We start from the raw sequence: 57,671 nt of genomic DNA on the forward strand, positions 1-57,671 counted from the left end.
ATAAGTTTCAACTGAAGCTAATTTAGTTTTAATATTAGAACTTATATATATTTATTTTGTATATTAAATTTACAGATAACTATGTAAACTTAAAACTAAAATTAATACTAGATTAATTTTAGTTTAATATTAATTGGAATGCTTTTCTTTCACCATCCCTAACAGGAAGTAAAATATCTCCTTTTTCTCCAAATCCAGAATTTTTTATAACTCGTTGCATTATTAAATTTTTAGGGTGGGTATCTATTCTTATATCAGTATTTCCTAAAATACTAGCAGTGGTTATAAGTAATTCTAATAATTTATTTGATAAACCTTTTCCTTTAATAGAAGTATCAATTGCTACACGATGAATAGATACATAGGAATTTTGACTTTCATCCCATTTTCCATTTTTTAAAGTCTTATATGCTTCTTCAGGGTTGCTTATAATACTTGCAACACCTATAATTTTTTTATTTAAAATCATAACATAAGCTTCTTGATTTTTTATATCTTCAAGAAAAATATCATAACTAGGACCATCTCCATCCTTCCATTGAGGAATACCATTTTTCTTAAGAGCCTCTCTACCATCCTCTATTATATTCATTATTTCAATTAAATCTTCAAGTTTAGCTCTCCTTAAATAAGGGTTCATTATATTCTCCTCCATTACTTTAGTTTATTAATTTAATATAAAAAATTATATTACTGTTATATAAGCATAGTCAATAAAAATACTAGTAACTTTAAGATATTACTTACTTTAAAGGAGTATGAGTTTCATAAAGGATTTAGATTACAGAGTTAATTTATTTCAATAAAATAAGACCTTAACTTTAGTAGTAAATATCACTAGGTTATCATAATTTAAAATAAATTTATTATTTATACTAAATATAAGATGGAAGAAGACTTTTAGGAAACCTAATTAATAGACTATAAACTTATTACTATGAAACTAAAGGAATATATTTTGATGGTTAGTATGTTTTTATAGTATTATTATTTTAGTTAAGGATTTATATAAGTATTTAAGAAAATTTAAGAGAAATATATTATTGTACACTAACTCCTCGCAATAGCTTGGAGGTACTAAAATTATTTAATTTAAAAGTGTTAATGTTTTAGTATAAAAGTTAAATATATTTTTTTAGTGTTCCTATGTTTTACGAAAATAAAAGTTTAAAGTAATTTTAAAATACATCTAAATTATTAAAGTAAATAATTTATTTATTCTATAGGTCATAACATAAGTAAGAAAATATTCATAAGGGATAAACTTTAGATAATGGTTAAAATATTCTTAAGGAGTGAAGGGGTTTGCTTAGAGAAGATGTTATAATAAATCACGAAAAAGGGTTACATGCAAGAGTGGTAGCTATGGTTGTTTTAAAAGCTAATGAAATTAATAAAAAGTATAACTGCAATCTTTATATACAGTATAAGGATAGAAAAAGTATACCAGCTACTAGCCTTATGCCTTTAGTTCTTCTTAAAGTTAAACAAGGAGAAACTGTTGGCGTAGAGGTAGAAGGAAAAGAGAATAGAGAAGCTTTAAAGGAAATGGCTAATTTTTTAAGGGGAGATTTTCATATAAAAGAGAGTGATCAAGGAAAAGTTGATAATATAATAGAGGATAATAATATAACATGGGAACAGGTTTTTAAAAGTACTGCAAATGGAATAGTAGCTGTAGATGAGCACGGGAACATAATGCTAAGTAATCCTTCAGCAGACAATATATTAAATATAGTTTATGAAGATATAGTTGGGAAGAATATAGGGGACATATTGACGAGCTTACCCCTAATTGATGTATTAAAAGATAGGGATCCTAGAATAGGAGTTAAAAAGACATTAGAAGATAAGATGTTACTTATAAATACTACTCCTATAATAATAGGAAAAGATTTTAAAGGAGCAGTAGCTGTATTTGAAGATATATCTAACCTAGAAAGGATAAAATCGGAACTTTATGAAGTAAAGGAACTTAAAGAAAGGCTTCAAAGAATAGTAGAAAATGTTCATGATGGAATATGTCTTGTAAATAGAGATGGAGTTATAACCTATGTAAACCCAGCCTATATAGAGCTTTTAAGGGATAAAGAAGAAAACCTTTTGGGGAAAAATATATTTGAAATATCTCCAAATGGTATAAGATGTGAAGCTTTAAAAATAGGAAGACCTATAATAGGAAAAGTTATTAAAAAAAGAGAAGGAATAAATGTAGTAGCAAATGTTACTCCTATAATTTTAGAGGATAAAATCACAGGAGTTCTATCTGTAATTAAGGATTTATCAGAGGTTCAAATACTTACTGAAATGGTAAATGAGATATCAGCTAAGGCTGAATACTTAGAAGGAGAACTTTATAGAAGAGAAGAACCAGGAGAAGCTTTTTCAAAATTTATTGGAAGAAGTGGTAAAACTTTAGATGCCTTAGCTATGGCAAAAAAGGCTGCTAAAACTAATGCCACAGTGCTTATAAGAGGAGAAAGTGGTACAGGTAAGGAGCTTATAGCGGAAGGAATACATACTTCTTCATCTAATAATAGGGGACCATTTGTAAGAGTTAATTGTGCAGCTATACCAGAAAATCTACTTGAGAGTGAATTGTTTGGTCATGAAAAAGGTTCATTTACAGGAGCTTATAAAAGAAAACTTGGAAAGTTTGAACTGGCTCATAATGGGACTATATTCTTAGACGAAATAGGTGAAATGGAAAAGAATATGCAAGCCAAAATACTAAGGGTTATACAAGAAAGAGAAATTCAAAGAGTTGGTGGAGATGAAACCATAAAAATAAATGTAAGAATAATAGCAGCAACTCATAGAAATCTTGAGGATATGGTAAGGTATGGTGGCTTTAGGGAGGATTTATATTATAGATTAAATGTTATTCCTATTTATATACCACCATTAAGGGAAAGGAAGCAAGACTTAGCCTTCTTAATAGGATATTTTCTTGAGAAACTTGACATGGAAACTGGAAAAAATATAATAGGAGTAACTAATGAAGCTATGGAGGGTTTTTTGAACTATAAGTGGCCAGGAAATGTTAGGGAGCTTCAGAATCTGCTAGAAAGAATAATTACTCTTACAGAAAAAGACTATATAGATTTAAAAGACTTACCATTGTATATGAAATCAGATGAAGGAAATGAGACTAGTAAGCAGATTTTAGAAAAACAAGTATTAAAAAATAAAAATCTTATGGAGATAATAGAGGATGAAGAAGAGATTCTTCCTCTTAAAGATTATGAAAAGATAATTATAGAAAAAGCTCTAAAAAAATATGGTAGCTTCAATGCGGCAGGTAAAGCTCTAGGTATTACTCATAAAACTGTAGCTTCTAAGGCAAGACAATATGGAATAGAAAAAATAGTATCTTGGGAAAATCTATCAAGGTAATAAGGAGCAACTTGATACTTTTTACCAAGACAAAAACAGTAGAATCTTATAATAGATTTTGCTGTTTTTTATTTTATATAAGTTAATCCATTATAAATATAGGGGTTAGAAAATGTTTTCAAAGAAATTTAAAAGTTGGCATAGGATATGCTTTATATATAAACAAGAAAAACAAAAGGGGAGATTAAAATGAGTACATTCTTAGCAGAACTTTTAGGAACAATGCTTTTAGTATTCTTAGGAAATGGGGTAGTAGCCAATGTGGTACTAAAAAAATCTAAAGCAGAGGGATCAGGATGGCTTACTATATCATGGGGATGGGCTCTTGCAGTAGTTATACCAGTATTTATGTTTGGAGCTATAAGTGGAGCACACTTTAACCCAGCAGTAACTATTGCTCTTGCTACTATAGGAAAGTTTCCGTGGAATAGTGTAGCACCATATTTAGCAGCACAGTTTATAGGAGCATTCCTAGGAGGAACCTTAGTACTATTATTCTTTTATCCACATTATAAGGAAACAGAGGATAAAGGTGCGAAGCTTGCAACTTTTTCTACAGCACCAGCCCTTAGAAATAAACTATGGAACTTTGTAAGTGAAGTTTTAGGAACTTTTGTACTTGTTTTTGGAATTCTTGGTACAGGAACTGCTAAGGTAGCAGAAGGTTTTGGACCTATTATAGTTGGAGGTATAGTACTTGCTATTGGAATATGCCTTGGAGGAACTACAGGTTATGCTATAAATCCAGCAAGAGATTTGGCACCTAGAATAGCCCATGCCATTCTACCAGTACCTAATAAAGGGGATTCAGATTGGGGATATTCTTGGATACCAGTTATAGGTCCAATAATAGGGGGAATATTAGGAGCTATATTGTTTAACTTAGTATATTAAAAGTATTTTCATGGATTAAATTAGTATTAATCATAGTAAAGATAAGCATAAAATAATTTATAACTAAAAACTATTTTATATACTATTTAAAATTTAAAAGTTAAAAATAATTAAATTGAGATATAAATCAAATGGAAGTTTAAAAATATATATTACATGTTTAAAAATAATTTAATAATAAAACTTATAATATTAGAAAAGTACAGGGATAATTAAAAATTAAAATTAATAAAAATATAAATATAGGTTAAACACTATAATATAAAATATTGAATAAGGAATTAAATTTAGGAGGGAATTTTATGAAAAAGCTAATAAATAACCCAAATGATGTTTTACAAGATATGATAAAAGGAATCACTTATGCTCATGGTGAGTATTTAAGAAAACTTGAATGTTTTGATGTTCTTGTTAGAAAAAACTCACCTATTAAAGGAAAGGTAGCTTTAGTTAGTGGTGGAGGAAGTGGTCATGAACCAGCTCATGGAGGGTATGTAGGACATGGAATGCTTGATGCGGCTGTGTGTGGAGCTGTATTTACCTCCCCAACTCCAGATCAGGTCTTTGAAGCTATAAAGGCAGTGGATGGAGGAGAAGGAGTACTACTTGTTATTAAAAATTATAGTGGAGACATAATGAATTTTGAAATGGCAAAAGACATGGCTGATATGGAAGGAATAAAGGTTGAAACTGTAGTGGTTAATGATGATGTAGCCGTTGAGGATAGTCTTTACACAGCAGGAAGACGTGGTATAGCTGGAACTGTATTTGTTCATAAAATAGCTGGAGCTAAGGCTGAGACTGGAGCTTCCCTTGAAGAAGTTAAAAGAGTTGCAGATAAAGTAGTTGAAAATGTAAGAAGTATGGGGATGGCATTGACTTCTTGCACAGTACCAGCAGCAGGAAAGTCAAATTTTACTTTAGATAAAGATGAAGTAGAAATAGGGATGGGTATTCATGGAGAGCCAGGAACTCATAGAGAGAAAATATCAACAGCTGATAATATAGCACAGCATCTTGTGGAGAGAATACTAGAAGACATTAGTATTGAAAAAGAGGAAGAAGTAGCAGTTATGATAAATGGATTAAGTGGTACCCCTCTTATGGAACTGTATATAATAAATAAAAAAGTTCAAGAAATACTAGAAGAAAGAGGAATAAAAGCATATAAGACCTTTGTTGGAGAATTTATGACTTCTCTTGAAATGGCAGGATGCTCAGTAACTTTATTAAAACTTGATAATGAACTTAAAGAGTTATTAGATGAAAAGGCAGATACACCAGGATTTAAGGTGTTTAAGTAAGAAGATAAATTAGATGAAATTAAAAAAGAATAAAGTTATTCAGTAATTACTGATAAGAATTATAAGCTTTTATTTAGATATGCAGAAGGTTTATATACAATATAACTTATAGATTAGGGTTATTAAATAAAGATATATGAATTAGATAAATTTTAAATTAATGATTTATATAAAATAAGTTTTAACTTAGGTATTTGGAGGTATAACAATGATAAATGGAAAAAAGATTATAGAAATAATAAATAAAATATATGAGAAAATAGAGAAAAATAAAGCTTATTTGACAGAGCTCGATGCAACTATCGGAGATGGAGATCATGGTCTTAATATGAGCAGAGGATTCTCCGCAGTAGTTCTAAAATTAAAGGATGAGAGCACAAATAATTTAGGGGATATATTTAAGAAGGCTGGTATGGCATTGGTTTCTAATGTAGGAGGGGCATCAGGTCCTTTATACGGTACAGCTTTTATGAAGGGAGCTGTAGTTGTAAATGAAAAAAGTGAAATGGATATTAATGACTTTTTAAACCTATTAAAAGCAGCTTTAGATGGAATTAAGCAAAGGGGGAAGGGTGTAGAAGGAGAAAAGACTATGATAGATTCTTTATCTCCTGCTATTGAAGAGCTTGAAAAAGCTATAAATGAAGGATTATTCCCTAAAGAAGCCTTAGAAAAAGCAAAGGATGGAGCATTAAAAGGAGTTGAATATACAAAAACTATAGTAGCTAAAAAAGGTAGAGCAAGTTATCTTGGAGAAAGAAGTATAGGACACCAAGATGCAGGAGCAACATCATGCTATTATATATTAGAAACAGTCTGGGAAGAAGTATAGTAAGTAAAGAGAGGATGAAAATAATATGGTAGGATTAGTAATAGTTTCACATAGCAGTAAGATAGCAGAAGGCGTTGTAGAAATGGCAAAACAAATGGCTGATGGAGCACCAATTATAGCAGCAGGGGGAACTCAAGATGGTAGAATAGGTACTGATGCAGAGAGAATCTGTGATGCCATGAAAACTGTTTATTCTGATGAGGGAGTACTAGTGTTATTTGATTTAGGAAGTGCTTATATGAATGCAGAAATGGCAAAAGACTTTTTAGATTCAGAATATGATGGGGATAAAATAGAGTTAGTTGATTGTGCTTTAGTAGAGGGAGCTATAACTGCAGCTGTAGAGAGCTTTATGGGAAGTTCAAGAGAGCATATGAAGGATGTATTAAAAGATTTAGCTCTTAATAAGATGCCATAGGAGAAACAACAAAAAAATTTTGAAAATAAAAACATCATGGATATATTGAGTTTTAAAATGTACCCCATATAGTAGACAATCTAAAAAAAAGTCTACTATAAAGGGTACATTTTACTAATATTGCCTATGATTTTTCACAAAAATTTCTTTTTAAAATATATTCTACAGTAATAAATACTGCAACTAATATTAAGAATTCAAGTTCTAATAAGATAACACTTACATTATAAACATCAGATTTATTTAATATTAGCAATATTATAGTAAGTATCAATGTACATACTCCTGAAATACTCCATATTAAACTACATTTTCTATTAGCTAAAGCCAATGGATTTGTATCTTTAGAAAAAGACTCTCTCTTATCATCTGAAAAGCCATTAAAAAACATTGCTATAGGTATAATTAAATCTAATGTTTTGTCTATCTTTTTATATAAATTACATTTATATAAAATTCCTATGAAAATCATTAATATAGGAATACCTATATCGCAAGTCAATATTAATATATTCATATCAAAACCTCCATATATCTTATAATAATATAACTATTCTTAACACTCCCTTTTATGCAAGGATTATTAATAAACAATATTTTACATATATGTATCAAATTATAGTGTATCTATATGCTAATAACAATATTGGTTTTCTTTCTTTAAAATTAGATATCTTTGTATAAGCATTAGCTATATTGAATTTAACCATAAAGATTTTAATTTTTATCACTTCCATATTATTTTAAAACTTCAATATTGATTTAAAACATAGCCTTATTTTAATATAATTGATAAATTATATTAAAATAAGTTCTAGGATCATTTATAAAATAGTAATCGTATATATAAATATAAAGATAATTAATGGTAATATTTATTGTTTTATGAATATAAAAAATATTAAGTTAAGGGAAATAGTGATAATTGAAAATAAATTAACTTTATGATATCATTATACTAAAACCTAAAAAATAGAGGAGGAATTTATATATGGAATCAGACCCACTTCCGGGGAGCAATTTTACAGGACAACTAGTATTAATTGCTGTTCTAACACTAATAAATGCTTTTTTCGCTTCAGCAGAAATGGCACTAGTGTCACTAAATAAAAATAAGATGAAAATTCTTGCTGAAGGAGGAAACAAAAAAGCACAATTGTTATTAAAATTATTAGAAGAACCAAGTAGATTTCTAGCTACAATACAGGTTGGAATTACTTTAGCAGGATTCTTCTCCAGTGCATCAGCAGCTACAGGTATATCTAAAGATTTAGGGGTATATCTAAATAGTATTAATATACCTTATAGTGGAGAAATATCCATGGCGTTAATTACAATTGTATTATCTTATATAACTCTTGTATTTGGAGAATTATTTCCAAAACGTATAGCCTTAAAAAAGGCAGAAGCTATAGCTATGTTTTCAGTTAAGCCGATTTTATTTGTGTCCAAGCTTACTGTACCTTTTGTAAAATTATTATCCATGTCTACTAATTTACTGGTGAAAATAGTTGGATTAGATAAGAATAATACAGAAGAAACCGTATCTAGAGAGGAAATAAAATCTTTAGTAGAGGCAGGACAAGAGAATGGGGTTATAAAGATAAGTGAAAAAGAAATGATAAATGGTATCTTTAAGTTTGATAACAAACTTGCTAAAGAGGTGATGACTCCAAGAACTGAAGTGTTTTTAATTAATATAAACACCCCAGTTAATAAGTTTCTTGATAAACTATTAGATGAAAAATATTCAAGAATTCCTGTTTATGAGGATGACATAGATAATATAATAGGAGTTCTTTATATGAAGGATTTTATAGTAGAAGCTAGAAAAAGTGGCTTTGAAAATGTGGATATTAGAAAAATACTTCACTCACCGTATTTTGTTCCTGAAACTAAAAATATCAATGAGCTTTTTAAGGATCTCCAAAGTTCTAAAAAGCATATATCTGTACTAATAGATGAATATGGAGGTTTTTCAGGAATTGTTACCATAGAAGACCTTATAGAAGAGGTCATGGGTGAAATAGATGATGAATATGATGATAGTGAGCCAGATATAAAGAAGGTTGATAACAATACCTATATTTTAAGTGGCTTAGTTCCTATAGATGATTTAAATGAGCAATTAAATTTAAACTTGAATTCTGAGGATTATGATACCCTTGGTGGTTTTCTAATTGATATTATTGGAAACATACCTAAGGATAAGGAAGAAAAGATAGTTCATTATGGAAATATAACATTTCAAATAGAAGAAGTTAAGGAAAAAAGAATAGGTAAGGTTAAACTATGTATATAAGTATAATTAACCTTTAAATAATTTAAAGAAAGCCTCTATCTAGAGTTTTATAATCTAGATAAGGGCTTTTATAGGTTAAATGAATATTTATATTTTAAGAAAATTTTGAATTTAGGCGATATATCAATTGTATGATATATCAGATGTTATGCCAATAAAAAGTATAATGTGAATGATTATGAAAGCCTAGGGATTTATAAAAATAACTATCAGAAATAACTATCAGAAATAACGTATGCTTTTTTAGCAACTAAGGAGAAGGCTCTTTTTAAAGCTTCTAGAAACACTGCTTTACCAATATCCTTGTTTCTATACTCTGGAATTGTACATACAGGTTCAACATAAGCATAATCAGTTTTTTCATTATACCATAAGCCACAGTATGCAACATATTCCCTATCTTTATTTTCTGCAACAATATGCAGGAATGGATTCAAATTCCATGCTGACAACATTATCTTTTGTCTATTCATAGTAAATTCATCAATAGGAAGAGGTCCTTGGTGGTCAAATCCTTTCCACAATACCTCATGATGTTTATATAAGTCATTTTTATATTAAGATTTTTTAGTTCTATGTCTTTAGGAGTTATAAAATCAAGGTTAAGATTATCTAGTGTAAGTTCTAGTATATTCTCAGTCTGAGAATTAGTTATAAATCCATAACTAAGTAATAACTCTATAGTGTTATTATCATCATCATTTACTGCAATACCGAGACTATTTTTATCGCTAAAAGTAGCAAGGGTATATTCTAATATATTTTTTTCTAATTCTTCAAATCCTAGTTTAGTAGCAAAAAATGCTTCACCCAAAGAGTGGTCATAGGTTGCAATACCTACTAACTCATCATCACAAAACCATAAACCAATTTTATCTATTAAGTCTTTACAAAATTCAGGGTGAAAAAACATCCACTCCCATCTTGCCCAATTCCAGTTTATATGTTTACGGTCATATTTTGATAATTCAATGAAAAATCACATACCTCATCATAATAAGAATTATGGAAATTTTTAAAAGTAACTTTCATTTTGATCCATCTCGTAAAATTAAAAAAATATAGGTTATAATAATTTTTAATTATGCAATAGATTATAGTTAGTCTACAGTTTGATTATAAGAAAATTTACAATATAATTAAATTAAATCAATATATTTACATATAATTTGATTTTATTTCTATAAAGTCTTCTGTTTTATGTAAGTATGGACTAAATTGTATTGAAGAATAAAAATCTTTACTTTTACTACTTCTTCATGATTTTCAAATATTTAAAGCTATTTGAATAAATGCATATTCTAATAATATAAAAGGTTATAGATAATTTTAATATAAAGTTAAATTATTTTTAAAAGAATATCAATAATTTATTGGTATTCTATAAATAGAAAGATTATTCTGAAAAAAGCATCACTTTATTAAATGATCCCCAAAATCTTTAAATATATTATTAGTTTGATGAAGAAGACCACCTACTTTAGTAGGTGGTTTTCTTGTAGAAACTATTGGTACTTAGTAATGTAATTGGATAACTTGTCTTAACTTACATAGAGTATTTATTAAAGTACCGGATAAAATAATAGTGCAAGGACAAGAGAAACAAACCTTGCAAAACTTCTACAAAACTAAAGATACAAGGAGGAATTCATCATGGCAAAGAAGTTAGTTCCAGAAGCAAAACAAGGTCTTGCAAACTTTAGAGCAGAGGTAGCAAGAGAAATGGGAGTACCATTTAGTGAATACAACGGAGATTTAACATCAAAGCAATGTGGTTCCGTTGGTGGAGAAATGGTTAAAAGAATGGTAGAAGCCTACGAAAAGAATCTGTAATATAAGATTTTAAATTATTAAGTAGGAATACTAAAAAATAAGGAGGAATTAATCATGGCAAAGAAATTAGTTCCAGAAGCAAAACAAGGATTAGCTAAGTTTAGAGCAGAGGTAGCAAGAGAAATGGGAGTACCATTTAGTGAATACAACGGAGACTTAACATCAAAACAATGTGGTTCTGTTGGTGGAGAAATGGTTAAAAGAATGGTAGAATCTTACGAAAAAAATTTATAAGAGTAGAAGTTTAATATTAAGGAAGGACACCACAATATGTGGTGTCCTTTTAAATTTCTTCTAAAGCCATAAAAATAACCAGAGGTAAAAAAGCTTAAATGATAATTTATGCTCACATATAACTTTTTAAGTTTTAAGAGATTTTAATAATATTGATATGAGCTTTACAATAGAAGTCTAGAGATTTTAAAGAATCAAAGAAAATCTTAAGTTTTATATAAAACTTAAATATAAATATTGATTAACAAATTATTTACATATACAATATTTACTAACAGTATAATATGATATATAATGATATACAAAGGTAAAGGTTTTTGAATAACTCTTTATGAAATATAAAATAACTAATAATGAAGTTTGGTATATAACTTAATCTAAATTTATTTTATGAATAATATATAATATGTAAGGATAAAAATATGCAAAGTAAGAGGTGTTTTTATGGTTACATTGTATCAGGTATTTTTAATAATAGGAGGAGTATATGTCTTAATTACATTAATCTTTGGAGGAGTATTTGATTTTTTTAATATTGATGGAGATTTAGGAATATCATTCCTAGGACTATTTAAACCTGTAATAATAATGTGTTTTTTATTAATGGTGGGTGGAATTGGACTCTTTGGAGAGCATAAAGGATTCAATTCAACCATAGTATTAGGAGTAGCAATTGCTATAGGAAGCATAGTAGCATACCTTATAGAAACTTTTATCTTTAAAGCTTTAAGAAAAGCAGAGAATACAAGCATTAGGTCCCAGAAGGAGTTAACTGGAACTAAAGCTACAGTAATATCTCCTATAATTAAGAATGGTTTTGGAACTATAGCTTATGTTATTGAAGGAAATATATATAATGCTCCTGCTAAAGCTATAAAAGGAGAGCGTATAGAACAAGGGGAAGAGGTGGTTATAAACAAAGTAGAAAATAGTATTTATTATGTTACATCATTAAATATTAAAGAAGAGTAATAGTTAAACAGAAAAAACTAACCTATTTGAGATGGAGTGAGGATAAATGAATTTATTTTTTAGAGTATTATTTATAATTTTTGGAGTTCTTTTTATGGAGTTTACAGTTTTTAAAAAGTCCACTACAGCAAGGAATCTTAGAACTTTAATTAATAAAAAAAGAATTACTAAGTATTTAATTACCTTTATATTAGTTATACTTTTAGTGGTTGTTAATGATGTTGTAGTAAAATCTTATGGATTTTTAAATAATATAATTTTTCAAGCTATATATTATTTAATTATTGGTTTTATCTTTAGTTTTATAGACTGGGATAGAACAAAAGTGAAGTAATTGTATGTTTTATAGTTTATGTAATTAAAGGCTAAGTATTAGGTGAAATAAATTTATTATCACCTATTATTTAATATAAAATTTTAATAAGGGGGAGAGTTTATTATGGAAAACTTTATATTACCAGGAGTTATTGCCTTAGTCATAATACTAATTTTTATAGTTATAGGCTCTATGTGGAAAAAGGTACCACAAGATAAGGCAGTAGTTGTAACTGGACTTAAAAAGAGAGTTATATCTGGAGGTGGAGGTCTTGTTATCCCTATACTAGAGCGAACAGATAAAATTTCTCTTGAAAACATGAAGATAGAAGTTAGGATAGCTAATGCACTTACAGAACAAGGTGTTGGTATAGCGGCAGATGGGGTAGCTGTTATTAAAGTTAAATCAGATCTTGAATCAGTATTAGCTGCTGTAGAACAATTTAACACAGGAAATGAAGATAAAACCATAGCTTTCATTAAGGATACTTCAAAGGATGTCTTAGAAGGTAAACTTCGTGAAATAGTATCTAAAATGACAGTGGAAGAGATATACAAGGATAGAGAAATGTTTGCATCTAGAGTCCAAGAAGTTGCAGCCATAGACTTAAATCAGATGGGACTTGAAATAAAAGCATTTACTATAAGAGATGTAGCAGATGAAAATGGATATCTAAAGGCTTTAGGTAAAGGTAGAATTGCAGAAGTTAAAAGAGATGCTGAAATTGCAGAGGCAGAGGCAAGAAAAGAAACTAACATTAAAACTTCTGATGCTTTTAGAGAAGGAGAAGCAGCTAAAATATTAGCAGAGACACAAGTAGCAGAATCTATGAAAAATAAGGATCTTAAGATTCAAGGCTATAGAAGAGAGCAAGAAGTGGTAAAAGCAGAAGCAGACCTTGCTTATGAAATTCAAGCAAATAAGGTTAAAAAAGAAGTAACTGAAACAGAGATGCTTGTTGAAATAACAAAGAAAGAAAAAGAAATAGAACTTGCAGAGCAAGAGGCATTAAGAAAAGAAAAAGAACTTGAAGCTACTATTAAAAAAGCAGCAGAAGCTGAAAAGTTCAAAAATATTCAAGAAGCTCAAGCTAAGGCAGAGGCTATGAAGCTTGAAGGACAAGCTAGAGCTGAGGCTATGAAATTAGAAGGTATGGCAAAGGTTGAGATAATAAGAGAAACAGGTAAGGCAGAAGCAGAAGCTATGATGAAAAAGGCAGAGGCATATAAGCAGTATAATGATGCAGCTATGGCGCAAATGATAATAGAAAAACTTCCAGATATAGCAAAGGCTATAGCAGAACCATTATCTAAGACAGAAAAAATAGTAATACTAGATGGTGGAAAGGGCGAAAATGGTGGAGGAGCAGCGAAGATTACTAGTTATGTAACAGACATAATGACAACTCTTCCAGAGACTGTTAAAGCAACTACAGGAATAGATTTACTTTCAATGCTTCAAAAAGCTGTAGAACCAAAGGATAATAATAAAGATAATTAAAAAATTTCTTACTAGAAATGAATATGGGATAGAAAAATATAAAAAAGATGGGTATGAAATATCCATCTTTTTTAGCTATGATAAATTCAATATATAATATAGTTATATGATATAATTTATTTATAAGTTAAATATTAATCAAATATATATAGGTGTATGAAATAACAATTAGTTAAGATTTTATAACTTTAATATAAAAATATTCTAAAGAATAATTTATTATTTAATAAAAATTTATATAAGGCTTACATTTTAAAGGTGAAATATATAAGATTTATAAAATATTATAAGGTAAGTAGGAGAAAGTAATATGTTAGAAAATTTAATAAATACGGTAGTACCAGTTATAATACATATCCTTGAGGCAATGGGGATTTTTATAATTTTTGTTGGAGCTATAAAGGCGTTTTATAAGTACATAAGAGGATTTTTTCATGAAGAAGAGATTAGTATTAAAGTAGATTTTGCCAAAGCTCTTACAGTGGCATTAGAATTTAAATTGGCAGGAGAGATACTTAAGACTGTTATAGTTAGAACCTTAGATGAAATGTATATATTAGCTGCTATAATAATTTTAAGAGCAGTTCTTGCCTTTGTTATTCACTGGGAAATAAAATCAGAGGAAACAGTTCATAAAAGTAGTGAATAAAACTATTTCTTAAATCTTTTCAAAATAATATTATATATTTAGTAGTAAATTATTTTATTAAGAGGTGAAGTATGAATAATATAGACTTTAAAGATATAAGTTCAAAAACTTGGTTTTCTCTCTTAGTAGATGGATGTTTTAAGTTCTATAGAAAATATGAAGTACTTGAAAATTATATTAAATTATTAGAAAAGGAAGATTTTCATGTTTATTCTTTCCATTGCAATGAATTTAAAGATGCAGGCGAGTTTGAAAAGGAAATAGCAATTAAAATTAATAATGGAAAACCAAAAGAGTTCGTTTTACCTAATAAAGAGGGCAATGTTCTTATACTAAAGAACTTTGAAGAATATTTTTGTAATAACTTTAAGGAAGCAATTAGCACTTTAAATTCACTGCATTTATTATCATGGATATATACTTTAGCTGGTAAAAAACTTATAGTTTTTCTAAATTCCAATGAAAATTCATTTAATGAATTTTTTAATAAAATAGATATTGTACAAATAGGTGGCATACAAAGTATTAGATGGATAGAGGGAGACGGACCTAAATTGAAAAATTCGTTATAGAAGAATTTACTTAAAAATTATATATCTAGGGGTTTTGTTTGTATAGGTATAATAGTCATCACCAAATATAGATATTAGATGTTTTTCTTCTTGTAGTATAAGTCTATGAATAAATATTATATTAATAAGGATTATAACTAAAGTTATAATATTAGGAAAAGTTAAAAATAATCCTAAGAACATTAAATCAAAGCCTACAAAAGCAGGATTCCTAGAGAAGTTATATATTCCTTTAGTTACTAATTTAGATTCAGACTTTTTATCGATGCCAACTCTCCAAGATAGTCCCATATTCACCATAGCTATAATAAATATTAATAATCCTATAAAATTTAAACCTATCCCTAAATATCTTATATTTAAATTTATATAGACAAATTTAAAAAAATTATTATTAATATTAAGATTTAAAGATTGAATAAACCATAAGGCTCCCCAAAGAAAAGTAGAAATTTTTAATGAAAATTCAGCTAAAAAAATATTTGCATCCTTACCTCTATTTCCTAATACGTTAGCTTTAATTCCATAGGATTTATATAGTATTATTAATTTTAAAGTGTAAGATAATATAAAAACTATAAAAAGAAATAAAGATATTTTATTGATAGTAGACATATAGATACCCCCTTAATACAAATACATATGAATATATGAACAATTGCTCATGTGTATTTGTATTCTATCATATTTGGTTATATATGTAAAGATATGAAACTATTGAATTTCATATACCTGGTTTTTAATGATAAAAGCCGTTAATATGTAAGTTTATTTAGTCTTAATAATAGATAAATATTTATATATTAAAATATAATCTGTGGAAATACTTAAAATCCTATGATAAAATATAAAAAGAGAACTTAGGTTCGGGGGTGATGATTTGAGAGGAGTTAAAATCCTTCATTGTGGAGACTTACATTTTGATACTCCATTTAGAGAAGGGGATAGCGATTTTAGTGAAAAAAGAAAAGAAGACTTAAGAGAAACCTTTAGTAATATACTAAATAAAGCCCTTGAAGAAAAGGTAGATTTAGTATTAATTGCTGGGGATTTTTTTGATAATATGACTCTTACAAAAACAACGTTAAATTTTATTCAGAGAAAATTAGAGGAGGTAAAACCTCTTAAAATATTTATATCTCCAGGAAACCATGATCCTTATAATGAAAAATCTTTATATTCTTTAATTAATTGGCCTTCAAATGTACATATATTCAAAGAAGAAATAGAAAAAATATATCTTAAAGAGCTAAATGTTAATATTTTTGGCATAGGATTTAAAGAAAATCATATAAAAGAATCCTTACTTAAGGAGTTTAATAATAAATATGATTTAAAGAATTCTAAGGAAATAAATCTAATGGTAATTCATGGAGAGATAGCTAAAGGAGAGGAGAGTAATAATTATAATCCTATAACTCTTAAGGAAATAGGAAATAGTTATTTAAATTACATAGCTCTTGGACATAGACATAGTTTTTCAGAAATACAAAGGGAAAAAAGCACTTATTATGCCTATAGTGGAAATCCTGAAGGGCGTGGATTTCATGAGACAGGGGATAAGGGAATTATAATTGGGTATGTGTATAAGGATTATGTAGATCTTAATTTTATAGATATATGCAAAAGAAGGTATGAGATTTTAGAGATTAATATAGAAGGAGTAAAGGATTATGAAGCTATAGAAAGTCTTATTCTTAAGGAAATAAGTAAGGAAGATAGTCTTAAAAATCTTTACAGAATTATATTAAAGGGAGAGATAAAGGATGACTTTATTATAAATAAGGACTTACTAGAAGAGAAGCTAAGTTCTAAATTTTATTATGTAAAAGTTCAGGATAAAACTATCTTATCTATAGATTATGAGAGTCTATCTAAGGAAATTTCTATAAAAGGAATATATGCAAGAAGAATGTTAGATTTAATAGATAAGGAAGAGGATAAAGTAAAAAAACATAAGCTTTATGAGGCATTGAAAATTGGAATCCAAAGCTTAACTGAAAGAGAGGTTACAATTCAATGAGAATAAAAAGCCTTAATATAGGTGCTTTTGGAAAAATAAAAAATAAAAAAATAGATTTAGATCCTGGATTTAATATAATTTATGGAGAAAATGAAAAAGGAAAAAGTACTATTCAAGGGTTTATAAGAGTTATTCTCTATGGTATGACTTTAAATAAGAAAAATCTAAAGGACAATGATAGAAAAAGATTCTATCCATGGACAGGGGAAAAGCCTTATGGTGAGATGGCTATAATTCACCAGGATGAAGAGATTATAATAAAAAGAACCTTCGGAACTACTAAAAGAGAAGACACAACAGATATTATCAATAGCATAACAGGAGAAAAGATTCAAATAGATAAAATTCAGCCAGGAAAAAACTTAATTGGACTATCAATTGGAGGTTTTATAAAAACCCTATTTATAAAGCAACTTGGAAGTGAGATAACTAAGGAAAAGGAAGAAGAGATAATGCATAAATTATCTAGTCTTGAAACTTTAAGTCATGATGATGTATCCTATGACAAAGCAATAGGTATTTTAGAAGATTATAAGAAGCTTTGGTCAACTCAAAGAAAAGGCGGAAAACTTAGGGAACTTTATGAAAACATTGAGAGTCTAAATGATGAATATAAAGAAGCTATTTTATTAACAGAGGCAAATCTTAATGATAGTTTAAAATTAAATTCTCTTAAGGAAGGCAAAAGTCTTATATTAAAGGATATAAAAGCTTTAGAACTTTATAGAAAGCATATGAAAAAAATAAAGCTAAATAGTGAGTATAAGGAAATAATAAAATATCTTAGAAAGACTAAGGAGCTTAAAAGTCTTAAAGAAAGGTTTAATGAAGGGATTCATGGAGAGGATAATCTGTTAACTGAAGAGTTTATGGATGACTTATGGAAAGAATACTATGCTATGAAGGAACTAAGTCCTATAATAAAGGAATATGATGATGAAATTCAAGATCTTAATTTAAGAAAAGAAGAATATAAAGAGGAATTAGAAGGATTTCCAGGCTTTTCATCCTTAGAGGAGGATGCCTATAAAAAGGTACTAAAACTTTTAGAAGAAAGAAGTCATCTTAAGGATAGGTATAATAAATATAAGGAAATTGAAGAGGACGTTATAAATATAGAAAATAATATAGAAAAGATAAATAAAACTATAGAGGAAATAAAAGAAATAGAACCATTAAGAAACAGAATAGAGGAAACCTTTAGTGAGTACGAAGAAAAGCTAAAGGAACTAAAATTCTTTCTAAATAATAATCCTATAGATTACGAACTTTTAAAGAAAGAAGCCCTTATAAAAGAAGAAATAAAAAGTAGAACTATTATTGTAGCATTAAGTGTTAGCTTAATTTTTGGAGGGGTTTTATCTTTAATATTATTTTCAAAACCTGTTGGAGTAATAATACTTTTAGTAGGCCTTATACTACTAGGGTACTTCCTAAAAGAGAAGAATTCCTTAAGTATTTATGAAGGAAGGCTTATAGAGGAGAAGAAAAAGCAGGAGAGATTACATATAATAAATGAAGACATTAAAGAAATAGAAGAGGAGTTAAAGGATATTTCTAATAGGCTTTCAGTAAAGGAATATAGAGAAATATATATACTCCTTAAAAAATATGATGATTTTTTAGTGAAAAAATCTAGGCTAAAGGAAATACTTCAGGATAAGTTAATACTTCTTAATGATTATGATGTGCAAGAGGAAATAAATAAAAATAATAAATTTTTAGAGTTTATCTTAAATCATACATCTTGTGCTAGTGAAGAAGAATTCTTTAAAAGCTATGAAAAGTTTAATTTTTTCTATAAGAATTATGAGGAAGTAGACAAGGAAATTAAGGAGAAAAATTCTTACTTAAACTCCCTAAAAGAAACCTTCAATAAAAAAAGTGAGAGTTTACAATTAAAGCTTGAATCCCTAAATAAAGCTCACATTCCTTTGGAGAATATAGAGGAAGAAATTAAAGATCTTAGTGAAAAGTTAAAAATGAAAAGGTCCTTAGAGATAGAGTTAAATCAGGTAGAATCTAGTTATAAACTATTATTAAAAGATAGGGACATTGAGGGGATTAAAAATGAAATAGAAGATATAGCAGAAGAGGAAGCAATGAGTTTTGATTTTAATAATGAGGAAGAACTTGAAGACACCTATAAGAGGAAGAACTTAGAACTTCTCAATATAGAGAAGGAATTAAAGGACGTTGAAAATAGTATAAATAATAGATTTCTAAATAAAAGAGACACGTGGAAGATAATGCAGGATATAGAGTTTGTAAAAGAAGAAATAGGAAAGGGAGAAGAATTTTTAGAAGTCCTTGATTTAGCCCTTGAAAACTTAAAAGAATCTTTTAAGGAAGTTCAAAAGACCTTTGGGCCCATACTTAATTCTAAGGTATCAAATATATTTAATAGTGTAACCCTAGGTTCTTATAATGAGGTAAAGGTAGGGGAAGACTATTCAATGATAACTAGAGATAAGGAATTAAGTACTCTGGTAAGTAAAGATTCCTTAAGCAGTGGAACAGAGGATCAACTATATTTTTCTTTAAGACTTGCTTTAGTAGATATGTTATTTAGTAGAGAGGAGATGGTTCCTATTATTTTAGATGAGGCTTTTATTCAGTATGATGATTTAAGACTTAAAAACACTCTTAAGGTTTTATATGAATACTCTTCCTATAAGCAAATAATATTATTTACTTGTCAGAAAAGAGAAATAGAATTAATTAAAGAGATTGGAGAAGCTAAAATAATAGATATTTAAAGTTAAAGTTTTGGTTACATTAAATGGTTAAAAAGGAAAAAAGACATAAAATGGTTAAGTCTTTTGAAGGTATGTGATAAAATATATAATATATATTTTATGTAAATTTAAAACTTATATTGGAGGATAAAATGAAGAGTGAGAGTTATAGAAAAAGAATAGCCTCTTATAATAAGCTTATAGAAAGCTTAGATAAAACTATAAATATTTTTAGCTATGGAAGATTGGTAGTTTTTATAGTAGCTGCTATAAGTGCTATAGTATTATTTTTAAAAAGGCAAGGAAGCCTATTTATATTTTCATTAATTGCATCCTTATTGGTATTTTTAATATTGGTACACTTTCATAGCAAGTATTTTAATAAGAAAAAAGAAGTAGAAGCCTTAAGGGATATTAGTGATATAAATTTTAAGAGAATAGAGGGTAAATATATAGAGTTTAAAGATTTAGGAGAAGAATTTAAGGAGGAGGAACATCCTTATTTAGATGACCTTGATATCTTTGGAAAAGGATCCCTTTATCAATTTCTATCTATGGCTATGACTCCTAAGGGGAGAGAATGTTTAGGAAAGTCCCTTAAAGGGGAAGGAAATCTTAGTAAAGATGAATTATTAAAAAAACAAAAAGGTATTTTAGAACTTTCTAAAGCTAATATGTTTAGGGAAAGACTCCATGGAAAGGCAAGAGTATATGAGGAGAGATTAAAGCATTATAAAGACTTAATTGACTTTGGGAATAGTCCTTCAGAAGAATTAATTAAGGGTAGTACCATAGTTTTAGCATTTATAAGTGGAGTTACAATTATAAGCTTTATATTAGGTTTTGGACTAAAAAAAATACCTTACTTTGTTCCTGAGCTTCTTCTTATTTTACAACTTTTAATACTTCAAATAAATAAGAAAAAAAGACAAGAGATTTTTTCCATAATTGGAGAGCAAAACAAAAGTCTTTATGCTTATAAAGAAATAATAAAGCTTATAGAAAGAAGAAACTATAAAAGTGAAATTTTAAAAGAGTATAAGGAAGGACTAAAATCTAATAATAAGTCTATGTATGAAGGAATGAATGAACTTTATAATGTATCTGAATCCTTAAAGAATAGACAAAATGCTGTTTATTTAGTTTTAAATGCTTTTTTACTTTTAGATTATCATTATTACATTAAACTAAATAATATAAAAAAGGAATATGGTAAAAATCTAGAAAAGGCATTGGGAATAATAGGACATTTTGAGGAGCTTAGTTGTTACACCTCTTTAATAAGTGACTTACAAGGATATTCTATGGCAAGTTTTACTGAGGAGAGAACACTAAGGGGTGAAAATATAGCTCATCCTTTAATAGGGGAAAAGGCAGTAGAAAATTATATAAATTTAAATAATAAAAGTGCTCTTTGGCTTATAACAGGATCAAATATGTCAGGAAAAAGTACCTATTTAAGGACAATAGGTATAAATTTAGTTTTAGCTTATTCAGGAGCACCAGTACGTTCAGACAATTTTATTTGTAGTAAGATGAATATATACACCTGTATGAGAACAGGAGATAATTTAGAAAAGAGCATATCTTCTTTTTATGCAGAAATATTAAAGGTAAAAAGGGTAGTGGAAGCTTGTAAAAGGGGAGAAGAAGTGTTTTTCCTTTTAGATGAGATATTCAAAGGAACTAACTCAAAGGATAGACATAAGGGAGCAGAAATTCTTATAAGTCAGCTTATAAAAGAGAAAACTCTAGGACTTGTTTCCACCCATGATCTTGAACTTTCAGCTATGGAAAATATAAATCCAAGGATTAAAAATTATAATTTTAGAGAATACTTTGAGAATAACGAGATAAAGTTTGATTATAAACTAAGAAGTGGAGTATCTCAAACTCAAAATGCCCTGTATTTAATGAAAATGGCAGGGATTGAGATAGAGTAAAAACTGGAGGTAAACGTCTTGGGTAGTATAGTTAGTAAATATATAACTGTCATAACTATTCTTTTATGCATTTTTGCTATTGTAAGAATAGTTATAAAAGTTAATTGCCTTAGGAGGGAAGAAGAAGGGGAAGAGAAAAATAATAAGAACATAGCTTTAATATATGTTTTATTTATAGAAATTCTATGTCTTATAGTATCCTTCATAAATTTATTTTTTTGGAAAAATATTATAATATCTATATCTCTTCTTATACTTTCCTTAGCGATGCAATATGATAAGATAATATATATATTATGCCATGATGAAAATAAATTATAATATTACTATGGTAATTATAGTTGACAGAAATAAAAACCCTAGGTATAATTCACTTATTAGAAATCACAGTAGTTTATATAATCATATTAAGAAGTATAGTAGTTTTTAAAATAATATGATTAAGTAGTAGAAGGAAGCTAGTGGTGCATTAGCTTAGAAGTATAGTAGAGTAGAACAGCAGTACAGTAGTTTTAAATTTAGATTTTTGTAACAATATTATAAGTTAGTAATATATTAAGTTATAATATTAAAAAAAATTTTATAAGGAAATTTTTACTATAGATATAGGATAAAAATCTATAGTAAAGTTAAAATTATAAAAAATAGTAGTACAGTAGTTAAGTAGGAGATATGATTTAAGTAGATAGGTATTTTGCGTTTAATTACGTTTAAAATAGCCCTCTCCATATAACTAATGGGGAGGGCTTTTGTGTTTTAATCTAAATATACACCTTCTTAAACTTTTAATAAGATGAAAAATTATAATAGTGAGTTCTAATACTAAATACCAGGTTTTAATTAATAGAAAAGAAACAAGGTTAAAACCTTGTTTTAATATACCATATATAAAATAAAAATAAATATTAGGAGGACGGTAGTATGGTAGGGAAAAAATCAATTTTATTAGTAAGTTCAATTCTAGTGAGCATGTCTTTATTTTCAGCATGTACAAAGGGAGGCAATAAAGCCTTAGGTAATGATAAGAAGGTGAATATTGGGATAACACAAATAGCATCTCATCCTGCTTTGGATTTAGCTAGGGAAGGCTTCATAGAAGCTTTAAATTCTAAGGGATTTAAAGAGGGTGATAATCTTAATTTAGAGGTACAAAATGCAGAAGGGGATATTGCCACTTCTCAGATGATAGCCCAAGGTTTTGTATCAAATAATAAGGATTTAGTATTTGCTATTGCAACCCCAGCGGCCCAAGCTGTTTTTAATGCAACAAAGGATATTCCAATTATCACTACAGCTGTAACAGATGCAGTTAAATCAGGTCTTGTGAAATCTAAGGATAAATCAGGAACAAATGTTGCAGGTACTAGTGATGCAGTGCCTATAGACAAGCAACTAGAGCTTGTAAAAAAGATATTTAAAGATGTAAAAACCATAGGAGTTTTATACAATACTAGTGAAGTAAACTCTGAAGTTCAAATAGATAATTTAAAAGAATTAGCTAAAGGCATGGATATAGAAGTTATTACAAGAGGAATAAATAGCGTAAATGATATAAGTCAAGGTTTAGATACAATTTTAGACAAGGTAGATTTACTATACACTCCAGCAGATAATATGGTAGCTTCATCTATGCCATTAATAGCTTCAAAAGCATTAGAGAAAAAGGTTCCAGTGATAGGAGCAGAAGAAGCTCATGTTAAAGGAGGAGCTCTAATTACAGAAGGAGTTAACTACAAAAAACTTGGGTTTGAGGCAGGACTTATGGCGGTAGAAGTCATAGAAGGAAAAGATATAAAAGATATGGCAATAAAAAACTCAGAGGATACAGAGCTTGTTATAAATGAGGATACCTTAAATAAGCTCTCAATAAATATACCAGAGGATATAATGAAAAAAGCAAAACTTATAAAGGGGGGGAAATAATATGACCTTCTTTATGGGAGTTTTAGAACAGGGGCTTATTTTTGCCATAGGAGCTTTAGGGGTATATATAACCTATAGTATATTGGATTTTCCAGATCTATCTGTAGATGGAACCTTTAGTTTAGGAGCAGCAATTACTGTTTCTTTAATTTTAAAGGATGTAAATCCAGCACTATCTTTAGTTATTGCCTTTATAGGAGGAGCACTTGGAGGGTTAGTCACTGGAATACTTCATGTTAAATTTAAAATAACTAATCTTTTATCAGGAATTTTAGTTATGATAGGACTATACTCAGTAAACTTAAGAGTAATGGGTAAGGCTAACTTACCAATATTTAATAAAAAAAATATCTTTTCAATTAATATAGAAATGGTAGTAATTTTAGCTCTAATAATTTTAGCTTTAAAGATATTTATGGATATATTATTTAAGACTAAATTTGGCTTTATATTAAAGGCCACTGGAGATAATGATACCCTAGTTACTTCTCTTGGAGTAAATAAGGGGACAATAAAAATATTTGGTCTTATGATATCTAATGGACTTGTAGCCCTAAGTGGGGCGGTAATGGCACAATACCAAAGATTTTCAGATATATCTATGGGAAATGGATTTATAGTTATAGCATTAGCTTCAATAATACTTGGACAATCTATATTTAAAAGAGAAAAATTATTAAAAAGCACTACAGTGGTTATAATTGGTGCAATTTTATATAAGCTAAGTGTAGGAATTGCCTTAAGTTTAGGATTTCCACCTACAGATTTAAAGCTTATAACATCCCTCATAGTTGTCATAGCTATAGTTATGAATAATAATTCTTTATTGAATAAAGTAAAAGTTTCTTTAAGGAAAAGGGGGAGTTTAAATGCTTAATATAAAATCTATAAATAAAAATTTTAACAAGGAAACCTTAAATGAAGTAACGATTTTTAATAATTTTAGTTTAGAAATAAATAAAGGTGATTTTATAACTATTGTAGGAAGTAATGGAGCGGGAAAATCAACACTTTTAAATATAATCTCAGGATCTTTAGATGTAGACTCTGGAAATATAATTTTAGAAGGAAAGGATATAACTAGATTAAAGGAGCATAAACGATCAAAGTTTATAGCTAGGGTATTCCAAGATCCAACAAAGGGAACATCTCCATCTATGACTATTTTGGAGAACTTATCTCTAGCAGATAATAAAGGGAAAAGCTTTGGATTTTCTCTAGGAGTTAATAAAAAGAAATTAGAAGAGTTTAAGGATCAGCTTTCCATATTAAATTTAGGACTTGAGGATAAGATTAATACAAAAGTAGGTATGTTATCAGGAGGGCAAAGACAAGCACTTTCTTTGCTTATGGCTACATTAAAAACTCCACAGGTTCTACTTTTAGATGAGCATACAGCAGCTTTAGATCCTAAAACTTCAGAAAATATTATAGAGCTTACGGATAAAATAGTTAAAGAAAAGAAAATTACAACTGTTATGATAACTCATAATTTAAATCATGCTATAGTATTTGGAAATAGGCTTCTTATGATGCATAGAGGAGAGAAAATCCTTGATATAGGAGAGAGAGATAAGAAGGTATTAACAAAAAATGCCCTTGTAGAAGAGTTTAATAAAATCACATTTAAAGAGGATTTATCTGATAGGGTAATGTTTGCATAATAATAATAATAATTTTAGAGTTCATTAAAACTTTAGGGTATCTAGAACTGCCTATAAGTTTTAATGAACTTTAATTTTATCATGTTAAAATATAAGAGTTAATAAAGCTTATGTAAGTATTAATATGATATAATTTTTTTATAAAATTATTATAAAACTTAGGAGTTTTAAGTATGAGAATTTTGTTTAGATTTTTACTTAATAATATAATTGAAAAAAAGCTAAGAGTTTTTCTTATAGTAATTACTGTGGCAGTTGCTACAGCTATGTGTTTTGCCTCCCTAGGGGTTTCATCCTCTTATTCAGAAATGGTTAAAGAGAGAATGAAGTCCAAAATAGGAGAAGCAAATATAATAATCCTTGGAAATAATAAGGGGATGAATTCTATTTTAGATAGGGATAAAGTTAATGAAGCTACTAATAACTATAAGAGAGCACTAATTTTTGATGGGGAAGGAACTTATGAGAATAAAGATGATATAGTAAAAATAAATATTAAGGCAACAGATTTAGAGGACTTAAATTATATAAATCCTATTATTTTAAGTAATGAAAGTAAGGGATTTAATTTGAAGGATATACAAGATAACAAGGTTGTAGTATCAAAGAAGTTTAGTGAGAAAAATAATTTAAAGTTAGGAGATAAATTAACTGTAACTACAGAGAAAAAACAAATATTCTTAGAGGTTGGTGCAATTGCTATAAATAAGGGGTTTCTATCAGAGGATCCAGGGGAAGCTACTTTAGTTATGGATAACCATGGACTTAGTAAAGCTTTAGATAGACCTAGTATTATAACATCAACCTTAATTGATGCTAAGGATAAGAATGTTAATGAGGTTATAAAAGAATTAAAAGAAGACCTTAAGGAATATGAAATATTAGAAACTATAAGTAAAGAAAGTTTAGATAATATGGTAAGCCAGTTTACACTACCTTTTTATATAATGCTAATAGTGGTATTTTTAATGGCTGGTTTTATAATTTTTTCTGCTTATAAGGTTATAATACTTGAAAGAATGGCAGTCATAGGAACTCTTAGAAGTATAGGGGCTACAAAGCTTTCAACTGATTTAATAATGCTCATTGAAAGCTTTATATATGGAACATTAGGTGGAATACTAGGTAATGCACTAGGAATTCCAATACTTTATTATTTAGCAGATTCATCTAATCAATTTAAACAATATGGTGTAGAGACAATAGTTAATATAGATAAATTTAATTTTTTAATTGCTTTTTTATTAGCATTATTTTTATGTATAATAAGCTCTGTTATCCCTATAATAAGCGCATCAAAGCTTTATCTTAAGGATATAATTCTTGGAACCTTTAGTCAAAATTCAAAAACTAATTTTGGAAAACTTATAGTAGGATTAGTATTAACCATACTACCTTATATCTATATACAAAAATATAGATGGACAGGGAGCTTTATTTTATCTATATTAGGAGCTTTTTCAATTTTTATAGGAATGATTTTTCTATGTTCGTATATAATAAGAATTTTTTATTATATTTTTAAAGAAATATATAGATTTATATTTGGAAATGAAGGAGTTATAGCCCTTGAAAATATAAGTAAATCTAAGGTCTTAATAAATAATTGTGCCCTTCTTATATGCACCTTGGCTGCAGTTGTTGCTATATATGTGGCATCTTTTAGTGTAAATAAACTTATAGTAAGTGGGTATTCAAATTTACATTATGATGCTCAGGTTAAAAACCCTAAGAATAGAGAAGTTATAGATAAAATTAAGGAGCTAGAGTATATAAAAAATACTTATGAAGAACTTAATCTAAATGAGATAGATGTTAAGGGTAAAGATTTTAAAATAAAATCCCTTCAAGGAATAGAAAAAGAAAAATTTAAAGAATTCTATTCTAATGTAAATATATATGACAATAGTAACAAGGATAAAGAAGAGATTTTAGAGGAATTAGATAAAGATAGCAACATAATAGTGAGTCATTTACTCTCTAAAAAGCAAGGATTAGAGATTGGAGAGAGTATAAGCCTAAAAATAGGAGAAGAGTACAGGGATTATAAAATTACTGGGTTTGCAGAATCAGAGTTTATTGATAACTCCCAAGGAGCATTAGTATCCTTAGAAAATCTTAAAAAAGATTATAATAAAGAGGTTGGAAATACTCTCAAAATACAAGGGAATATTAAGGATCTAAGTAAGACATTAAAAAAAGACTTAAAGGATTATGGTATATCGATTAGTGAAAAAAGTGAGGACTTAAAAAATAATATAGAGGCTAATAGAGGAATTATGAAATCCCTTGAAAGTTTTTCTCTTATGTCTTTAGTAATAGGATCCCTAGGAATGATGAACAATTTTATGGTAAGTTTCATATATAGAAAGAGGGAATTCTCCGTACTTGCTTCAGTTGGTATGAGTAAATATCAAAGAGGAAAGTTAATCCTAATAGAGGGAATTACTATTGGATTAATAGGAGGACTTTTAGGAGTATTAGAAGGAGTATATATTTCAAAGTTTATAGGAGAAATAACCTATTCATTAGATACTTACATAACCATTTCTTATCCAATAAAGCTTATTGTAGCCTTAGGAATATTAGGAGCTCTGCTAGTTATAATAGCCTCATTAATCCCTATGGTTAAGTCTTCAAAATTATCTATAGTAGAAGAAATAAAATATGAGTAGGGGGAGCCAGATGGAAAAGATAATAGAGGTTAAAAATTTATATAAAAGCTTTAGTGTAGGAAATGAAGAAGTTAATGTTCTTAAAGATATTTCATTGGATATATATAAGGGAGAGTTTGTGTCCATTATGGGACCATCAGGATGTGGAAAAAGCACCCTTTTATATCTGTTAGGTGGACTTGATAAACCAACTGGTGGGAATATATATATAAGAAATCAGGAGATATCTAGGCTAAAGGATAGAGAAATAAGCAAGGTAAGAAGAAGAGAATTAGGCTTTGTATTTCAGTTTTATAATTTAGTGCAGAATCTAAACTTAGAGGATAATATACTGCTTCCTATACTTTTAGATGGAGGTAAACCTAAGGAGTATAAAGAAAAATTAAATGAGATGCTTAATATAATTGAGTTATCTCATAAAAGAAAAGCTCTGCCAAGAGAACTTTCAGGAGGACAACAACAAAGAGTTGCTATTGCAAGAGCATTAATAAATAATCCAGATTTGATACTTGCAGATGAGCCTATTGGAAATTTAGATTCTAAAACTGGGACAGAAATTATGAAGTTATTTAAAAGAATAAATAAAGAAAAAGGCGTAACCATTGTAAATGTTACTCATTCAAAGGAATCAGCAGATTATGGAACACATATAATATATTTAAAAGATGGAGAGATATTAAATCATGAAAAAATAATTAAAGATGAAGCGGCTTTTACAAAAGAAAATAAGGAGTAAAAATTAACTTGTGATTTAAATTGAGTAAGTGATCCTTTTGAATTAACCTTTACTTTATGTGGTAACATAAGTGAATTTATGATATAAATATTATTATGCCATAATATTTATCAGATGTATTAAGTATAAATTTATAATAATATATAGAACATATTATTGTTGTAGATATTTAAAATGAATATGAGGAGGAATTTAACATGGGTTTCGATCTTTCAGGAATAGGAAATATAGTAAATAATTTAAAGGAAAAAGGTATTGATGGTATTAAGGAGCAGGTTGTTAATGCCCTTACAGATAAGTTTGGAGTATTACCAAAAGATATGGTTACACAAGTAATGGATCTTGGAGTGGATCAATTAGAAAAACTTCTTAAAAACATACCAGCTATAGGATCTTTAGAAGATCTTAAGAAGTATTTACCATAAGATATATTTTACTTATTATAATAGAAAATTATAGTAAGAAGATGTTGTAATTTACATATAATTAAAATAGTATAATTGGTTGTGGATTAAGTGATTAATTTTAGGTTACTTAATTCACTTTTTTATTTGAGGAACTATATTTTTTAAGCGTTTTTTATTTTAATTTGAATAATATAATAGAATTTTTATAGGAATTAAGATAAGATTGCACCTCCCAGAATTAAGGTTAGATAAAAATAAGTTTATTTTTATCTAACCTATTTTATTGTTTTTAGAAATGCTACAATATTAGTATTAAATAATTAGAGAATATGATATGGAAATTTATTGGCTAAATAAATTTAATTTTAAATTTAGTAGATATAATAATTTTATATAGCATTATTATATTGGAGTGTAATAGGAGTATTGATATGGTTAATTCAAAAGTTATAAATGTAGATAGAAATAATATAGAAGAAGTTTCAAAGGTCTTAGCAGAAGGCTTTTTCTATGATGATTTATATAAAATGATAATCCCTGATGAGGAGAAGAGAAAAAAGTTATTGCCAATATATTTTATGGCATATGTAAGGACTTTCTATGATATTTCCAAGGTAATAGCAACTTCAGAGAATTATGAGGGGGTAGCTCTTATATATAATAGTGAAAGCATTAAAAGAGGTTTCTCTTTCTTAGGGTTTATGAACTTTTGTTTTATGAATATAAGAATGTTAAAATATATAAGCTTTAGAGAATATAAGGATATAATGGGGAAAATAAAAGAGGCAGAAGAAGCTGTGACAGGGTATAAAAGAGAGGATAATCATATGCATCTGGAGCTTTTAGTAGTAGGAGAAAAGTATAGAGGAAAAGGTTATGGCAGAAGGCTTATGGAACATATAATAGAGGTAATAGAGAAAGAGAATAGAGTATGTGTTCTTGAAACCAATAATGAGGATAATATTTCTATGTATGAGAAATTTGGATTTACCTTAGTAAACAAGACATCACTAAAGGATGGAACAAATCATTACTCTATGGAATATAACGGAAAAATATAATAATTAAAGATAGAAGCAGTATAAATATTAAGTTATAGATTTATACTGTTTTTTACTATATAAAAGTAAATAATAAATATATGATCAGTAGATTTGACCTTATAGGAAAATAAGTAAATGTTTACAAAGGGTCTTTTTTATAATATAATTATTTCATAAAATTACAAAAGGAGGAGTTTTTATGACACCAGCTAATTTCTAATTTTTAAGTAAGCAAAATTTAAATTTTAAAGCTTAGAATACCTAGGCTTATTTGGAGTGCTTATTTTTATTAGAATTTAGTAATATGTCTTTAAAAGCTCTGAATTTATATGTGGAATATTATATATTCATGTATATGTAATGTTTTAATCAATAAGTTTGTATTATGTAGGGCTACAGAGATATTTTCTTGTAGTCTTTTTTATTTTTTATATAGGTTTTTAGTAATAACTAGATATATTTCTATATAAAAATACTAAGTATAATAATTAACCTATAGATATACCATGTTAGAACTTAATTTTGGAAGGGATTTAAATACTTGTAGCTTGTGGTTTAGTTTAAAGTATAAATTATTATGGTCATACCTATATAAGATTTAATATAGGTATAAGAGTAGTATTAATTCCTATTTTAAGATGGATTTATATAAATTAAAAAAGAGCTTTCATAGAATATCTAAATCATAATAGCACTCCTAAGATAATAAAAGGAGGGTTGATGTTTTATGACTACGCCTAATAAAAAGGTAATGATTAAAAGTTATTAAGAGGGGAGTATTCTTATGATTTTAACATTACCTAAATATAAATATAAAAACTATATTCCTCTCATTTTTTATATAAATAGAGAGGGAGATAGGAATGGAATTAAGAGTAAACTGGAATATAGATTTAAGAAACTTTAAAGAAGAGGAAAGATATTGTCATAATTGTAACGGAAAGGTTTTATTTAAGGATTCAGGTATAAGAAGGCAAAATGCAAATGGGAAAAATATATACCACTATGCAATATATAAATGTATAAATGGTCATACCTGGAATAAAAAGCTTGAAACTTTTAAGACATTAGAGGGGGTATCTAATGATAGAGTTACAAGAGAAGAAAAGAAAGATAATATAACTATTATAAATATAAAAGAAGTTAAAAAAGAATCTTTTTCTAAGATAATTATAAAGATTAATATTTTAGGAGATAAGATTAGAATAGATAAGCTTTTAAGTGATAATATAATGGGGATAAATAGAAATTATATTATAGACTTAATAGATAGTGGAGATATTCTCTTAAATAATAAAAAGTTTAAGAAGAGTTCAAAAATAACAGGAACTAACAATATTATTATAGATATTCATAAGGTGAATTTTAATTAAGGTACCTTATTGAGAATAGACTTGCCGAAAGGTGGGTCTATTTTTATGGTTATAATTATAGTAGATTATGATGAGAACCAAAATATTCAATACAACGTCTTATAGATGAGAGATGACATTAGGAGGGGTTAGATGGAGAAGGTTATTCAATTAAATGATGTTAAATCAGAAGATGATATATCATTGGCAGTTAATGGGGATAAAGGAGCCTTTGTTAGAATTATTAATGAAAATAAAGGTTTAATGTATAAAATGGGGAGGACTATTTTAAGAGATGATAATGATATATCAGATGCAATGCAGCAGGCTATATATAATGCTTATAAAAGTATAAATAAACTAAAGGATAAGAAAAACTTAAAACCATGGTTACTTAGAATTATGATAAATGAATGTAACAATATTCTTAGGGAAAGACAGAGGGTAATTGTTGTAGAAAATGTAGTGGAAAATTCCTTTATAGAAGACTACAAAGTAGATAAAGACTATATCTTTCATGCAATTGGGGGTTTAGAAGATGAACTTAAGATTTTAGTATTGCTATATTACTATGAGGATATGAAAATTTCTAAGATTTCAGAAAAATTATCTCTACCTGAAGGCACTGTAAAATCAAGGTTATCTAGGGCAAGAAAGAAACTTTATGAATTACTTAAGGAGGATGTAGAATATGGAAGATAAGTTAATTGATAATTTAATAAAGGAAGAATTAAAGGATAATAATGTGCCGGATATAGTTAATGATAAAGTTAATGAGGCATTATTCAACATTTCGAAAGGTAACTTAGATGAAGGTATTAGAGAAGATAAAAGAGGAAATAACTTTAGGGGAATAAAAATAGCTATAATATGTTTATGTCTTATTGGAGGTACAGGAGTAATATATAATAAAGAAATAGTAAGTTATGCAAAAGAGACTATAGTTACAGTTTTTAAATATATGAATGGTGAAAGAAGAATGAGTAAAGACTTTGATGAATATTCCAATAAAATTATGGCAGAGGCTGAAGACAAAAATATAACTGTAAAAATAACTGATGTTATAAGCGATGGAGTATCTTTAAAGCTTGGCTATACAGTAGAAAATAATAATATTAAAAGTAAGGAGGAAAAGTATGAAATATCTCCTTTAGGTAATAGGAACAATAATCTTTTTTATATTAATGGGAAAGAGATGGCTTTGGATTCAGGATGGGCAAATACTGATAACTTAAGTAATAAGGTTACTATAATATCTGAATCCCATAGATTTAAAGAAAAGTTACCAGAAAAGTTTGATTTAGAGTGGAAAATAACTAGAATAAATGAAGTAGAAGGAAATTGGAATTTAAAGTTTACGGTTGATAGTAATGAGCTTATGAAACAAAGTAAAATAGTGAAAGTTAACAAGAGTTATACTCTAGGAGAAATAAAATATCAGATTAAAGAAGTTAGATACACTCCTATATCGAATTTTATTGATATAACTGGAGAAGCAGATGAAAACTATTATATTGGAGAAAGAGGAGAAGAAAATATAAAAGGACTTCTTGTAACAGATGAAGAAGGGATAGTTATTCAGGAGGAGTCTGGAATTTATTCTAAGTTACAAGAAGGAAAAAGAGTTACAACCTATACCTTAGATAGTCCTATTGAAAAATGTCCTAAGAAAATAAATATAGTTCCTTATACTAAAGATATGGGAAGAAAATATGTAGGAGAAAAGCTAGAATTAGAAAAAGTCCATAAAATAACCATAGATATGGAGTAGTATAAAATATTATTTAAAGATAGAAAATGCATTCTTTTAGAATATGAACAACTGTTAAATATATGTAAATACTTGCTTTTTTAAGAGTTTTGACATAAAAATGACATAGTAATACCTTATAATTTAATTATAAACTAAACAGGGGGATTACTATGAAAGAGGAATTAAATAATTTTAATAATATAGAGAAAAATAAAAAAAGCAAAATGAATAGAAAACTGGTGTGTATAATATCAGGAGCGCTTGTTTGTATAGTTATAGGAACAGGGATTGGAAAAGAATCAAGGGCAATGGCTCTTACATTAAGTGATAAAAATAAGGAGTTAAAAGACTTTTCTTATGTTCCAAGTAATATTAATGATATTAACATTACTTATGAAGACGAAAAAATAGATAAAAATTATAATAAAGACAAGAAAGTTAAAGATGCAGTTAAAAAGATATCACCAGTAGTGGCAACTATATCTTCTACTGTATATCCAAGTATCAACTTTAATAATGAAGATCAGGAAGATAAAAGGCTTTTAAGAGAAGAAATAAAGGAAGATTTTTATTATAATGACTATGTAGAGGAGAAGAGCAATACCATAGGTCTTGAAGTTACAGATATAGATAGCTCTAAGGCAGGTAGATATAGATTAGAAGAAGGAGTTTATGTGTCTAATATTTCTAGTGACAGTGTGGCTAAGAAAGCTGGAGTAAAAGTAGGAGATGTTATAGTAGAATTTAATGGAGTATCAGTAAAAAGTGCTAATGATATAAATGCATTGAAAACTATACTTGGAAATAAGAATATAATGAACTTAGGTATAAATAGGGATGGACAAGAATTATTAATTCCTATTACACTATAGAAGATAAAATCTTATGAGATAGATATAAATAAATCTATTACATAAGGTTTTATTTTTAAGAGATGTTGAAGGATTAGTCCGATTATTATACCAAGAATCCATAACTAAGGGACAGTAGATAGTTTTGTTTTTACACAAAACTATCTACTGTCCCTTTTTATATTATGCTATATTATTAGATTTTCTTCTAAACTTTTTAAGATCAAGTTGCATAAACATAACTGCTATTACTATTATAAGCATACCTACTATTTGAGAAAGGCTTAGGCTTTCTTTAAAAACTATATAAGCGAGAATACTTCCGCCAATAGGTTCAAGAGCTATAAGAATACTTGCAAGATTTGTATCTATATATTCTGTAGCTTTTACATAACAAGTATTAGCTATAAATGTACTTAAAACACCAATCTCTAATATAGATGCTATAGGTACAAGTGGATTTTCATGATATCTTATTATATTGTAGGCTCCTTTAAAGTCTGTAAAGAAGGCTAAGAATATAGTACCAAAGATAAATCCATATATAAGCATTGTATCTTTTTCATATTTATTATTAACAAGTCTTGGAGCAATTATTTGAAGGGCAAATAAAACCCCTGTAGAGACTCCATATAATAATCCAATTAAATCTAATGATCCTTGGGAAGCACTAGTTATTTTTGATATAAGTCCACATCCTATAATAGCCATTATTATAGTTATAAGTTGTTGAAGCTTCACTCTTTCCTTAAAGAAAATCCTATTCATTAAAGTTACCCATATAGGATTAGTAAACATAAGTACTGTTGCTACAGATATTGGAATCCTAGATACTGCCATGTTAAAGCCAACAAAAGAAAAAGCAAAGGTAAATATTCCATATAGTGCACATATTATAATTCCTTTTAAATCAATTTTAAGAGCTTCTCTATTATTTTTTAGTATCCAAAAGAAGAAGCCTATGGCAGCTATAGAAGTTCTGAAAAATGCTATGGTAAATGGGTCAAAGTTTAATAAATCTAAATTTCTACTTACTATACCCATAAATGACCAAAATAATGCAGCGATAACCATTAGTCCTATTCCTTTTTTCTTCATATGTTTCCTCCTTATAAAATAATTTTTCTGTATGTGAAATTTAAAAAAACTAAGAATAAAAACTATAAGATATAATAGGGCAAAAGTTTACTTATACTAATTAACTTAGCTTTTAGATTTTATATTATAATAAGTATATACTAATAATTTCTATTTATAGCTTATGTTTAAAAATAAATATTATTTAGAATCTTTAATTATATTAAACTTATTATACAATTAGTAAAATTTTATCAGTATTAAGGGGGATATAAATTTGAGAAGTATAACTTTATCTAATGGAGAAACTGTAGAAGTTAATTGTTTAAGCTGTGCCATAACTAGTGAGATCATTGAGCCAGAAGGTGGAACCATAATAAATACAGAATATTTTCATGCACATCAAGATGTGGCATATCCTATAGAAGGATTAGTAATTTTAGCATCAAAAAGGCATTTTAAGTCTTTAGATGAACTTACAGATGAAGAGGCTAAAGATTTTATAGATATAACTAGAAAAATTAGAAAGGCTCAAAGAGAAGCTTTAGGAATTGAACATGTATATTATTTTTATAATGAAGATACTACTCATCACTTTCATTTATGGATGGTTCCAAGGTATAAGTGGATGTATGAATTTGGACATTCTGTTCAATCTTTAAGACCAGTTTTATTACATGCTAGAAATAACTTAAATACTAAAGAAAATAGGAAAAGGGTATTAGAAGGAATAGAAAAGTTAATGAGATATTTAAGATTAGTTTAAAATAAAAAGTTTATTTCCTACATTTGGTTATTTTTATCAAAAAGTTATAATTTATCTCTATATTATTATGCTAAATTACAAAATAAAATAAAATTCAAAATAAAAATTACAAAATTTACTATATTATGTTTATAATAGAATAGGTGTAGTGAAAACAATATAAACCTATAAATTCATAAAAAAATATATGATAAAATCAGCAATTTTTATAAAGTTAAAAAAAATCTATATTTAAGTGGATTAATAAATAATTTAGCATAATTTAATTATTAGAGAGATATAAAGTTGGAGGTGGATTATGACTGGAATAGAGCTTATATATGAAGTTAAAAAAAACTTTGAAAATACGGAAAGTATAGATAATCATATAGAAATTTGCTTTAATAGATCATTAAGTATAGTAATAACTTACTTGATCTTAAATAAATATACAGGAGAAATTCCTAAAACATTTATTGAGTATTTAAATTTTCTTAAGGATATTGCCATAGGTGAATATATAAAGGACAATACAGTTCCTATGGAGATAAAAAAGAAAACAATATTAAATCATGAATATAGAATAAATGAAGAAATTCTTATATTGTTTAATAGTTTTAAAGAAACAGTGGGATATTAGTATATTAGGAAGGTTTAAAATATTTGTTATAGGGTTTATGTGTTAAAAATTTTTTATAGGGAAGTTAGTATTAGGTTCATTAAGTTTTTAAGATAAGTTTATATTAAAAACTAATGAACTTATTTTTTTCTTAAACTTAAAATATTATTTAAGTTTAAGAAAGAAGAGTTAATTTAGATAAATATATTGTAATAATCACACTTAAAGATAAGCCTTAATAGAATAAAACATATGAACCGAGGTGGAATTTTAGGAGTACTTGATGATATAATAGATTTTGGAATTATAGATGTTATTAGAAATATCCGAGAATAAGGAGTAAAATATGATGAATATACAAATATTTGGAACTAAGAAATGTTTTGATACAAAAAAAGCTGAAAGATATTTTAAGGAAAGAAGAATTAAATATCAGTTTATTGATTTGAATATAAAGGGATTAAGTAAAAGAGAGCTGCAAGGAGTTAGAGTAGCAGTAGGCATAGCGAAATTAATAGATTCTACAAAAAAAGAGTATAAGACCTTAAACTTAGATAAAATAAGAACTATGGAAATGAAGGAAGAAATACTTTTAAATAATCCTAAGGTTTATAAAACCCCAATAGTTAGAAATGGGAATAAGGCTACAGTAGGATATGATCCAGAAACATGGAATTCATGGGAATAAAGGACAAATAAAGATTAATTATTTATATGAATAAAGGTATATAAAATAAATGAAATATAGTAGATGATACTAAATAATAAATTATGTTTAAGGAGATATGATGAAAAAAGGAAGAAAGATCTTTATAACTATATTATACATATTTCAAATTGGAATACTGATTCCATCTATAGTATTAGAATTATTATCTAAAGAGAAAATGGGTGTAATGAGATACTTAGTATATAAAAACACTGTTTTTCAAAAAGGATTCTTCAGTAGTAATTCTATAAGGCTTTACAGTGGAATTTTAATAGTTATGGCTTTAGCTTTAATAATATATGGATTAAGAGATATAAGAAAACTTAGGGGGTATAGCTTATTAGTTACAGTAGGAGCAATAGTTTTTAGTATAGGAACAGTTATGTCCTTTAACCTAAAATATATGCAAGAAATGTTAGGATATCATTTTTTACTAATAAGTTTTTTAGTTGTTACATTAATACAATATATAAAGTCAGTTATTGTTCTAATGAATAAGAAAGAAATAAATAATTAATTTAAGGAGTTGCCTCACAATGATAAAAGTGAGGCAGCTTCATTCCATTTTATAATAGTTTCAACTTAAAAAGTATATTACATATAATGGTTATGATAATACTTTGATAAGGAAAGAAACAATGAATTTAGAAACAATGAAGAAAGTATTAAAAGATAATCTTCCAAAGGATGCTAAGATTATAATATATAGAAATAAAGAAGAACCTATGATTTTTAATAAAGATATAGATGGAGACGGAAAAAAAGAAATTATAGGTGCTTATAAGCTAGGAGGAGAACCTTATGTACTTATATTAAAAAATATAAATAATCAATGGATAGCTACAGATATAATAAAAAATAAAGGCTATGATATAAATTATTTAGGGGTATATCCTCTTAGAAATAAAAAAATAAATAATTTAATTATAGGGTGGCAGATAGGGGCAATATGGAGTGAACTTGAAATTTATGAGTTTAAAGGAAGGACATTAAAAAAAATATTAGATGGAAAGGCTTATTCAAGAATAGACCTAGAAGATATGAAGGGTAAGGGGAAAAAAGATGGAATATATGAAATTGCCCTTTGGACCCATGATACTGGAGAAGCTTATAATATAGACATATATAAGTTAAGATATGTAAAACTCTATAAAGCACCAGAGTATTATCCATATTATTTTGAAAAGGTAGTTAAATACTATGAAAAGCTTGTAAAAAAAGATGGAGATAGCCCTATATATTTATATTATTTGATACTAGCTTACATGTACACAGGTAGAAAAAAAGAGGCATTAAAATCAATAGATAAGGCTCTAAAATTTAAGAATCCATATAAAAGTAGGGAAGAACTTTTAAGAATAAAGGATAGATTAGAAAAAGGTATAAAAAAGGGAAGAAATAATGAAGGGTTACCAGAGGACATATCACCTAAGCTTTATGAATTTTATGAAAAAGTTTTAGGGGGGACAGAGTATGGGTATATCAATGAAGTAGGGAATGAAGTAATGCCACCTAAATATGAATATGGAAGAGAGTTTAGTAGAGAGGGCTTAGCAATAGTTGAAGAAGGTGGGTTATTTGGGGTTATAGATGGAGAAGGAAATTACACTATAAATCCTAAATATAGCTTTCTAAATGTTTTTTATAAGTCACTATTTTCTGCCTATAATGGAGAAATAAAAATTGTGGATAAGGATGATAAGGAGATATCTAAGGATAAATATATATATTTATCTCCAGTACAGGATGAAAGAGCTGTATTTGAGAAAAAGGATGATAATTTATTTCTTTATGGGTATTTAGATGAAAAGGGAAATGTGGCTATAAAGGAAAAATATAAATATGCCTATGATTTTTCTAATGGAAAGGCTTTAGTAAATCTTAAAGATGATGATTTTCAAGTTATAAATAAAAATGGTGAAGCAGTGGAGAGCTATAATAATATGAAAGTATTAAATTATAGTGAAGGAAAGCTTGCCTACCTTGATGTAAAGAAGGATAAGTATGGATATATAGATGAAAAAGGAAATAAAATTATACCAGCTATATATTCAGAAACTCAAGGGTTTAAAGATAATAGGGCTATTGTAAATACTAGTGATGATATAAAAAACAAAATTGGAGTAATAAATGAAAAGGGAGAAGTTATTATACCCTATAAGTATAATGATATAAGATATATTGGAAGAGGTAGATTTGCAGTAGGAGTAGCAGTTGAGGAAGATGCACCATATATGGGTTCAACCTACGGGATTTTTGATAAGGATGGAAAAATGATAAAAGATTTTCTTTACTCTGATATTGGAGAATTTAAAGAAGATTCAACATGGGTAAATGAAGGAGAGAAAACCTTTCTTATAAATACATTAGGAGAAAAGTTGGCTACCTTCCCTTTTTTAGATGGTAAAGGAACAATAGAAGAGAGAGGGTATTTATATAAAGCAGAAATAGATAGAAGAATATTCTATTTAGATAAGCTTGGGAATTTTATATGGAAGTATAAGCCTAATATTACAGTAGGGGATAATATTAAGGTCAATGAAGTGAAATATAGACCCAATATAGATTATTTAGTATATTACCCCAAATTAGATGGATTAAAAAACTTAGAAGCCCAGGGGCAAATAAATAACAAAATTAAAAGCTTATCTAACCTAAAAGATGTAAAAAAAAATGAAAGATTAAATTATAACTATTTAGGTGATTATGAGGTAATATATTTTAAAAATAGTTTATTGGTTATTGAACTAGATACCTATGAATATCATTTAGGAGCAGCTCATGGGTTGTCCACAAAAACCTATTTAAATATTAATATTAATTCAGGAAAGATATATGATTTAAAGGATTTATTTAAGGTAAATAGAGATTATAAGAAAGTTTTAAATGAAATAATAATTGATGACTTAAATAATAAAAAGCAATATGAAGGGTTATTTAAGGATGCCTTTAAAGGAATAAGGGATGATCAAGGCTTTTATATAAAGGATAATAAGCTTTATATATTTTTTAATGTCTATGAAATAGGACCCTATGCAGCTGGAACTCCAACCTTTGAAATAGGACTTGATTCTATAGGTGATATTTTAAATAAAGATGGAGAGTTTTGGAAAGCATTTAATTAGAAGGATTTTAAATATAAGTAGCTTTAAGTTTTCAGATGAGAAATTTGAAATGTCAATAGATATATTTATTTAAACTTTAAATAAATATTGAACTTTCTATTAAAATAATATATACTTACATGGGAAGTTTATCTAATGGCTAGGAGCTGCACCTCATCCTCTAAAATGTGGGAGATAACAGTTGCTACGCCCCGAGATTAACTCATCTGAACTTCAGATGATGGAAAGAACACCATCTAAAGGAAGATGCGTTCTATGTAAAACTAAATAAATATTTTATAAGAGGAATGTGGACAAACCACAACAGCCCCCGCTACTGTAGGTGTAGACGAAGATACAAAACCACTGAGAGCTTTCTTGGGAAGGGTATCTTAGGATGAAGCACAAGTCAGGATACTCTTATAGATTATTAATTTACTCTTGGCTTCGGAGGGAAGAGCAAGGATAAGACTGACATTTAATATTGTTATATTAATGGTTATTTAATGACCTATAATATAAACCACTACAGATATTAAAGTAAGCTTGCGCCTAGAGTATTTTCTCTAGGCGTTTTTTGTTGTAATCCTATCTTAAAAGCTAAGATAAAAAATAAAAATTAACTTATAGTTTCTAGGGATAAGTTTAATTAAATAGAAGGAGACAATTTATATTATGAAGAAAAACTTTAAAATTTTATCTTTTATTATGATAGTTATGTTTATGACTAACATATTTTTACCAATAAAGGCTTTTGCAAATGAGAATGAAAGCCAAAATCTTTTAACAACTATAAATAGTTTAAAGGAAAGAGTTAAGAATAAAAAAACTAAAGCATATTTAGACGCATTAACTCTTAAAGCTTTAGATGTACCAGTAAATAAAAATGAACTTATTTCATCAGATGTAGTTACAGCTAAGGTATATTCAGGAAGGATAATAGGATTATTATCTGCAAAGGAAGATATTTTTAGTGAAGAAAATAAGAAGTACATAGATACATTAGTAAAATCTCAAGGAAAAGATGGGTTTTTATTAAAAAGTGGAAATGAGTTTATGGATTTAGATGTATCAAGTATATCATTAGCTATAATAGCTCTTAATATGGCTGATGCTAGCTATGATAAAGCTATGGCTAAAGGTGCTCTTATAAAGGCTATAGATAATGCGGGAGATATAAAAATTTCAGAAATATCTATAGCCTTAGTCGCATTATCATTCTATAAAAATGATGGTGATGCAAAAGTAGTTATAAATAAATTAAAAGAAAAAGTAAACTCTTATTTAAATGATGAAGGAAAATTATCTATACCAGAAGATGATGGATGGGGATGGGTAGATTATGATGAGAGTATAAGTTATAATGGTGATTTTATACAGGCCTTAATTGCATTAGGAGAAGATCCAAAGGGTGAAAAGTGGACTAAGAATGGGAAGAATTTAATAGATGGACTTAATTCATTTGACGTAGATACTGAGGATAATGCAGTTACTAAACTTGCTGCTTTAGTTGATTATTACAGCTATAAATATAGTGGTAAGGGATCTATGTACAAGTTAAAGTACGAAAAAGTTATTCCTAAATATATGAAGTTTGAAAATAAAACTGAAAAGTTAAAACTTCAGAAAACACTAACATTAGAGCCTAAGGTTTATGATTCTAAAGATGCATTAATGCTTGGAAAACAAATAGAGTTTTCTCTAGATAATGAAGAAGTTCTTAAACTAGAGGGAAACAAAGTAACAGCTTTAAAAGAAGGAAAAGCTAATGTTAAGGCAGTTCTTAAAGAAAATAGAGCAATAGAAACAACACTTGAGATAAATGTATATGCTCCAACAACTAAAAGTCTTAATATAGAAGTAAATGAAGATGATTTCCCAATCAAGGTAAATGATACTATTGAACTTAAGGTTTCAGCTAAGGATGAAGATGGAGAAAGGCTTGAAAACCAAGAAGTTATATGGAGTAGTGAAAAGGAAGAAATACTTAAAGTAGATAAAGATGGTATAGTTAAAGCCTTAAAGGTTGGAGATGGTACCATAAAAGTATCATTAAAGGATAATGAAGAGATATTTGCTTTAAAAGAATTAAAGGTAGAAGATAACTTAGGGTTAAAGGAAATTAACAATAAACAAAAAAGTGAAATAAAGAAAGAGATAGATAACTTAGTTCTTCATTACGAAGGAGAAATAACAGGACAATTCTTAGCTCCTTTAGCATTAAGTAAAGTGGGAGTTAAGAAAACACCATTTGTTTCTAAAAGACAAAGTAATGTTTTTGATTATGATAAAGCTATAATAGCTATTTTAGGAGCAGGGGAAGATCCAAGAAATTATAATGGAAGAGACTTTATAAAAGAACTTTCAGAAATACAAGTTAAAGATGGAGAAAATAAAGGGTTATTTATAAAAAATGATTTTATCGATAAAGATGCTTTGATTTATCAAGGATATGCAATATTAGCATTAGATATGGCAAAGGCAGATTATGATAAAGATAGTGCAATAGACGCTATAATGAAGCTTTATAAATCTGGAAAGTATAATACTTTTACTTTCAATTATACAGAAAATAGAGCTCTTCTTATGACAGTTTTAGCTGGAGTAAAGTCTTCAAAGGAAAGAGATTTACTTCTTAAGGAGCTAATTACTGACATAAAGAACTCTATAACTGAGAATATGCAGTTTGACTCAAAGCATGAGCCAAGAGCAGTATCTATGATAATCCAAGGATTAGTAGCTAATAATATAAATCCATTAGGAAAGAGCTTTGTAAAAGGAGATAAAAATCTTTTAACTACTCTTTTAAGCTATAAGGCAACGAGTACAAGTGGAAGAGAAAAGGTAGCGGGAATAACTAATGGAAAGGGTACAGCCACTCATGTTGATGGAACTTTCTATGGATTTTCAGCCTTAGTGGAACTTTATACTGGAGAATCTATATTTGGGGTTAAAAACTCAGTTGAGGTAAAAGATGAAGAACCACCAGTAATAACTGTTGATGGAATAGAAAATGACAAGGTATATAGAGATGATGTAACAGTTAAGATTTCTTCAACTAAGGGTGATAAATGGACTGCTCTTTTAAATGGAGAAGAGTTTAAAAGTGGAGAAATAGAAGCTTCAGGAATATATAATTTAGAAATAGAAGCAACTGATGAAAGTGGAAATAAGAGCAAAGAGAAAAGAAGCTTTGCTTTAGATAAGAATGCTTCTAATAAAATAAAGGTAAGAGTGGAAGGACGCGATAAAACTTTATTTAATGAGGAAGTATCCTATGGGGATGCAGCTAAAAACCTTGTAGATTTATTAAAGTTATCAGTAGGAATAGATAAGGTTGAAGGTATTAACCAAGGAAAAAGTGGATTCTATGTAAACTCTATATTAGGAAATAAAGAGGGCGAAACTTATGGATGGTCCTATTATGTAGTTAAAGGTAGGGAAATCGTAAGTCCTATGTTAGCGGCAGATAAATTCACAGAGCTTAAGGATGAAGAAGGAAATGGGAAATATGATGAATATGTATTCTATATGTCAGAATACATAGGTCAAGATATTTTAACAACAGTTCCAATAGTAACCCATGAGGTTAAAGAAGATAATGTGATACTTAAGTTTAAAAATTGGAAGGGACATCCATTACTTCATATTAGAGCAGTTCTAAATGAAAAAGAATATACAGCTGATATAAATGGAGAAATAACTATTCCTTATACTAAAGAGATAAAAGTATCTTTAGGAACAAGAGGATCTTATATAGAGATTGTACCAGCAGAGTTTACTATGACGATTGAAGATAAGAAAGACGAGAGTAAGGAAGAAAATAAAGAGGAAAACAAAGAAGATAAGGACGGAAAAGAAGAAAATAAAGAAGAGAACAAAGAGGATAAGGACGGAAAAGAAGAAAACAAAGAAGAGAACAAAGAAGATAAGGACGGAAAAGAAGAGAATAAAGAAGATAAAGACGTAAAGGAAGAAAGCAAAGAAGAAAACAAAAAAGAAAGTATCTTAGAAAAGGTTAAAGAAGCTTTAGAAGCGTTAAAAGAAGGAGCTTTAAAGGAAGAAGAAGTAGAATTTAGAACAGCTCTAGCTTTATTTAATGAAAAAGATTCTCCAGTAGATGAAATGAAAGATAAGCTTATATTTAGAGATAATGATGCTGTAGCAGCAGTGGCTTCTAATATAATAGGAATAATAGCTATAGGAGAGAATCCTTATAGTTACAAAGGAATCAATCATGTTAAGCTTCTTGAAGAAAGCCAGAAGGAGAATGGATTATTTGTTATAAATCCTAACGATGAAAAGTATCCAACTATCCAAAGTTATGCGTTAATAGCTTTAAATATGGCTAAAGGAACTTATAATAAAGAATCAGCAGTAAAGGCTATTATGAATATGGATAATGGTGGATACTCAGATGCAGACCTTGCGGCTATTTTAATAACAGCTCTTTCTAACTATAAGGATATAGATGGAGTTAATGAATTTATAGAAAAGCAAGTAGCTTATATAAAGTCAGAAATAAGTAAAATGGACGGAAATAATATAAATCCTTATACATTATCTGCCGTTATAAATGGGTTAAAAGCTAGTGGACAAGATCCTTTAAGTAATGATTTTAGAGTTGGAAATAGTAATATTGTAGAATTACTTTTAAACTTTAGAAATGGTGAAAACTTTGAATTTAAGACAGAAGGTGGAGTAGAAACCACTATGATAACTGAGCAAGGATTATTAGCTTTATCAGATTTATTAAAGGATAGTAGTGTCTTTAATAAAACCTTTGACTTTAATAAGGGCGAAAAGGATACTAAGGAAGAAAACAAAGAAGACAATAAGGATGAAAAAGATACTAAGGAAGAACAAGATAATAACAAGGGTGGCAAAGAAGATAAACAAGAGAAAGATAATATAGTAAGCAGTAAGGATAATCACAGAGAAGTAACATCTAATAATATTACTGGTGCGGAAAATAAAGAAAGTACTAAGGCTATAGAAAATGAAATAGTAGCATCTAATAATACTGTAGAGAAAGATAACAGTATTAAAGAGAATATAAGTTCAGAGAATGAAAATACATCAGAAGATACTAAGGGAAATGAAGAAAATAAAGAAGAGTCAGAAGATAACAAGGAAGCTAAGAAAGAGCCTGGAGTAAAAGAGGATAAAAAGGAAGAGGTTTCAAAAGTTACCTTATCTTCATATAAGAAAAATATGATAATATCTTTAGTTGCATTAGGATCAGCAGTTTTATTAATTGTAGGATATATCATTAATAAAAAGAAGGTAAAATAGGTGACATATGAATAAGAAGAGTCTTGTAATATCATTAATAGTATTACTATTAGCTATAGGTGGATATACTGGAGTCAATGCCTTCAAAGAATATTATTCACTTGATAACACAAAGGAAAACACCTATGCAGCAAAAGATGTAGAGGGAAATATCGAAAGTAATGATAGTAAATCTTCAGAGGAAAGTAAAGAAAATGAAGATAAAGAATCTACCGAGAAAACTGTAGAAGATAAAAAGAAAGATAATAAAACATCTACTGAAGAAACTAAAAATAAAGAAGATGTAAAAAAAGGTATAGCTTATACTAATGAGAAAAAAGAAGAACCTAAAGAAACATCTAAAAAAGTCAATGAACCTTCTAAAAAGTCTTCAGGAGAAGAAACTAAACCTAATACTGTGAACAAGAATGAGAATTTAAAAAGTGAGAATAACTTTTTAATAGTAAATGGAATAACAGGAGAAAATTTATTTTCCTCATCTTTTAACGATGAAAATATAAGTGTTGGAGCTTTAACTAAAAAACTTTTACCACAAGGAAATTATAAAGTCAAAGGAAGAGGCAGTGCCTTATTCTTTGATTCTATAATGGGATTAGGAAGTGGAGATCATGGCCCTTCTAGTGGATGGGTGTTTATGGTTAAGAAGGCAGGAGAAGAAAATTATGTTTCTCCTTCTGTAGGAGCTGGTGCTTATAATGTTCAAAAGGGTGATAAGGTTCTTTGGAGATATGTAAAAGGTTAATAAAAAATCAGAACTACAGCTGTAGTTCTGATTTTTTTTATTTTATAAACATTGAAAGTAATGAAATTATCCATAGATGTGCTGGATAGAATATATAAAATAAGTATTTAGAAAACTTATTATTTAAACCTCTTTTACCATTATAAGAGAGAATAAATATTAGAGAAAATATCTGCATCCATTGAGGATCAAATAAGAATAAGTTATTGTATATTTCCTTAGAATCAAAAGATAATATAGTGCTAAAGAATCCAGTTATAATTAAAGAAACCATAATATATACAATTGATAGCTTAAACTTATTTCCTCTAAAGAAATAGAATATAAGTATACTTATAACACCAAAAATAGAAGCCTCTGTGAAGAAACTTAAAACTATCGTTAAAATAAATATAGGTACTCCAACCATATAATTTTTACTTTTCTTTAAGTAATCAATGGACATAAGCATAGCTATTCCTAAGGCAAAAGAAAGGAATATATTATTATTAATAGGCTCAGATGATGGCACTATAAGGTTTAATATGAAAGAACCTAAGGCCATTATAATAGCCCACTTAAAAAGTCTTAGTAGATATTTTTTTCTATCTCTAGTATGATAAAAACCTTCCACAAGGAAGAACATAAATATTGGGGCAACTACTCTTCCAACCCAAGGAAACCATATTGGCATACCCCCTATATAAGATGCTAAGTGGTCAAAAACCATAAATAGCATAGCTATTATCTTTAAAATAAAAGCATTCATAAATAATATCCTCCTTAAATTTTAAATTACGTACTGAGATATATTATCAAATATTATACTAAAATGTCCATTACATTAGACTTACACTTTTGTAAGGTATAAACTTTAAAATTAAAAGGATATTATATTAAAGGGTAAGAGAAAAGTTTTATAATAGTTTTTTTAAACAACATAATACATATATTGTATAAAATTGAAGTATATGATACTATTAATTGTAAATAAATGTTTAAAGATTTCTAGTAAAAAACTTTTAATCAATAAATTAACGAAAAAAGTATTAAAAATGGGAGGGGAAGAAAATGATTATTTATATGATGATGTAATGTAACTAATGAAGAAATAGATAAAAAAGTTTGCACATTTTTGCAGGCTTATTTCTTATTGTCTTTATTAGTTAACATCATCACTTAGTTTTACCATATATCATTTATACACTATTTAAAGAGAAGCTCTCTTTAGTGAAAATGTGGTGGCATAGCTTTTGTGGCCAGTTGTTAACACTTATATTTCACTTAAGGGGGATTTTTTATGTTCAGAATTAATACTGTTATTGATTATATAGATGAGAATATAAAGTGTGATTTAAAAACAAAAGATATATCAGAGCTTGTGAACTACTCTGATTCTCATATTCAAAGAAAATTTAAAGAATTTACAGGGATTTCAGTGATGGAATATATAAAAACTAAAAAGTTAATATTTAGCACTAAGCTTTTAATAAAAACCAATATAAGAATATGTGAGATAGCTTTAGAGGCAGGCTTTCAATATGAACAATCATATATAAGAGCATTTAAAAAGGCGTATGGGATAACACCAAAACAATATAGAATAAAATTTAAAAATTATGATTAGAAATGTTAAGTTTTTAAGTTCTATAATCAATAAAATTAAAAGTACAAACTATTTTATCCTTAGAAATAAAATCTATTCTACAAAAATTAAGAAATTTACTATGTAAGATATATGGTACATGAAAGATGTATATCTTACATATAGAAGTTGTAGGATAAATTAAAATGTGAACCTTGGGGGGCGATATTATGGACTTAAATTTAGTAAGAGATATATTTGAAGACTATGCTAAAAATAAAAATTTTTCTGGAACTGTATTAATTAAACAAGGCGAAAAAGAATTATTTTCATGTACACATGGATATGCACATATTGGATGGGAAATAAGAAACACCTTAGATACAAGATTTGATACTGCATCTATTACAAAGCTATTTACAGCAGTTAGTATATTACAACTAGTAGATAAAAATTTAATAAAATTAGAGGATAAAGCTTTAGATATCCTAGATATAGAGAATGGAGAGATATCAAAAGATATAAATCTCTATCACCTACTAACTCATACCTCAGGTATTGGAGATGATGCAGATGAGGAGTCAGGAGAGAGTTATGAGGAAATATGGAGGGAAAAGCCTAACTATTCTGTGAGGGAATGTAGGGACTTTATCCCACAGTTTGTATATAAAAAGCCGTATTTTAGCCCAGAAAAAGGATGTAGATATAATAACTGTGCCTATATTTTGTTAGGATTAGTCATAGAGAAAATAAGCGGTAAGAGCTATATAGAATATGTTAAAGAAAATATATTTAAAAAAGCTTCCATGAATAATAGTGATTTTTTATCCATGGATGGAATTCATAAAAATATGGCTGAGGGGTATGTATCTATAGAAAATAGTGATAAAGAGATCCTAGGTTTTAGAAAAAATATATATTCATATCCTCCTGTGGGTTGCTCTGATGGAGGAGCACATACCACCGTAGGAGACTTAGATATTTTTATTAGGAATATACTTAATAATAAGTTATTATCAGAAAGGTTAACAAATGAAATTTTAAAGCCTAAAGAGTTTTATATAGAGAACTCTAAGAGGGATTTCTATATGGGATATGGCTTTGAGTTTATATTAAGAAAAAGAGACCATAAGGTATTTTGCATAACAAAGGATGGGAGTAATGCTGGAGTAGCTTGTGTAACTAGGTATTTTCCAGAGAATGACATAACCTTTACTATATTATCAAATAATGATTCCTGTGATATATGGGATATAGCTTTTAAAGTTCAACCACATCTAGGAATAATAATGGAATAAGTATTTTAGTAATCCAATAAGTTTTATATAAAATTTATTGGATTACTATACACTTAACAATTTATAAGATTAAAGGGGGAGTTAAGATACGAGAGTATATTTCTAAAATAATTGAGACCAATAATTTGATAATAAAAGATGCGATTATGGATGAATGTGATGAGATACAACATATTTGCAGTACTTGGACAGATAAACTTTTCTTAGAAGGAGATGAGTTTGAAGAAAATTATATTTTTAAGTGTTTAACAGAGGGAGACTTGCCACCTATTAAAGGTGCAAGTAAAGAAAAGTATTCTTTAAAATCTATTTATTTAAAGGAGAGTAATAAGATAATAGGATTTCTTGATATTTATCATGGATACCCTAAAGAAAAAACTCTTTGGATAAGTATTTTTGTATTAGATAGAGAGATTAAAAATAATGGATTTGGGCAAGAAGTAATAGGAGCTTTAACTAAAGATGCAAGTGAGACATATTATAACAAAATTGCTTTAGCTGTTCATCTTAAGAATTGGAAAGCATTAAGATTTTGGACTAAAGTAGGTTTTGATAAAATTATAGGTATCTATGGAGATAAAGATTTTAGAGAGGATACCTTTGCATTAATTGGATTAGAGAAGAATATTAAATAAAAGTATAAGATTGATTTATAATCTTATGTGAAAAGGAGGGAGCGTATATACTTATAGATTTTAAAGAATTAGAAACAAAAAGGCTTATACTTAGAGAGATTAGAGAAGATGATGTAGAAGATTTATATGAGATTTTAAAAGATCCTGATATAGCAAAATATGAGTATTTTTATCCTATTACCTCTATTGAAGAAGTAATAAGTTTTATAAAAAGATATAAAAAAGAGAAGGTAGAAAAAGAAGAAATCACATGGGGAGTCGTATTAAAAGAAACTAATAAGTTAATTGGGACATGCTGCATTGGGAGTTTTGATGAAGGGTCCAGAAGAGGGGAAGTTGGCTATGATATAGTAAAATCACAATGGGGAAAAGGCTATGGAACAGAGGCAGTAAAGAAGGTTGTTGATTTTGGATTTAATGTTATTGGATTAAATAGAATTGAAGCATTTATAACTCCAGAAAACTACGGTTCAATTAAAGTATTAAAGAAATTAAATTTTATTGAAGAAGGCATTGTTAGAGAAAGAGATCTTATAAAAGGTAAGCTAGAAGATGGAGTAATAATGGCAATGCTTAAAAGAGATTTTAAAGAATAATTTAAAAAATATATTATATTAAAAGTGTTAGGAAGTAGAGACTTAACACTTTTTTATTTGTAATGTATAGACTATTTTCATAATTATCTATAAATCATTAGAAAAGGATTATAAATCCTTAACAGCATATGTTGTAATTGAAGGAAAATAGAATACAGATTTATTGAAAACAAAGGATTATAGTAAGTATTAGGTGAAAGAGTAATTTATAAGTTATATACTTTATTATAAAAAAGATTAATTTTAAGAAAATCTTAAGAAAAATATGAAATCTTTGTAATAATTATGTTGTAATATATAAGGTATATGTATATAAGGAGTTTTCACTATGAAAAATAAACTTACAAAACGTAATAATATTAAAATAAATCTTAGTAAGGGAAAAGTAGTTATTATAATAACAGGGATTTTATTATTGATATCAGTGTTGTTTTTATTAAAATATATTACAACTAGTAGAACAACAGAAAGTAATAATTTAAGAAAAGATATATATACTTTTTTAAGTGATAAAAATAATAGAGTAAAGGCTTATGAAAGAGCAGTTAAATTAAATGGAGGGGATTCGGCTAATACCTGTGTTTATTTTTTAGCTGAGGTTTTAAGAAATAATAAAATAAGTATAGATGACAGTGTATGTAATACTGAAGGACTTATAAAGGTACTAGAGAAAAAAGGATGGAAGAAGGAAACAGATATAAAAAAGATAAAACCAGGAGACATATGCTTTACCACAGATGAGAAGTTAAGTAAAAAAGGTACCCCAACCCATGTATATGTGTTTATGAAGTGGAAAGAAGAAGGATCTACAGACTATGGATATATATGTGATAATCAAGCAAAGGATTATGATTGGAAGGTATATCACTTAAGAAACATAGGGGTTAAGGATGGAAGTGGAAAAGCTCAAAAGGAACCTTTTAGCTTCTTTATGCATAAATAATTTTATATGATAGCTGCTAGCTGTAAGGAATTCAAACTCTTAAATGGTGAAGAATAACAGTTGCCAAGCAGAGAGGTTAGCATATCTAATTTAACATCAGTGAAAGAACACTATTAAAAGAAAGATTTCTTTTATAAATAACATAATAAATAAGAGTATACATATATTATAGGTTTGTAATATATGTATACTCTTATTTTTTACACTAAACATTGAATTCATATCTATGGCTATAATTTATCATTAAAATAGAACTTTTCGCTATAAATAGATACATTTGCAGATTCTTTAATAAAATCTATAAATACTTCTTCACAAGGCATGTGGACATCCCTGACATCCCTAAAAATTTTTTTATTAACTTAGTATAAAACACAATATATCCCTATTTAATAAATTACTTTTATTAATAGTTTATTTATATATATTAAAATAGAATTAATAAATATAATTCGATAAATATAAAAATATAATTGACAAATTTAATTCGTTATAAGTATACTAAGAGTAGGATATATTATTGGAGGGATAAATAATGGATAAATTAGAGTTATTAAAGGGTAATTTTTTAGAATTTTTAGAAAATAAGATTTGTGATTCACAAGAGAGAATAAAAAGTTTAACTAAAGAAGAGTTAAAAGATGAAGCTAATTTAGAGAAAATAACTTTAAATATAGTAACAATATTTAAACAGATGTTTAATGTAAGCTATAATAAGATAGTTAAAGATAAGAAAGAATATGAAAATATTAAGGGTGACTATTTAAAGTATTTTAATACTATACCAGCCAGTTGGAAGGAGAAAAAAGAAAAAGATGAGAAGTTTGGTAATGAGGAAGGGGTAATTATTGAAAATCTGAAATTATCCATGGCAGATACAATTAAAGAAAAATTTTTAGTACTATATGAAAAATATAAAATATAAGGAGCTGTTAACTTTGAAGGATTCAGTTATAATTTTTAAAGCTTTAGCAGATAAATCTAGATTAAGAATATTAAACAGTCTTATGGAAGCTCCTAAGTATGTGGAACTTTTATCAGAAAGATTAGAACTGTCCCCATCTACTATATCTTTTCATTTGAAAAAACTAGAAGATGCAGGACTTGTGAAGGGAAATAAAGAGCAGTATTATGTAGTTTACTCATTAAACAAGGATACTTTAAATACGAATCTTTTAGATTTAGTAGTTTTTAAAGAAGGGATAAGAGCGGCAGAAGAAGAAAGAGAAGAAGCTTATAGAAGGAAAGTTATAGAAAACTTTTTTAAGTATGGGAAACTTATATCTATTCCAGTTCAACAGAAAAAAAGAAGAATTGTATTAGAGGAAATAGCTAAGGCTTTTGAGAAGGGAGTAGAATATAAAGAAAGGGAGGTTAATATAATAATAGCGGATTTTAATGATGATTTTTGTACTATAAGAAGAGAATTTATATCTGAAAAAATATTTGAGAGAAATAATGGAATTTATAAAAGAATACTTTAAATATGGAAAGACCATAGTTATTATTTGAGAATTAATAGCTATGGTTTTTTATTTTATAAATCTTAATATATTATTAGGATATATTAAACTAAAAAAGTAATGTATATGTAACTATGGGGTGTGTAAAAGTATGCTATATTGAAATAACAATAGAGTTAGTACTAATTTTGCAAAGAAAATATATATTATATAAGTTCTATACTGAAAGTAAGTTGATAAATAGACTTTTTATTTATTAATGAAATCTTAAATGAATAAACTAAGATTTATTTTAAAGATTCTACAGATATTTTGAAGTGTAGAATTTAGTTAGGTTTATTTTTATAAGACTATAATATTAAGATGATATTATAGAGTTTTATTGTACAAAAAGCTAAGGAGAGTTAATTATGACTGTAGAGATTCCAGTGGTAATTAAGCCACTTTTATATGAATATGAGTGGAAACTTAAAGAGAATTTTAAAGATAAAATATTTGGAATTTATTTATATAATTCAATAGCTATTAATGCTTTTGATGAGAATAAAAGCGATATTGATATAGTTATAATAATTAAAGAGGATTTTACTAAAGATGAAGTAGTAGAGCTTAAAAATATTCATAGAGAACTAAATAAGAACTTTAGTTATAGTAAAAAGATGGAAGGGATGTACATTAAATTAAAAGATATTAGTAAAACAAATGATTTATTAGAACCATATATCTATTTTGAAAATGGAAGACTTCATAAACCAGGATATTATGATATTAACTATGTAACATGGTGGACCTTAAAGCATAATGGAATTGGAATAAATAGTCCAAGGGTTAATGATTTAAATATTAAAGTAGACTGGGAAGATATTTTAAACACAATGAATTATAATTTAAATTTTTACTGGAAGAGTAAGTTAAATAAGAAAAGCATATTTATTCTTGATTATTGGATAGAGTTTTCTGTACTTACCTTATGTAGGATAGTTAATACTTTGGAGTATAAAGAAATAAACTCAAAGTTAGCATCTGCAAATATGGCTTTAACTAGTATGAATAAAGAATTTAATAAGATTATTTTAGAAGCTATTAGAATAAGAGAGGGTAAGGGTGAAAAATCATTATATAGATCAAGGATAAAAAGAAGTAATGATGTTCAAAGGTTTATAGACAGTACTATAGATTATTGTAATACTAAATATAACTTAGAGAATCTATAATTCATACCTAACTCAATTAACAACTTTAATATACCTTATATAATAACTCGTTTGGACCACTATAGGATAAATTTGTCCTTGTAGTGGTTCTTTTGTTTGTACTACACTTTTCTATATAATACTATTATAAGTATATATTATAGTTAAATATGTAAATATAAACGTAAATATTAGAACAATGTAGGTTAAAATAGATTTAGTTTTAATAGAACACAACATAAATTTAATACTATTTATGTTAGCATAAATAGTATAATTTTTATTAATTTTAATTAGGGGGATACATATGAGGAAAGCTATTCTACTTGGAATTATTTCATCATTTTTCTTTGCTTTCACTTTTATACTTAATAAAAGTATGGAGGTATCAGGAGGAAGCTGGATTTGGAGTGGGGTGCTAAGGTATGCATTTATGCTACCCTTATTATTTATTATGGTGAGTATTAGAGGAGAATTCGGACAAGTTTTAAAAGACATAAAAGAAACACCAGTGCAGAGTACTGTAGGGTTTGGATTTTTCTATGCTCCAATTTGTTTAGCGGCAGTATATGCGCCTTCTTGGATTGTAGCAGGAATTTTACTATCACCACTATTTTTTAAAACTGTTGAAACAGAGAATGGGGTAATAAGGGAAAGGCTAAAAATACCTAAGAGACCTTTAATCATGTCTTTAATAATATTATTTGGAATATTTCTTATACAGATACAAGATATGAACATTGGAGAAAGTAGTAAAGGATTTAAAGGTATCATATTTGTTATTATAGCTGCATTCTCCTATCCATTAGGTAACAGAAAAATGATGGAGGGTTGTGGTGAAAGATTAAATACTGTTCAAAGAGTATTTGGAATGACTTTATGTAGTATGCCATTTTGGATAATATTATCTATATATGGTACTTTAACTGTAGGACTTCCAGGAAAAGCTCAGATTATACAGTCAATAATAGTAGCTCTATGCTCAGGAGTTATAGCTACATTATTGTTTTTTAAGGCTACAGATATGGTGAAAAGTGATCCTAATAAACTTGCAATTATAGAAGCTACCCAATGTGGGGAAGTTATTTTTACAGTATTAGGAGGAGTTTTAATACTTAATGATACATTACCTACTATAGTTGGATGGAGTGGATTATTACTTGTTGTTATAGGAATGATATTGAACAGTACTATATCAAATAAATAGTTTCAATAATTATCCATTTCATAAAAAAATATAAGTTATATCTTAAGGTGTGTTTAGAAGAAATAAGTATATAATCCTTGGATAAGAAGTCTGTGTTAATATGTGTAAAAAGCTTGAGCTATGATATAATTAAATTATAAGGTAAATAATGGATTAATATTTTCCCGTAAATATTAATAATATTGGTATTTTATAAAAATTATTTTGATAGCTCTTGTTACAGTAAGAATAATTTTATAAAAGATACTTTTTACTATAATAGGAACATATAAAAACTATTTTAAGAAAAATAATGAGGCATATTTTAAATTTTGAATAGATAGGAGAGGGAATATGGACATTCTTTTAAAGAGAAGAAGAGCAGAGATAAAGGCTTATCTTTGTGGTTCAATTTGGTGTATATGGAGTAAAGCAGTTAATTAATATAAATAATACAAAAATATATTTACGGGAGAGTTGTATATGTTTAAATTAATTGCTAAGTATTTAAAAAGGTATAAAGGTGAGTTAATAGTATTTACAACCATGCTTTTTATGTCAATATCAGCATCTTTTTTAATTCCTAAAATTTTAGGGGAATATATAGATAGTTTTGCTAAGGGGACTACAATAAATAAATATATTATTTATTTATTCATAACTGTAGTTTTAATAGAAAGTATTTCAGCGTATTTTACAAAATATCTTAGAACAAAAATATCTAATAGAATAACATTAGATATTATAAAAGACTTAACATCCCATATATTAAAATTACCTATAAGTTTTTTTAAAACTAAGGATGTCATGTATTTAAGTAGTAGAGTAAATGGGGACAGCTTTAACTTAGCAGACTTTAGTACTAGAGTTATTTCAGAAGTTGTAGTTAGCTTAATAAGTTTATTAGTGTCTTATGTATATATTTTTGCCATAGATTTTAATATTGGGTTTAGATTAGTATTATTAATTCCTTTGTATATAACCATATATAAATTACTAGAAAAATCTCTATTTGACAGGTCATTTAAGCAGAAAGAAGGAATTAATAAAGCTATGGCAGTTATGAATAACCAGTATTTAAATATAAAATACACTAAAATTAATAACTGGTACAGGGCCTTTGAGGAAAATTTAAAAATTAAAACAGATGAGGCACAAAGTACTTTTGAAAAGTATGCTAAAATTTTATTCGCTTTTAATGGAATTGATACCCTAATTAAAAGATTAGGCATATTAGTATTAATAGCTTATTCAGGATCATTAGTTTTAAGAGACATGTTAACTATAGGAGAATTTACTATTATAATAGCTTATTTTAATATATCCTTTAACTCTTTAACTGGGTTAATTGAATTTTCAAAATTCTATCAAGATGCAAAGGTTTCCTATTTTAGAGTGAAAGAATTACTGGAGACTACTCATGAGAAAAATGGAGAGGCTATTATGGATGGGGTAGATGAAATAACATTAAAAAATCTAACCTTTGGATATGATAAAGGACCTAAATTATTAAATGGACTTAATTATACATTTAATAAGGGGAAAGTTTATTGTATTAAGGGGAAGAATGGTGCGGGGAAGAGTACATTGCTAGAACTGATTACTGGAATAGATAGTTGTTATGAAGGTGACATTTTTTATAATAAAGAGAATCTTAGGAATATAAATCTTTACAAGTTAAGGAGCAAAGTAATAGGATATGTTGAGCAAAATCCTAATATAGTAGAAGGGAATCTACTTTATAACTTAACCTTAGGAGTAGAGATGGAGAAGATTAATTATATTAAAGAAGTATGTGAGAAGCTTAGTGTGGATAAAATTTTGCCTAAAGGGTATGAAGATAATATTACACCAAATAATGTTAATTTATCAGGTGGAGAGAAACAGAAAATTATAATAGCAAGGGCTTTAGGAAAAGATGGAGATATTATAATAATGGATGAACCAACTTCAGCACTAGACTTAAAAAGTAAAGAAAAGCTTAAGGCTATGTTAAGTAATATCAAAAAAGATAAGATTATAATTTTAATCACTCATGATAATAGTTTAGAAGATATATGTGATGAAATATTTACATTAGTTTAGAATTTAAGGTGTTATTCTATAGAAATATGGAATAATACCTTATTTTTATAAAATAATTAATTAGTACTTTTACTTAATTAGAATATT

Annotated in this window: 52 protein-coding genes and 1 riboswitch; of the genes, 45 read left to right on the top strand and 7 right to left on the bottom strand. The window is 27.6% G+C overall.

Translation table 11 applies throughout. From position 1 onward, the window contains the following. Positions 1-118: 118 nt before the first annotated feature. Positions 119-640 carry a GNAT family N-acetyltransferase gene (locus BR69_RS0113480; protein ID WP_027633640.1) on the bottom strand — a complete coding sequence of 174 codons (522 nt, stop codon included), beginning with the start codon at positions 638-640 and terminating at the stop codon, positions 119-121. 665 nt (positions 641-1,305) lie between these two features. Here BR69_RS0113480 and BR69_RS0113485 point away from each other — a divergent pair. The 5 genes from BR69_RS0113485 (at position 1,306) to dhaM (ending at position 6,844) form a co-directional block, all read left to right on the top strand. Beyond that, positions 1,306-3,396, top strand: a complete 2,091-nt coding sequence (locus BR69_RS0113485) for an HPr family phosphocarrier protein (RefSeq protein ID WP_027633641.1) — start codon at positions 1,306-1,308, stop codon at positions 3,394-3,396. A 189-nt stretch (positions 3,397-3,585) separates the two neighbouring features. Beyond that, positions 3,586-4,290, top strand: coding sequence for an MIP/aquaporin family protein (locus BR69_RS0113495; RefSeq protein ID WP_027633642.1), 705 nt, complete (start codon positions 3,586-3,588; stop codon positions 4,288-4,290). Between the two features lie 302 nt (positions 4,291-4,592). Beyond that, complete coding sequence (gene dhaK, locus BR69_RS0113500) at positions 4,593-5,594, top strand: dihydroxyacetone kinase subunit DhaK (RefSeq protein WP_027633643.1); 1,002 nt, start codon at positions 4,593-4,595, stop codon at positions 5,592-5,594. Positions 5,595-5,802: 208 nt separating this feature from the next. After that, on the top strand, positions 5,803-6,426 hold the full coding sequence (gene dhaL, locus BR69_RS0113505; protein ID WP_027633644.1) for a dihydroxyacetone kinase subunit DhaL: 624 nt from the start codon (positions 5,803-5,805) through the stop codon (positions 6,424-6,426). A 25-nt stretch (positions 6,427-6,451) separates the two neighbouring features. After that, positions 6,452-6,844, top strand: coding sequence for a dihydroxyacetone kinase phosphoryl donor subunit DhaM (gene dhaM / locus BR69_RS0113510; RefSeq protein WP_027633645.1), 393 nt, complete (start codon positions 6,452-6,454; stop codon positions 6,842-6,844). A 124-nt stretch (positions 6,845-6,968) separates the two neighbouring features. Here the strand turns inward: dhaM and BR69_RS0113515 are convergent, their stop codons facing one another. Beyond that, entirely contained in the window at positions 6,969-7,361 is a 393-nt protein-coding gene (locus BR69_RS0113515; protein ID WP_027633646.1) for a membrane protein, read from the bottom strand. Between the two features lie 474 nt (positions 7,362-7,835). On the opposite strand from BR69_RS0113515, the gene BR69_RS0113520 reads away from it, so the two are divergent. Beyond that, positions 7,836-9,146, top strand: coding sequence for a hemolysin family protein (locus tag BR69_RS0113520; protein WP_027633647.1), 1,311 nt, complete (start codon positions 7,836-7,838; stop codon positions 9,144-9,146). Between the two features lie 209 nt (positions 9,147-9,355). Here BR69_RS0113520 and BR69_RS21575 read toward each other — a convergent pair whose 3' ends face one another. Both BR69_RS21575 and BR69_RS20570 read right to left on the bottom strand, forming a co-directional pair. After that, positions 9,356-9,670, bottom strand: coding sequence for a GNAT family N-acetyltransferase (locus BR69_RS21575; protein WP_150112280.1), 315 nt, complete (start codon positions 9,668-9,670; stop codon positions 9,356-9,358). After that, the gene (locus BR69_RS20570) at positions 9,616-10,059 is read right to left on the bottom strand and encodes a hypothetical protein (protein WP_084315490.1); all 444 of its coding nucleotides are present in this window, start codon (positions 10,057-10,059) and stop codon (positions 9,616-9,618) included. Before BR69_RS20570 ends, BR69_RS21575 begins: the two co-directional genes overlap by 55 nt. 740 nt (positions 10,060-10,799) lie before the next feature. On the opposite strand from BR69_RS20570, the gene BR69_RS0113530 reads away from it, so the two are divergent. The 7 genes from BR69_RS0113530 to BR69_RS0113560 all read left to right on the top strand — a co-directional run bounded on the left by BR69_RS0113530 (position 10,800) and on the right by BR69_RS0113560 (position 15,222). Then, positions 10,800-10,979, top strand: a complete 180-nt coding sequence (locus tag BR69_RS0113530; RefSeq protein WP_027633648.1) for an alpha/beta-type small acid-soluble spore protein — start codon at positions 10,800-10,802, stop codon at positions 10,977-10,979. 54 nt (positions 10,980-11,033) lie between these two features. Continuing rightward, the gene (locus BR69_RS0113535) at positions 11,034-11,213 is read left to right on the top strand and encodes an alpha/beta-type small acid-soluble spore protein (protein WP_027633649.1); all 180 of its coding nucleotides are present in this window, start codon (positions 11,034-11,036) and stop codon (positions 11,211-11,213) included. A 444-nt stretch (positions 11,214-11,657) separates the two neighbouring features. Next, a complete protein-coding gene (locus BR69_RS0113540; RefSeq protein WP_027633650.1) occupies positions 11,658-12,185 on the top strand; it encodes an NfeD family membrane protein in 528 nt (175 codons plus the stop codon). Between the two features lie 46 nt (positions 12,186-12,231). Continuing rightward, positions 12,232-12,519, top strand: coding sequence for a hypothetical protein (locus tag BR69_RS0113545; RefSeq protein WP_027633651.1), 288 nt, complete (start codon positions 12,232-12,234; stop codon positions 12,517-12,519). A 105-nt stretch (positions 12,520-12,624) separates the two neighbouring features. Further along, on the top strand, positions 12,625-14,001 hold the full coding sequence (locus tag BR69_RS0113550; RefSeq protein ID WP_027633652.1) for a flotillin family protein: 1,377 nt from the start codon (positions 12,625-12,627) through the stop codon (positions 13,999-14,001). Between the two features lie 310 nt (positions 14,002-14,311). Further along, complete coding sequence (locus tag BR69_RS0113555; RefSeq protein ID WP_027633653.1) at positions 14,312-14,650, top strand: DUF1622 domain-containing protein; 339 nt, start codon at positions 14,312-14,314, stop codon at positions 14,648-14,650. Between the two features lie 71 nt (positions 14,651-14,721). Further along, the gene (locus BR69_RS0113560) at positions 14,722-15,222 is read left to right on the top strand and encodes a hypothetical protein (protein WP_027633654.1); all 501 of its coding nucleotides are present in this window, start codon (positions 14,722-14,724) and stop codon (positions 15,220-15,222) included. Between the two features lie 6 nt (positions 15,223-15,228). On the opposite strand, the gene BR69_RS0113565 is transcribed toward BR69_RS0113560, so the two are convergent. Next, positions 15,229-15,837, bottom strand: coding sequence for a methyltransferase family protein (locus BR69_RS0113565; protein ID WP_027633655.1), 609 nt, complete (start codon positions 15,835-15,837; stop codon positions 15,229-15,231). A 265-nt stretch (positions 15,838-16,102) separates the two neighbouring features. Between BR69_RS0113565 and BR69_RS0113570 the strand changes: the two genes are divergently transcribed. The 15 genes from BR69_RS0113570 to BR69_RS0113640 all read left to right on the top strand — a co-directional run bounded on the left by BR69_RS0113570 (position 16,103) and on the right by BR69_RS0113640 (position 34,351). Continuing rightward, on the top strand, positions 16,103-17,245 hold the full coding sequence (locus BR69_RS0113570; RefSeq protein ID WP_027633656.1) for a metallophosphoesterase family protein: 1,143 nt from the start codon (positions 16,103-16,105) through the stop codon (positions 17,243-17,245). Continuing rightward, complete coding sequence (locus BR69_RS0113575) at positions 17,242-20,004, top strand: ATP-binding protein (protein ID WP_027633657.1); 2,763 nt, start codon at positions 17,242-17,244, stop codon at positions 20,002-20,004. Before BR69_RS0113570 ends, BR69_RS0113575 begins: the two co-directional genes overlap by 4 nt. Positions 20,005-20,135: 131 nt before the next feature. Next, positions 20,136-21,926 carry a MutS family DNA mismatch repair protein gene (locus tag BR69_RS0113580; protein WP_027633658.1) on the top strand — a complete coding sequence of 597 codons (1,791 nt, stop codon included), beginning with the start codon at positions 20,136-20,138 and terminating at the stop codon, positions 21,924-21,926. An 18-nt stretch (positions 21,927-21,944) separates the two neighbouring features. After that, positions 21,945-22,247 carry a hypothetical protein gene (locus BR69_RS0113585; RefSeq protein WP_027633659.1) on the top strand — a complete coding sequence of 101 codons (303 nt, stop codon included), beginning with the start codon at positions 21,945-21,947 and terminating at the stop codon, positions 22,245-22,247. Between the two features lie 600 nt (positions 22,248-22,847). After that, on the top strand, positions 22,848-23,849 hold the full coding sequence (locus BR69_RS0113590; protein WP_027633660.1) for an ABC transporter substrate-binding protein: 1,002 nt from the start codon (positions 22,848-22,850) through the stop codon (positions 23,847-23,849). Position 23,850: 1 nt separating this feature from the next. Further along, positions 23,851-24,726, top strand: coding sequence for an ABC transporter permease (locus BR69_RS0113595; protein ID WP_027633661.1), 876 nt, complete (start codon positions 23,851-23,853; stop codon positions 24,724-24,726). Beyond that, positions 24,719-25,513: an ABC transporter ATP-binding protein gene (locus BR69_RS0113600; protein WP_027633662.1), complete on the top strand. Its 795-nt coding sequence runs from the start codon at positions 24,719-24,721 to the stop codon at positions 25,511-25,513. The genes BR69_RS0113595 and BR69_RS0113600 overlap by 8 nt, the downstream gene beginning before the upstream one ends. Before the next feature lie 173 nt (positions 25,514-25,686). Beyond that, positions 25,687-28,188, top strand: a complete 2,502-nt coding sequence (locus tag BR69_RS0113605; protein WP_027633663.1) for an ABC transporter permease — start codon at positions 25,687-25,689, stop codon at positions 28,186-28,188. A 10-nt stretch (positions 28,189-28,198) separates the two neighbouring features. Beyond that, positions 28,199-28,924: an ABC transporter ATP-binding protein gene (locus BR69_RS20575; protein ID WP_034849926.1), complete on the top strand. Its 726-nt coding sequence runs from the start codon at positions 28,199-28,201 to the stop codon at positions 28,922-28,924. A gap of 197 nt (positions 28,925-29,121) precedes the next feature. After that, positions 29,122-29,349, top strand: a complete 228-nt coding sequence (locus BR69_RS0113615) for a DUF4351 domain-containing protein (RefSeq protein ID WP_027633664.1) — start codon at positions 29,122-29,124, stop codon at positions 29,347-29,349. Positions 29,350-29,762: 413 nt separating this feature from the next. Then, positions 29,763-30,392, top strand: a complete 630-nt coding sequence (locus tag BR69_RS0113620) for a GNAT family N-acetyltransferase (RefSeq protein WP_027633665.1) — start codon at positions 29,763-29,765, stop codon at positions 30,390-30,392. Between the two features lie 845 nt (positions 30,393-31,237). Continuing rightward, entirely contained in the window at positions 31,238-31,747 is a 510-nt protein-coding gene (locus tag BR69_RS0113625; RefSeq protein WP_027633666.1) for a DUF1062 domain-containing protein, read from the top strand. Between the two features lie 132 nt (positions 31,748-31,879). Next, complete coding sequence (locus BR69_RS0113630; RefSeq protein WP_027633667.1) at positions 31,880-32,428, top strand: RNA polymerase sigma factor; 549 nt, start codon at positions 31,880-31,882, stop codon at positions 32,426-32,428. Further along, complete coding sequence (locus BR69_RS0113635) at positions 32,418-33,497, top strand: DUF4179 domain-containing protein (protein ID WP_027633668.1); 1,080 nt, start codon at positions 32,418-32,420, stop codon at positions 33,495-33,497. The genes BR69_RS0113630 and BR69_RS0113635 overlap by 11 nt, the downstream gene beginning before the upstream one ends. Positions 33,498-33,649: 152 nt before the next feature. Further along, positions 33,650-34,351: a PDZ domain-containing protein gene (locus BR69_RS0113640; RefSeq protein ID WP_027633669.1), complete on the top strand. Its 702-nt coding sequence runs from the start codon at positions 33,650-33,652 to the stop codon at positions 34,349-34,351. 162 nt (positions 34,352-34,513) lie between these two features. On the opposite strand, the gene BR69_RS0113645 is transcribed toward BR69_RS0113640, so the two are convergent. Next, complete coding sequence (locus BR69_RS0113645; RefSeq protein WP_034849929.1) at positions 34,514-35,428, bottom strand: DMT family transporter; 915 nt, start codon at positions 35,426-35,428, stop codon at positions 34,514-34,516. A gap of 256 nt (positions 35,429-35,684) precedes the next feature. On the opposite strand from BR69_RS0113645, the gene BR69_RS0113650 reads away from it, so the two are divergent. The 7 genes from BR69_RS0113650 (at position 35,685) to BR69_RS0113680 (ending at position 46,621) form a co-directional block, all read left to right on the top strand. After that, positions 35,685-36,173 carry an HIT family protein gene (locus BR69_RS0113650; RefSeq protein WP_027633671.1) on the top strand — a complete coding sequence of 163 codons (489 nt, stop codon included), beginning with the start codon at positions 35,685-35,687 and terminating at the stop codon, positions 36,171-36,173. Between the two features lie 298 nt (positions 36,174-36,471). Then, on the top strand, positions 36,472-36,792 hold the full coding sequence (locus tag BR69_RS0113655) for a hypothetical protein (protein WP_027633672.1): 321 nt from the start codon (positions 36,472-36,474) through the stop codon (positions 36,790-36,792). Positions 36,793-37,120: 328 nt separating this feature from the next. Continuing rightward, positions 37,121-37,459: an arsenate reductase family protein gene (locus tag BR69_RS0113660; protein WP_027633673.1), complete on the top strand. Its 339-nt coding sequence runs from the start codon at positions 37,121-37,123 to the stop codon at positions 37,457-37,459. 100 nt (positions 37,460-37,559) lie between these two features. Next, positions 37,560-37,997: a hypothetical protein gene (locus BR69_RS0113665; protein ID WP_027633674.1), complete on the top strand. Its 438-nt coding sequence runs from the start codon at positions 37,560-37,562 to the stop codon at positions 37,995-37,997. A gap of 121 nt (positions 37,998-38,118) precedes the next feature. Beyond that, entirely contained in the window at positions 38,119-40,605 is a 2,487-nt protein-coding gene (locus tag BR69_RS0113670; protein ID WP_027633675.1) for a WG repeat-containing protein, read from the top strand. Between the two features lie 239 nt (positions 40,606-40,844). Beyond that, a riboswitch (cobalamin riboswitch) is annotated at positions 40,845-41,023 on the top strand. Positions 41,024-41,259: 236 nt separating this feature from the next. Continuing rightward, positions 41,260-45,879, top strand: a complete 4,620-nt coding sequence (locus BR69_RS21240; protein WP_051623623.1) for an Ig-like domain-containing protein — start codon at positions 41,260-41,262, stop codon at positions 45,877-45,879. Between the two features lie 7 nt (positions 45,880-45,886). Beyond that, on the top strand, positions 45,887-46,621 hold the full coding sequence (locus tag BR69_RS0113680) for a DUF4430 domain-containing protein (protein WP_027633676.1): 735 nt from the start codon (positions 45,887-45,889) through the stop codon (positions 46,619-46,621). Between the two features lie 37 nt (positions 46,622-46,658). Here BR69_RS0113680 and BR69_RS0113685 read toward each other — a convergent pair whose 3' ends face one another. Next, positions 46,659-47,369, bottom strand: coding sequence for a TraX family protein (locus BR69_RS0113685; protein ID WP_027633677.1), 711 nt, complete (start codon positions 47,367-47,369; stop codon positions 46,659-46,661). A 531-nt stretch (positions 47,370-47,900) separates the two neighbouring features. Here BR69_RS0113685 and BR69_RS0113690 point away from each other — a divergent pair. From BR69_RS0113690 to BR69_RS0113740, 10 genes are all read left to right on the top strand, one after another. Then, a complete protein-coding gene (locus BR69_RS0113690; protein WP_027633678.1) occupies positions 47,901-48,227 on the top strand; it encodes a helix-turn-helix domain-containing protein in 327 nt (108 codons plus the stop codon). Positions 48,228-48,415: 188 nt separating this feature from the next. Continuing rightward, positions 48,416-49,483: a serine hydrolase domain-containing protein gene (locus BR69_RS0113695; RefSeq protein WP_027633679.1), complete on the top strand. Its 1,068-nt coding sequence runs from the start codon at positions 48,416-48,418 to the stop codon at positions 49,481-49,483. A gap of 125 nt (positions 49,484-49,608) precedes the next feature. Continuing rightward, positions 49,609-50,118, top strand: coding sequence for a GNAT family N-acetyltransferase (locus tag BR69_RS0113700; RefSeq protein ID WP_150112281.1), 510 nt, complete (start codon positions 49,609-49,611; stop codon positions 50,116-50,118). Positions 50,119-50,204: 86 nt separating this feature from the next. After that, on the top strand, positions 50,205-50,714 hold the full coding sequence (locus BR69_RS22500) for a GNAT family N-acetyltransferase (RefSeq protein ID WP_423219691.1): 510 nt from the start codon (positions 50,205-50,207) through the stop codon (positions 50,712-50,714). Positions 50,715-51,042: 328 nt separating this feature from the next. Beyond that, positions 51,043-51,657, top strand: coding sequence for a hypothetical protein (locus BR69_RS0113705; protein ID WP_027633681.1), 615 nt, complete (start codon positions 51,043-51,045; stop codon positions 51,655-51,657). A 535-nt stretch (positions 51,658-52,192) separates the two neighbouring features. After that, positions 52,193-52,582, top strand: coding sequence for a hypothetical protein (locus BR69_RS0113715; RefSeq protein ID WP_027633682.1), 390 nt, complete (start codon positions 52,193-52,195; stop codon positions 52,580-52,582). Positions 52,583-52,595: 13 nt separating this feature from the next. Next, entirely contained in the window at positions 52,596-53,141 is a 546-nt protein-coding gene (locus BR69_RS0113720) for a DUF2087 domain-containing protein (RefSeq protein ID WP_242840699.1), read from the top strand. 389 nt (positions 53,142-53,530) lie between these two features. Then, a complete protein-coding gene (locus BR69_RS0113725) occupies positions 53,531-54,334 on the top strand; it encodes an aminoglycoside adenylyltransferase domain-containing protein (RefSeq protein ID WP_027633684.1) in 804 nt (267 codons plus the stop codon). A gap of 286 nt (positions 54,335-54,620) precedes the next feature. Further along, entirely contained in the window at positions 54,621-55,520 is a 900-nt protein-coding gene (locus tag BR69_RS0113730; protein ID WP_027633685.1) for a DMT family transporter, read from the top strand. 462 nt (positions 55,521-55,982) lie between these two features. After that, complete coding sequence (locus BR69_RS0113740; protein ID WP_027633686.1) at positions 55,983-57,584, top strand: ABC transporter ATP-binding protein; 1,602 nt, start codon at positions 55,983-55,985, stop codon at positions 57,582-57,584. The last annotated feature ends 87 nt before the right edge of the window (positions 57,585-57,671 follow it).

It is taken from the genome of Clostridium hydrogeniformans DSM 21757, from assembly GCF_000686705.1.
GTDB lineage: Bacteria > Bacillota > Clostridia > Clostridiales > Clostridiaceae > Clostridium_Z > Clostridium_Z hydrogeniformans.

Excerpts from the sequence above, each read along its gene's own strand:
- BR69_RS0113480 (WP_027633640.1), bottom strand. The coding sequence starts at position 640 with ATGAACCCTTATTTAAGGAGAGCTAAACTTGAAGATTTAATTGAAATA.
- BR69_RS0113495 (WP_027633642.1), top strand. The coding sequence starts at position 3,586 with ATGAGTACATTCTTAGCAGAACTTTTAGGAACAATGCTTTTAGTATTC.
- dhaK (WP_027633643.1), top strand. The coding sequence starts at position 4,593 with ATGAAAAAGCTAATAAATAACCCAAATGATGTTTTACAAGATATGATA.
- dhaL (WP_027633644.1), top strand. The coding sequence starts at position 5,803 with ATGATAAATGGAAAAAAGATTATAGAAATAATAAATAAAATATATGAG.
- dhaM (WP_027633645.1), top strand. The coding sequence starts at position 6,452 with ATGGTAGGATTAGTAATAGTTTCACATAGCAGTAAGATAGCAGAAGGC.
- BR69_RS0113515 (WP_027633646.1), bottom strand. The coding sequence starts at position 7,361 with ATGAATATATTAATATTGACTTGCGATATAGGTATTCCTATATTAATG.
- BR69_RS0113520 (WP_027633647.1), top strand. The coding sequence starts at position 7,836 with ATGGAATCAGACCCACTTCCGGGGAGCAATTTTACAGGACAACTAGTA.
- BR69_RS20570 (WP_084315490.1), bottom strand. The coding sequence starts at position 10,059 with ATGTTTTTTCACCCTGAATTTTGTAAAGACTTAATAGATAAAATTGGT.
- BR69_RS0113530 (WP_027633648.1), top strand. The coding sequence starts at position 10,800 with ATGGCAAAGAAGTTAGTTCCAGAAGCAAAACAAGGTCTTGCAAACTTT.
- BR69_RS0113535 (WP_027633649.1), top strand. The coding sequence starts at position 11,034 with ATGGCAAAGAAATTAGTTCCAGAAGCAAAACAAGGATTAGCTAAGTTT.
- BR69_RS0113540 (WP_027633650.1), top strand. The coding sequence starts at position 11,658 with ATGGTTACATTGTATCAGGTATTTTTAATAATAGGAGGAGTATATGTC.
- BR69_RS0113545 (WP_027633651.1), top strand. The coding sequence starts at position 12,232 with ATGAATTTATTTTTTAGAGTATTATTTATAATTTTTGGAGTTCTTTTT.
- BR69_RS0113550 (WP_027633652.1), top strand. The coding sequence starts at position 12,625 with ATGGAAAACTTTATATTACCAGGAGTTATTGCCTTAGTCATAATACTA.
- BR69_RS0113555 (WP_027633653.1), top strand. The coding sequence starts at position 14,312 with ATGTTAGAAAATTTAATAAATACGGTAGTACCAGTTATAATACATATC.
- BR69_RS0113560 (WP_027633654.1), top strand. The coding sequence starts at position 14,722 with ATGAATAATATAGACTTTAAAGATATAAGTTCAAAAACTTGGTTTTCT.
- BR69_RS0113565 (WP_027633655.1), bottom strand. The coding sequence starts at position 15,837 with ATGTCTACTATCAATAAAATATCTTTATTTCTTTTTATAGTTTTTATA.
- BR69_RS0113575 (WP_027633657.1), top strand. The coding sequence starts at position 17,242 with ATGAGAATAAAAAGCCTTAATATAGGTGCTTTTGGAAAAATAAAAAAT.
- BR69_RS0113580 (WP_027633658.1), top strand. The coding sequence starts at position 20,136 with ATGAAGAGTGAGAGTTATAGAAAAAGAATAGCCTCTTATAATAAGCTT.
- BR69_RS0113590 (WP_027633660.1), top strand. The coding sequence starts at position 22,848 with ATGGTAGGGAAAAAATCAATTTTATTAGTAAGTTCAATTCTAGTGAGC.
- BR69_RS0113595 (WP_027633661.1), top strand. The coding sequence starts at position 23,851 with ATGACCTTCTTTATGGGAGTTTTAGAACAGGGGCTTATTTTTGCCATA.
- BR69_RS0113600 (WP_027633662.1), top strand. The coding sequence starts at position 24,719 with ATGCTTAATATAAAATCTATAAATAAAAATTTTAACAAGGAAACCTTA.
- BR69_RS0113605 (WP_027633663.1), top strand. The coding sequence starts at position 25,687 with ATGAGAATTTTGTTTAGATTTTTACTTAATAATATAATTGAAAAAAAG.
- BR69_RS20575 (WP_034849926.1), top strand. The coding sequence starts at position 28,199 with ATGGAAAAGATAATAGAGGTTAAAAATTTATATAAAAGCTTTAGTGTA.
- BR69_RS0113615 (WP_027633664.1), top strand. The coding sequence starts at position 29,122 with ATGGGTTTCGATCTTTCAGGAATAGGAAATATAGTAAATAATTTAAAG.
- BR69_RS0113620 (WP_027633665.1), top strand. The coding sequence starts at position 29,763 with ATGGTTAATTCAAAAGTTATAAATGTAGATAGAAATAATATAGAAGAA.
- BR69_RS0113625 (WP_027633666.1), top strand. The coding sequence starts at position 31,238 with ATGGAATTAAGAGTAAACTGGAATATAGATTTAAGAAACTTTAAAGAA.
- BR69_RS0113630 (WP_027633667.1), top strand. The coding sequence starts at position 31,880 with ATGGAGAAGGTTATTCAATTAAATGATGTTAAATCAGAAGATGATATA.
- BR69_RS0113635 (WP_027633668.1), top strand. The coding sequence starts at position 32,418 with ATGGAAGATAAGTTAATTGATAATTTAATAAAGGAAGAATTAAAGGAT.
- BR69_RS0113640 (WP_027633669.1), top strand. The coding sequence starts at position 33,650 with ATGAAAGAGGAATTAAATAATTTTAATAATATAGAGAAAAATAAAAAA.
- BR69_RS0113645 (WP_034849929.1), bottom strand. The coding sequence starts at position 35,428 with ATGAAGAAAAAAGGAATAGGACTAATGGTTATCGCTGCATTATTTTGG.
- BR69_RS0113655 (WP_027633672.1), top strand. The coding sequence starts at position 36,472 with ATGACTGGAATAGAGCTTATATATGAAGTTAAAAAAAACTTTGAAAAT.
- BR69_RS0113660 (WP_027633673.1), top strand. The coding sequence starts at position 37,121 with ATGAATATACAAATATTTGGAACTAAGAAATGTTTTGATACAAAAAAA.
- BR69_RS0113665 (WP_027633674.1), top strand. The coding sequence starts at position 37,560 with ATGAAAAAAGGAAGAAAGATCTTTATAACTATATTATACATATTTCAA.
- BR69_RS0113670 (WP_027633675.1), top strand. The coding sequence starts at position 38,119 with ATGAATTTAGAAACAATGAAGAAAGTATTAAAAGATAATCTTCCAAAG.
- BR69_RS21240 (WP_051623623.1), top strand. The coding sequence starts at position 41,260 with ATGAAGAAAAACTTTAAAATTTTATCTTTTATTATGATAGTTATGTTT.
- BR69_RS0113680 (WP_027633676.1), top strand. The coding sequence starts at position 45,887 with ATGAATAAGAAGAGTCTTGTAATATCATTAATAGTATTACTATTAGCT.
- BR69_RS0113685 (WP_027633677.1), bottom strand. The coding sequence starts at position 47,369 with ATGAATGCTTTTATTTTAAAGATAATAGCTATGCTATTTATGGTTTTT.
- BR69_RS0113690 (WP_027633678.1), top strand. The coding sequence starts at position 47,901 with ATGTTCAGAATTAATACTGTTATTGATTATATAGATGAGAATATAAAG.
- BR69_RS0113695 (WP_027633679.1), top strand. The coding sequence starts at position 48,416 with ATGGACTTAAATTTAGTAAGAGATATATTTGAAGACTATGCTAAAAAT.
- BR69_RS0113705 (WP_027633681.1), top strand. The coding sequence starts at position 51,043 with ATGAAAAATAAACTTACAAAACGTAATAATATTAAAATAAATCTTAGT.
- BR69_RS0113715 (WP_027633682.1), top strand. The coding sequence starts at position 52,193 with ATGGATAAATTAGAGTTATTAAAGGGTAATTTTTTAGAATTTTTAGAA.
- BR69_RS0113725 (WP_027633684.1), top strand. The coding sequence starts at position 53,531 with ATGACTGTAGAGATTCCAGTGGTAATTAAGCCACTTTTATATGAATAT.
- BR69_RS0113730 (WP_027633685.1), top strand. The coding sequence starts at position 54,621 with ATGAGGAAAGCTATTCTACTTGGAATTATTTCATCATTTTTCTTTGCT.
- BR69_RS0113740 (WP_027633686.1), top strand. The coding sequence starts at position 55,983 with ATGTTTAAATTAATTGCTAAGTATTTAAAAAGGTATAAAGGTGAGTTA.